Origin of the sequence: Synechococcus sp. CS-205 (genome assembly GCF_025128255.1) — a bacterium.
In the GTDB taxonomy this organism is placed as follows: domain Bacteria; phylum Cyanobacteriota; class Cyanobacteriia; order PCC-6307; family Cyanobiaceae; genus Regnicoccus_A.
Genome location: NZ_JAHLZB010000044.1, coordinates 1 through 53,220, shown reverse-complemented (window position 1 = coordinate 53,220; position 53,220 = coordinate 1). Strand labels below are relative to the sequence as shown.

General features: G+C 66.7%; 56 protein-coding genes, 1 tRNA gene and 1 pseudogene. 28 read left to right on the top strand and 30 right to left on the bottom strand.

What is annotated here, in order from left to right:
- Nucleotides 1-239 precede the first annotated feature (239 nt).
- The 3 genes from KQ297_RS11125 to KQ297_RS11115 are packed head-to-tail and all read right to left on the bottom strand — an operon-like array spanning nt 240 to nt 2,605.
- A complete protein-coding gene (locus KQ297_RS11125) occupies nt 240-1,574 on the bottom strand; it encodes a protein kinase domain-containing protein (protein ID WP_259739471.1) in 1,335 nt (444 codons plus the stop codon).
- 18 nt (nt 1,575-1,592) lie between these two features.
- Nucleotides 1,593-2,333 carry an FHA domain-containing protein gene (locus KQ297_RS11120; protein ID WP_259739470.1) on the bottom strand — a complete coding sequence of 247 codons (741 nt, stop codon included), beginning with the start codon at nt 2,331-2,333 and terminating at the stop codon, nt 1,593-1,595.
- A complete protein-coding gene (locus KQ297_RS11115; protein ID WP_185465067.1) occupies nt 2,330-2,605 on the bottom strand; it encodes a hypothetical protein in 276 nt (91 codons plus the stop codon). The genes KQ297_RS11120 and KQ297_RS11115 overlap by 4 nt, the downstream gene beginning before the upstream one ends.
- A gap of 58 nt (nt 2,606-2,663) precedes the next feature.
- On the opposite strand from KQ297_RS11115, the gene KQ297_RS11110 reads away from it, so the two are divergent.
- On the top strand, nt 2,664-4,964 hold the full coding sequence (locus KQ297_RS11110; protein WP_259739469.1) for a transglycosylase domain-containing protein: 2,301 nt from the start codon (nt 2,664-2,666) through the stop codon (nt 4,962-4,964).
- Between the two features lie 26 nt (nt 4,965-4,990).
- On the opposite strand, the gene KQ297_RS11105 is transcribed toward KQ297_RS11110, so the two are convergent.
- From KQ297_RS11105 to atpD, 4 genes are read right to left on the bottom strand one after another with little or no spacing between them, the layout of a single operon-like run.
- Nucleotides 4,991-6,121, bottom strand: coding sequence for a rhomboid family intramembrane serine protease (locus KQ297_RS11105; protein ID WP_259739468.1), 1,131 nt, complete (start codon nt 6,119-6,121; stop codon nt 4,991-4,993).
- 48 nt (nt 6,122-6,169) lie between these two features.
- Nucleotides 6,170-6,865, bottom strand: a complete 696-nt coding sequence (locus KQ297_RS11100) for a transaldolase family protein (protein ID WP_259739467.1) — start codon at nt 6,863-6,865, stop codon at nt 6,170-6,172.
- Nucleotides 6,866-6,881: 16 nt separating this feature from the next.
- On the bottom strand, nt 6,882-7,289 hold the full coding sequence (atpC, locus tag KQ297_RS11095; protein WP_185465064.1) for an ATP synthase F1 subunit epsilon: 408 nt from the start codon (nt 7,287-7,289) through the stop codon (nt 6,882-6,884).
- A gap of 38 nt (nt 7,290-7,327) precedes the next feature.
- Nucleotides 7,328-8,806, bottom strand: coding sequence for a F0F1 ATP synthase subunit beta (gene atpD, locus KQ297_RS11090; protein WP_259739466.1), 1,479 nt, complete (start codon nt 8,804-8,806; stop codon nt 7,328-7,330).
- 253 nt (nt 8,807-9,059) lie between these two features.
- On the opposite strand from atpD, the gene groES reads away from it, so the two are divergent.
- Both groES and groL read left to right on the top strand, forming a co-directional pair.
- Nucleotides 9,060-9,371 (top strand): co-chaperone GroES, encoded by a 312-nt coding sequence (gene groES / locus KQ297_RS11085; protein ID WP_185465164.1) that lies wholly within the window; start codon nt 9,060-9,062, stop codon nt 9,369-9,371.
- Nucleotides 9,372-9,469: 98 nt separating this feature from the next.
- On the top strand, nt 9,470-11,104 hold the full coding sequence (groL, locus tag KQ297_RS11080; protein ID WP_259739465.1) for a chaperonin GroEL: 1,635 nt from the start codon (nt 9,470-9,472) through the stop codon (nt 11,102-11,104).
- Here the strand turns inward: groL and KQ297_RS11075 are convergent.
- The 4 genes from KQ297_RS11075 to gpmI all read right to left on the bottom strand — a co-directional run bounded on the left by KQ297_RS11075 (nt 11,098) and on the right by gpmI (nt 15,011).
- Nucleotides 11,098-12,606: an MFS transporter gene (locus KQ297_RS11075; RefSeq protein ID WP_259739464.1), complete on the bottom strand. Its 1,509-nt coding sequence runs from the start codon at nt 12,604-12,606 to the stop codon at nt 11,098-11,100. The genes groL and KQ297_RS11075 overlap by 7 nt on opposite strands.
- A gap of 32 nt (nt 12,607-12,638) precedes the next feature.
- Nucleotides 12,639-13,082 carry a peptide-methionine (R)-S-oxide reductase MsrB gene (gene msrB / locus KQ297_RS11070; protein WP_259739475.1) on the bottom strand — a complete coding sequence of 148 codons (444 nt, stop codon included), beginning with the start codon at nt 13,080-13,082 and terminating at the stop codon, nt 12,639-12,641.
- Between the two features lie 102 nt (nt 13,083-13,184).
- A complete protein-coding gene (gene secG, locus KQ297_RS11065; RefSeq protein WP_185465060.1) occupies nt 13,185-13,415 on the bottom strand; it encodes a preprotein translocase subunit SecG in 231 nt (76 codons plus the stop codon).
- A 21-nt stretch (nt 13,416-13,436) separates the two neighbouring features.
- A complete protein-coding gene (gene gpmI, locus KQ297_RS11060) occupies nt 13,437-15,011 on the bottom strand; it encodes a 2,3-bisphosphoglycerate-independent phosphoglycerate mutase (RefSeq protein ID WP_259739463.1) in 1,575 nt (524 codons plus the stop codon).
- Between the two features lie 233 nt (nt 15,012-15,244).
- On the opposite strand from gpmI, the gene pyrR reads away from it, so the two are divergent.
- Nucleotides 15,245-15,808, top strand: coding sequence for a bifunctional pyr operon transcriptional regulator/uracil phosphoribosyltransferase PyrR (gene pyrR / locus KQ297_RS11055; RefSeq protein ID WP_259739462.1), 564 nt, complete (start codon nt 15,245-15,247; stop codon nt 15,806-15,808).
- A 39-nt stretch (nt 15,809-15,847) separates the two neighbouring features.
- On the opposite strand, the gene KQ297_RS11050 is transcribed toward pyrR, so the two are convergent.
- The 3 genes from KQ297_RS11050 to KQ297_RS11040 all read right to left on the bottom strand — a co-directional run bounded on the left by KQ297_RS11050 (nt 15,848) and on the right by KQ297_RS11040 (nt 18,680).
- The gene (locus KQ297_RS11050) at nt 15,848-16,069 is read right to left on the bottom strand and encodes a ferredoxin-thioredoxin reductase variable chain (RefSeq protein ID WP_185465057.1); all 222 of its coding nucleotides are present in this window, start codon (nt 16,067-16,069) and stop codon (nt 15,848-15,850) included.
- A 75-nt stretch (nt 16,070-16,144) separates the two neighbouring features.
- Nucleotides 16,145-16,975, bottom strand: coding sequence for a hypothetical protein (locus tag KQ297_RS11045; RefSeq protein ID WP_259739461.1), 831 nt, complete (start codon nt 16,973-16,975; stop codon nt 16,145-16,147).
- 121 nt (nt 16,976-17,096) lie between these two features.
- Nucleotides 17,097-18,680, bottom strand: a complete 1,584-nt coding sequence (locus tag KQ297_RS11040; RefSeq protein WP_259739460.1) for an Hsp70 family protein — start codon at nt 18,678-18,680, stop codon at nt 17,097-17,099.
- Between the two features lie 68 nt (nt 18,681-18,748).
- On the opposite strand from KQ297_RS11040, the gene KQ297_RS11035 reads away from it, so the two are divergent.
- The 3 genes from KQ297_RS11035 to KQ297_RS11025 all read left to right on the top strand — a co-directional run bounded on the left by KQ297_RS11035 (nt 18,749) and on the right by KQ297_RS11025 (nt 20,039).
- Nucleotides 18,749-18,979: a DNA-directed RNA polymerase subunit omega gene (locus tag KQ297_RS11035; protein ID WP_259739459.1), complete on the top strand. Its 231-nt coding sequence runs from the start codon at nt 18,749-18,751 to the stop codon at nt 18,977-18,979.
- 3 nt (nt 18,980-18,982) lie between these two features.
- Nucleotides 18,983-19,360 (top strand): DUF1818 family protein, encoded by a 378-nt coding sequence (locus KQ297_RS11030; protein WP_259739458.1) that lies wholly within the window; start codon nt 18,983-18,985, stop codon nt 19,358-19,360.
- A 364-nt stretch (nt 19,361-19,724) separates the two neighbouring features.
- Nucleotides 19,725-20,039 (top strand): DUF2811 domain-containing protein, encoded by a 315-nt coding sequence (locus tag KQ297_RS11025; protein ID WP_259739474.1) that lies wholly within the window; start codon nt 19,725-19,727, stop codon nt 20,037-20,039.
- On the opposite strand, the gene KQ297_RS11020 is transcribed toward KQ297_RS11025, so the two are convergent.
- A complete protein-coding gene (locus KQ297_RS11020) occupies nt 19,985-20,806 on the bottom strand; it encodes a hypothetical protein (protein WP_259739457.1) in 822 nt (273 codons plus the stop codon). The two genes, KQ297_RS11025 and KQ297_RS11020, sit on opposite strands and share 55 nt — an antisense overlap.
- Entirely contained in the window at nt 20,803-21,267 is a 465-nt protein-coding gene (locus tag KQ297_RS11015) for an EVE domain-containing protein (RefSeq protein WP_259739456.1), read from the bottom strand. Before KQ297_RS11015 ends, KQ297_RS11020 begins: the two co-directional genes overlap by 4 nt.
- A 138-nt stretch (nt 21,268-21,405) precedes the next feature.
- Between KQ297_RS11015 and KQ297_RS11010 the strand changes: the two genes are divergently transcribed.
- Nucleotides 21,406-22,128, top strand: coding sequence for a hypothetical protein (locus tag KQ297_RS11010; RefSeq protein WP_259739455.1), 723 nt, complete (start codon nt 21,406-21,408; stop codon nt 22,126-22,128).
- 25 nt (nt 22,129-22,153) lie between these two features.
- Here KQ297_RS11010 and murD read toward each other — a convergent pair whose 3' ends face one another.
- The 4 genes from murD to KQ297_RS10990 all read right to left on the bottom strand — a co-directional run bounded on the left by murD (nt 22,154) and on the right by KQ297_RS10990 (nt 25,041).
- Nucleotides 22,154-23,545 carry a UDP-N-acetylmuramoyl-L-alanine--D-glutamate ligase gene (gene murD, locus KQ297_RS11005; RefSeq protein ID WP_259739454.1) on the bottom strand — a complete coding sequence of 464 codons (1,392 nt, stop codon included), beginning with the start codon at nt 23,543-23,545 and terminating at the stop codon, nt 22,154-22,156.
- A 26-nt stretch (nt 23,546-23,571) separates the two neighbouring features.
- Nucleotides 23,572-23,643 (bottom strand) — tRNA-Val (locus tag KQ297_RS11000).
- 103 nt (nt 23,644-23,746) lie between these two features.
- Nucleotides 23,747-24,565 (bottom strand): photosystem II S4 domain protein, encoded by an 819-nt coding sequence (locus tag KQ297_RS10995; protein WP_259739453.1) that lies wholly within the window; start codon nt 24,563-24,565, stop codon nt 23,747-23,749.
- A complete protein-coding gene (locus KQ297_RS10990) occupies nt 24,562-25,041 on the bottom strand; it encodes a hypothetical protein (RefSeq protein ID WP_370593367.1) in 480 nt (159 codons plus the stop codon). Before KQ297_RS10990 ends, KQ297_RS10995 begins: the two co-directional genes overlap by 4 nt.
- Before the next feature lie 147 nt (nt 25,042-25,188).
- On the opposite strand from KQ297_RS10990, the gene serA reads away from it, so the two are divergent.
- The 4 genes from serA to KQ297_RS10970 all read left to right on the top strand — a co-directional run bounded on the left by serA (nt 25,189) and on the right by KQ297_RS10970 (nt 28,618).
- The gene (gene serA, locus KQ297_RS10985; protein ID WP_259739452.1) at nt 25,189-26,775 is read left to right on the top strand and encodes a phosphoglycerate dehydrogenase; all 1,587 of its coding nucleotides are present in this window, start codon (nt 25,189-25,191) and stop codon (nt 26,773-26,775) included.
- A gap of 11 nt (nt 26,776-26,786) precedes the next feature.
- Complete coding sequence (gene prmA / locus KQ297_RS10980) at nt 26,787-27,728, top strand: 50S ribosomal protein L11 methyltransferase (protein ID WP_259739451.1); 942 nt, start codon at nt 26,787-26,789, stop codon at nt 27,726-27,728.
- A 142-nt stretch (nt 27,729-27,870) separates the two neighbouring features.
- On the top strand, nt 27,871-28,170 hold the full coding sequence (locus tag KQ297_RS10975; RefSeq protein WP_185465045.1) for a ferredoxin: 300 nt from the start codon (nt 27,871-27,873) through the stop codon (nt 28,168-28,170).
- Between the two features lie 64 nt (nt 28,171-28,234).
- Nucleotides 28,235-28,618: a hypothetical protein gene (locus KQ297_RS10970; protein ID WP_185465044.1), complete on the top strand. Its 384-nt coding sequence runs from the start codon at nt 28,235-28,237 to the stop codon at nt 28,616-28,618.
- An 82-nt stretch (nt 28,619-28,700) separates the two neighbouring features.
- On the opposite strand, the gene psbV is transcribed toward KQ297_RS10970, so the two are convergent.
- Both psbV and rnz read right to left on the bottom strand, forming a co-directional pair.
- Nucleotides 28,701-29,222 carry a photosystem II cytochrome c-550 gene (psbV, locus tag KQ297_RS10965; protein WP_259739450.1) on the bottom strand — a complete coding sequence of 174 codons (522 nt, stop codon included), beginning with the start codon at nt 29,220-29,222 and terminating at the stop codon, nt 28,701-28,703.
- A gap of 117 nt (nt 29,223-29,339) precedes the next feature.
- On the bottom strand, nt 29,340-30,302 hold the full coding sequence (gene rnz / locus KQ297_RS10960; protein ID WP_259739449.1) for a ribonuclease Z: 963 nt from the start codon (nt 30,300-30,302) through the stop codon (nt 29,340-29,342).
- 113 nt (nt 30,303-30,415) lie between these two features.
- On the opposite strand from rnz, the gene KQ297_RS10955 reads away from it, so the two are divergent.
- Together KQ297_RS10955 and KQ297_RS10950 are read left to right on the top strand one after the other, a co-directional pair.
- Nucleotides 30,416-31,858: a SpoIID/LytB domain-containing protein gene (locus KQ297_RS10955; protein WP_259739448.1), complete on the top strand. Its 1,443-nt coding sequence runs from the start codon at nt 30,416-30,418 to the stop codon at nt 31,856-31,858.
- Between the two features lie 27 nt (nt 31,859-31,885).
- Nucleotides 31,886-32,686 (top strand): glucosamine-6-phosphate deaminase, encoded by an 801-nt coding sequence (locus KQ297_RS10950; RefSeq protein ID WP_259739447.1) that lies wholly within the window; start codon nt 31,886-31,888, stop codon nt 32,684-32,686.
- Nucleotides 32,687-32,693: 7 nt separating this feature from the next.
- Here the strand turns inward: KQ297_RS10950 and KQ297_RS10945 are convergent, their stop codons facing one another.
- Complete coding sequence (locus KQ297_RS10945) at nt 32,694-33,467, bottom strand: YebC/PmpR family DNA-binding transcriptional regulator (protein WP_259739446.1); 774 nt, start codon at nt 33,465-33,467, stop codon at nt 32,694-32,696.
- 66 nt (nt 33,468-33,533) lie between these two features.
- Nucleotides 33,534-34,454: a tRNA pseudouridine(55) synthase TruB gene (truB, locus tag KQ297_RS10940; RefSeq protein WP_259739445.1), complete on the bottom strand. Its 921-nt coding sequence runs from the start codon at nt 34,452-34,454 to the stop codon at nt 33,534-33,536.
- A gap of 68 nt (nt 34,455-34,522) precedes the next feature.
- Here truB and KQ297_RS10935 point away from each other — a divergent pair, with 68 nt between their 5' ends.
- Both KQ297_RS10935 and KQ297_RS10930 read left to right on the top strand, forming a co-directional pair.
- The gene (locus KQ297_RS10935; RefSeq protein ID WP_259739444.1) at nt 34,523-35,311 is read left to right on the top strand and encodes a queuosine precursor transporter; all 789 of its coding nucleotides are present in this window, start codon (nt 34,523-34,525) and stop codon (nt 35,309-35,311) included.
- A 62-nt stretch (nt 35,312-35,373) separates the two neighbouring features.
- Nucleotides 35,374-36,153 carry a class I SAM-dependent methyltransferase gene (locus KQ297_RS10930; RefSeq protein WP_259739443.1) on the top strand — a complete coding sequence of 260 codons (780 nt, stop codon included), beginning with the start codon at nt 35,374-35,376 and terminating at the stop codon, nt 36,151-36,153.
- 47 nt (nt 36,154-36,200) lie between these two features.
- Here KQ297_RS10930 and rpmA read toward each other — a convergent pair whose 3' ends face one another.
- Nucleotides 36,201-36,467, bottom strand: coding sequence for a 50S ribosomal protein L27 (rpmA, locus tag KQ297_RS10925; RefSeq protein ID WP_185465037.1), 267 nt, complete (start codon nt 36,465-36,467; stop codon nt 36,201-36,203).
- Nucleotides 36,468-36,517: 50 nt separating this feature from the next.
- Nucleotides 36,518-36,916 (bottom strand): 50S ribosomal protein L21, encoded by a 399-nt coding sequence (gene rplU, locus KQ297_RS10920; RefSeq protein WP_259739442.1) that lies wholly within the window; start codon nt 36,914-36,916, stop codon nt 36,518-36,520.
- Nucleotides 36,917-37,092: 176 nt separating this feature from the next.
- Here rplU and KQ297_RS10915 point away from each other — a divergent pair, with 176 nt between their 5' ends.
- The 3 genes from KQ297_RS10915 to kaiC all read left to right on the top strand — a co-directional run bounded on the left by KQ297_RS10915 (nt 37,093) and on the right by kaiC (nt 39,948).
- Entirely contained in the window at nt 37,093-37,992 is a 900-nt protein-coding gene (locus tag KQ297_RS10915) for a circadian clock protein KaiA (RefSeq protein ID WP_259739441.1), read from the top strand.
- Complete coding sequence (gene kaiB, locus KQ297_RS10910) at nt 37,989-38,327, top strand: circadian clock protein KaiB (RefSeq protein ID WP_185465034.1); 339 nt, start codon at nt 37,989-37,991, stop codon at nt 38,325-38,327. The genes KQ297_RS10915 and kaiB overlap by 4 nt, the downstream gene beginning before the upstream one ends.
- A 109-nt stretch (nt 38,328-38,436) precedes the next feature.
- Nucleotides 38,437-39,948: a circadian clock protein KaiC gene (kaiC, locus tag KQ297_RS10905; RefSeq protein ID WP_259739440.1), complete on the top strand. Its 1,512-nt coding sequence runs from the start codon at nt 38,437-38,439 to the stop codon at nt 39,946-39,948.
- A gap of 19 nt (nt 39,949-39,967) precedes the next feature.
- Here kaiC and KQ297_RS10900 read toward each other — a convergent pair whose 3' ends face one another.
- Both KQ297_RS10900 and purD read right to left on the bottom strand, forming a co-directional pair.
- Nucleotides 39,968-41,971: a cell wall metabolism sensor histidine kinase WalK gene (locus KQ297_RS10900; protein WP_259739473.1), complete on the bottom strand. Its 2,004-nt coding sequence runs from the start codon at nt 41,969-41,971 to the stop codon at nt 39,968-39,970.
- An 84-nt stretch (nt 41,972-42,055) separates the two neighbouring features.
- A complete protein-coding gene (purD, locus tag KQ297_RS10895) occupies nt 42,056-43,381 on the bottom strand; it encodes a phosphoribosylamine--glycine ligase (RefSeq protein ID WP_259739439.1) in 1,326 nt (441 codons plus the stop codon).
- Nucleotides 43,382-43,445: 64 nt separating this feature from the next.
- Between purD and KQ297_RS10890 the strand changes: the two genes are divergently transcribed.
- From KQ297_RS10890 to KQ297_RS10850, 9 genes are all read left to right on the top strand, one after another.
- Nucleotides 43,446-44,579, top strand: a complete 1,134-nt coding sequence (locus KQ297_RS10890; RefSeq protein WP_259739438.1) for a hypothetical protein — start codon at nt 43,446-43,448, stop codon at nt 44,577-44,579.
- On the top strand, nt 44,576-45,331 hold the full coding sequence (purC, locus tag KQ297_RS10885; protein ID WP_259739437.1) for a phosphoribosylaminoimidazolesuccinocarboxamide synthase: 756 nt from the start codon (nt 44,576-44,578) through the stop codon (nt 45,329-45,331). The genes KQ297_RS10890 and purC overlap by 4 nt, the downstream gene beginning before the upstream one ends.
- 43 nt (nt 45,332-45,374) lie before the next feature.
- Nucleotides 45,375-47,807 (top strand): BamA/TamA family outer membrane protein, encoded by a 2,433-nt coding sequence (locus KQ297_RS10880; protein ID WP_259739436.1) that lies wholly within the window; start codon nt 45,375-45,377, stop codon nt 47,805-47,807.
- Complete coding sequence (gene lpxC / locus KQ297_RS10875) at nt 47,807-48,658, top strand: UDP-3-O-acyl-N-acetylglucosamine deacetylase (protein ID WP_259739435.1); 852 nt, start codon at nt 47,807-47,809, stop codon at nt 48,656-48,658. Before KQ297_RS10880 ends, lpxC begins: the two co-directional genes overlap by 1 nt.
- Nucleotides 48,659-48,664: 6 nt before the next feature.
- Complete coding sequence (fabZ, locus tag KQ297_RS10870) at nt 48,665-49,120, top strand: 3-hydroxyacyl-ACP dehydratase FabZ (protein WP_255441338.1); 456 nt, start codon at nt 48,665-48,667, stop codon at nt 49,118-49,120.
- Nucleotides 49,121-49,124: 4 nt separating this feature from the next.
- Nucleotides 49,125-49,946, top strand: coding sequence for an acyl-ACP--UDP-N-acetylglucosamine O-acyltransferase (gene lpxA / locus KQ297_RS10865; protein WP_185465029.1), 822 nt, complete (start codon nt 49,125-49,127; stop codon nt 49,944-49,946).
- Nucleotides 49,946-51,133: a lipid-A-disaccharide synthase gene (gene lpxB, locus KQ297_RS10860; RefSeq protein ID WP_259739434.1), complete on the top strand. Its 1,188-nt coding sequence runs from the start codon at nt 49,946-49,948 to the stop codon at nt 51,131-51,133. The genes lpxA and lpxB overlap by 1 nt, the downstream gene beginning before the upstream one ends.
- An 86-nt stretch (nt 51,134-51,219) precedes the next feature.
- On the top strand, nt 51,220-51,849 hold the full coding sequence (msrA, locus tag KQ297_RS10855) for a peptide-methionine (S)-S-oxide reductase MsrA (RefSeq protein ID WP_259739433.1): 630 nt from the start codon (nt 51,220-51,222) through the stop codon (nt 51,847-51,849).
- A gap of 95 nt (nt 51,850-51,944) precedes the next feature.
- Nucleotides 51,945-52,169 carry a hypothetical protein gene (locus tag KQ297_RS10850; protein ID WP_259739432.1) on the top strand — a complete coding sequence of 75 codons (225 nt, stop codon included), beginning with the start codon at nt 51,945-51,947 and terminating at the stop codon, nt 52,167-52,169.
- Nucleotides 52,170-52,175: 6 nt separating this feature from the next.
- Here the strand turns inward: KQ297_RS10850 and KQ297_RS10845 are convergent, their stop codons facing one another.
- Both KQ297_RS10845 and KQ297_RS10840 read right to left on the bottom strand, forming a co-directional pair.
- Nucleotides 52,176-52,445 (bottom strand): hypothetical protein, encoded by a 270-nt coding sequence (locus KQ297_RS10845; protein ID WP_259739472.1) that lies wholly within the window; start codon nt 52,443-52,445, stop codon nt 52,176-52,178.
- 32 nt (nt 52,446-52,477) lie between these two features.
- Nucleotides 52,478-53,220: pseudogene (locus tag KQ297_RS10840) on the bottom strand (leucyl aminopeptidase); the annotation flags it as partial.

The window sequence follows — 53,220 nt, the reverse complement described above, 5'->3', positions numbered from 1 at the left end:
TGGTTCTCAAACCAGGGAAACGGGCCTGCCCACCCCTTGCAACGCCAGCCGCTGGGCCAGCCGCCTGAGGTGCGCGGCCCACCCCGGCTACGCCGGGGTGGGGGTGCCGGGGGAATTACACCACTGCCGGGGACGCCAGCCCATCGAGCCGGAGCAATCACAGATGTAGATGAAGTGCAGCGGCCTGTTGGTGAGCCTGACGTTCGGAAAGGGCATCGAATCTGGGCTCCGCGGGAGGCTCAGGACTGCAGCTCGACCGCCCCGGCCGGTGTGGTGAGCCGCACCAGTGGCGCGAGATTACAGGCTTGTCCCGGTTCCACCGCCATCCGGTTGCCATTGCTGAGCTCGGCCCGCCAGGTCTGGCCGCTCAGGTTGCGCAGTCCCAGCAGAGTGGCATGGATGGGATGGGCCTCCACCTGTGCCAGCGGTGCTTTCAGCTGCAGGGGAAGCAGCCGGTCGAAATGGTGGGCATACAGAGCGTTGCCGGCCGCCGCCGTCACCAGGCCATGGGGCAGTTTCAGCCTGGCCGGGTGCGGCAATGGGCAGCCGCAGCTCCAGCACAGGGGGCCAGGATCGCTGGGGGCAGGGAACGTCTCCTGACCGCAGTGGGCGCACAGCTGACGCTGGTCGAGGGCCACGGCCAGGGCCGTCATCCACTGGCCGGTCAGCGCCCGTTGCTGGGGAGCCTGCAGGCCGGCCCCGAAGGTCTGCTCGAACAACTGCTTGATCGGCTCGGGGTAGATCGGCCAGGTGATCAGGGCGGCGGCGTGCTCGATCGGATCGGGCCTGTTGCTCGGATCGACCGGGTCGAAGATGAACAGCGGGTCTTCTCCGTAGAGCCGGCGGCGGGCGGGCTCATCCAGGCAACGGATGGCCAGTTCCCTGCGACCCCGCAGCGGGTCGTGGCGTGTGAGCAGCCGGAAGATCAGCACGGCCAGGGAGAACAGATCACTGTTGGCCCCCGGTCGGGCCAGGCCCATCAGGATCTCCGGTGCCATGAACCCAGGGGTGCCCAGCACGGCGCCCAGATCCCGCCCATCAACATCCACGTTGTCGTTGTCGCAGATCAGGATGCGGCCGCTGGAGGGGTCCAGGAACAGGTTGCCCAGGGAGATGTCCTTGTAACAGAGGCCCTTGAGGTGCAGGGCGTGGAAGGCCTCGGCCAGGAAGAAGCTGGCCCGCAGCACCTGCAGCAGGCTGATGGCCAGATGCCCGCCGACGTGCTCATGGGCTCCCACGAAGCCCGGCGGGCGCAGCTCCATCAGGTAGCCGAAGCCGGGATCCCTGCTGCGAAGTAACGGCACCGTTCCGGGGGCGGGCTTCACCAGGGCCAGCGGCCAGAGGAAGGCGTCGCTGGGGGTAGTGGCACGGATGCTTTCGCCCAGGCGCCGCTCCAGATGGGGATCGCGGGCGATGCACGCCGGCAGGTACCACTTCAGGGCCAGACGCTCGCTGGCCACCTCCACCTCGAACACCTGGCCCTGGGTGCCGCCCCCCAGCCCGTGAAGCACATGCACCGGGCCGGGGATTCCCTCCAGATCGAGGCAGGCGCCTTCCGGCAGGATCCAGGTCACGGTGGGTTGTCTGGGGGTTCAGGCCTCCAGACTCTGGCCGATGGCTTTGCGGATCCCATTGCGGTGGGAGAGGGCCGTCAGTCGGTTGGCGAAGCTGCGGCGCTGGGCGCGGCCGTCGCGAAGCACCACCGTCAGGGTGTGGTCCTTGCGGGAGCCCAGCAGGATCCAGCCGACCAGGGCCGCCACCTCCAGGGGCCAGAACAGGAGCGGGAATGGCAACAGCAGCAGGCCCCCCAGGCAGATCAGCAGCCACCAGCTGAAGATGTGCGGATGGCGGGGCAGGCTCTGCACCGTGGCCGATCGGATCTGATCCAGGGCGATCTGCTGGCCGCCGATGTCGAGGCTCGTCACCACCGGAGCCGAAGCCCGTGCCGACTCCCTGCGGGGAGTGTGGGCTCGCTGAGCATTCCCCTCCGCCGCTGGCTCGCCGGCAGCTTCCGCAGGTGCAGCCAGCTCGAAGATCAGCGCCGGACCGTTGACTCCCAGCCGGATCTCGTCGCCATGGGTCAGGGGCCTGCACTGCTGGAGGCGTTCCCCCCTGAGAAAGGTGCCATCGGCGCTCTGCCAGTCGCACACCACCCAGCTGCGCTGGCTGCTGGAGTGGCGGACCACGGCGTGGTGGGGAGAGAGCCCGGGCTGATCGGGCATGCAGAGGCGGTTGTTGCCCTCGCGCCCGATGGTGAGAGGCCGGGACGGATCGAGCCGGGCCACCTTCCCGGGTTGATCCCGCAGCCGCAGCCGGGCCTGAGGCGGGGTCATGGCCCTCCACGGCGGCGGCGCCACCAGAGGTGCCAGTCGTCCTGGATGTCACTCCACCAGCCGCCATCGCCTGAGCGGAAGGGCGTAACCCGGCCAGGAAAGAGCAGGGCCTTGCTGGCCAGAAGCAGGGCCACCAGCACCATAACCAGGAGCACCCAGCCCGGGATCGCCCCCACCCAGGTGGCGGCGAAGCTGGCCCGCACGGCATAGAGCCCGATCGTGATGGCCAGCCAGAGCCGGAAGGGCTCCCAGGGATCGCGCTGGCGCAGCACGGGGAGAGGAGATCGATGCGTTTAGCGTATCCCCGGGCCACGCCTGTTCACCCCCCGCATGGTCAACCCGTTCGTTCCTGAGAGCGACGTTGCGCAGGGCTCGGACCGGATCTCCGAGGAGCCGCCGACCAATGGCCACCGCGCCGCCTGGCGCCGTTTCCTCGCTTCCTTGAGCCAGGGGCCGCTGGAAAGCCGTCCTGGCGCCGTCCGTTCGGCCTGGCGCCCGTTGCTGGTGCGCCAGGCCGTGGCCGAGCTGTGGCTGGGGGAGCGGCGGCTGAGTCGCACCGTGCTGGGGGAGGGCCGCTACCGCATCGGCCGCGATCCCGCCTGCGAACTGCCGCTGGAGGCGGAGAGCCTCAGCCGGGTGCACGCCATCCTGGAGAAGCCGCGCCCCGATGAGCGCGACTTTGCCCTTGAGGATTTCAACTCCGCCAACGGCCTTTTCCACCGCGACCGCCGCATCCGTGCCATCCGCCTGCGCCACGGCGACCAGGTGCAGCTCGGCTCTCCCCTCAAGGGCGCTGCCCCTCGCCTGCGCTACCTGCACCCCCGCAGTCCGCTGGAGCAGGCGGTTCACCTGCTCGGCCTGGCCAGCCTGCTGGGGTCGGGCCTGCTGGTGGGCGGTCTGCTGCTGGTCTCTTCGGTCGGTGGCGGCTCCCGCATTCGCCTGATCTCCGGTCCGGTCAAGATCGTCTCGGCCTCGGGCCAGCAGATCGACGCCAGGGAGGGCTCGGCCACGGCTCTGCCGTCCCTGCAGGCCTATCCGCTCCACCTGCGCCAGGCCCTGATGGCCTCGGAGGAGGCACGCTTCGGCTGGAACAGCGGGGTGGATCTGTTCGGCACCCTGCGCTCGGCCCTGCTGGGCAGCGGTGGCGGCAGTGGGCTCACCCAGCAGGTGGCCCGCATCTATTACCCGGAGGTGGGCATCGACTACAGCCTCAGCCGCAAGCTGCGGGAGCTGTGGGTGGCCCTGCAGCTGGAGGTGGGCTACAGCAAGAATCAGATTCTCAAGATGTATCTGGACCGGGCCCATCTCGGCCTCGGCACCGATGGCTTCGAGCAGGCCTCCCGTCTCTACTTCCGCACGTCGGCCAGTGATCTGGATGTGGGTCAGGCAGCTTTCCTGGTGGGGCTGCTGCCCAGCCCCAACGGTTACAGCCCCTGCAATGCCAAGGACCCCACCGCCGGGAGGGAGCGCCGCGATCTGGTGCTCAAGCTGATGCACGAACAGGGCTACCTGGGCGATCAGCCGCTGATCGACGCCCAGCGGCGGCCCCTGAACATCGATCCCTCGGCCTGCCGCGACTCCAGTTTCTCCAGCTATCCCTTCTTCAGCGACTACGTGCTCGGTGAACTGGAGGGCACCCGCTTTGCGCTCAACCTCTCGGAGAAGACTTCGGGCGGCAACTACCACGTGGTGAGCACGATCGATCCCAAGCTGCAGCAGCTGGCCCAGCAGCAGTTGCAGCGCTTCCTCGAGGGGCCGGCAGCCCGGGTCGGACTGACCCAGGGGGCTCTGATCTCCCTCAATTTCCGCAGCGGCGAGATCCTGGCCTATGTGGGTGGCGGTGACTATTCCCGTTCCAGCTTTGACCGGGTGCAGGCCATGCGCCAGCCCGGCTCCACCTTCAAGCTCTTCCCCTACCTGGCGGCGCTCGAGGCCGGCGCCAGCCCCGATCAACCCGTCTCGTGTGCTCCCCTGGCCTACGTGGCGGGCTGTCGCCAGGGCGGCGGCAGCATCACCATGGCCAGCGGCTTCGCCGATTCCGAGAACGTGGTGGCCCTGCGCCTGGCCGAGAAGGCCGGCCTGAAGGAGGTGGTGCGCAAGGCCCGTCAGCTGGGGATCAGCACCCCCCTCGACGCCGACTTCAACACCATGCTGGGCGGCCGTGAAACCCTCCTCTATGAGATGGCCCGGGCCTATGCCGTGGTGGCCAACGGCGGCCGCAGCGTGCCCATGCACGGCGTGACCCGCATCTACGACCTGGGCATCTGCCGCTCGATCTACAGCCTCCCCTCCTGCCCGGATCGCGGGGTGACCACCCCCATCGGTGAGCAGCCGCGTCAGCTGCTGCGCGGGGAGGACGCTGCGGTGATGGATGATCTGCTGGCACGGGTGGTGCGCAGTGGGACGGGGCAGGCGGCTGCCGTGGTGGCCGATGCCCGAGGAAAGACCGGCACCACCGACAGGGGCGTGGACGTGCTGTTCATCGGTTACTCCCCGACCCTGGAGATCCTCACTGCCATCTGGATGGGCAACGACGACAACCGACCGGCCGAAGCCGCCAGCGGTGCTCTGGCGGCCGAACTCTGGGGGCGCTACATGGCGGCGGTCGGAGCTGGCCTGGGCCGGAGCTGAGGCCTGCCCTGCTGGGTCCGCTCCACTCAGGCGCCGCTGTCCCTGGCGCGCAGAGCCAGCTGCAGCAGGGTTTCCAGCCGGCTGTACACCGCCCAGCCCACGCCCAGGACCAGGCCCCACCACCACTGGCTGCTGAGCAACCGATCGAGGGGCCTGCTCTCGTCGTGCTCGCTCTGGCGGGGCAGCTGCCAGCCCAGCTGCAGGGCGCCGTACACCAGCAGCAGCACCCAGGCAGGAATCTCGATCGGACCGAGGCTGAAGGCCAGGGAACGCCAGTGAACCAGGCTTGAGGCGGCCGCCAGGCCGATCAGGGCACTGACCGCCCCAGCGGCCCCATCCCAGCGGCGCTCAGAGGTGCGCCGCATCGCCACCAGCAGTGCCAGAGCCGTGGTGGCCAGGCTGGTGAGCATGTAGCGCAGCACCACATCGGGCAGCGGCAGTGGCGAAGGAGCCCGCAGGATCAGCAGCAGCAGCAGCACATTCACCACCGCTTCGCCATGGCTGTGGTGCATCCAGGGGGCGCTGATCCAGCGCCAGGCCTGGCGGGGTTCGGTGGCGTCGGCCTGCTCCAGGGGCCACTGGCGTCGCGCGCGCTTCAGGGGGCCAAGGCTGAGGGCCTGCAGCAGGGCCAGGGTCAGTGCCAGCACCAGCCAGCCCTGCCAGTCCCACGACTTGAACAGCCAGTGGTCGAGTTCGCCGCTGAGCCAGCGCAGCACCAGAGCAGCCCCGGCCGCCACGGCCAGGCCGGGACCCATGGCCTGCAGCGACTCCCGCAGGGCCAGGCCCCAGGGATCCTGCGCGACTCTGGGAGTTGAGAACGGTGCGTTGGCCTTGGGGTCCTGCGCCAGGGAGACCGCCACACCTGTGGCCGCTTCCAGCAGGTCGAGAAGCTCCACCAGGACCGCCGGGGCGTAGGTGCTTCCGAGCTGCTGGGCCAGCAGCCGCACGGAGGTTTCGCGGCCCGCCCCGCTGTCACTGAGTGCGCGCAGGAAAAGCGGCTGGCCAGCCAGATCGCGCACGGGGCCCTTGAGGCCCTCCTCGGCCCCGAGCAGGTCGACGAGCCGGTTGGCCATGACCTTTCCGTTGGTGAGCCCCGGTGTGTCGGCCTCATGCCAGGCCCGGAGCTGCAGTCCGAGTTCACGCCCTTGGCCCTTCACCGGCCCACCGGGAGTGCTGTGTTCAGTTCTGTACCCATGGGCGCGAATCTATCGATCCCTGGAGGCCAGGCCGCTGTCGACTGGCTTGTGGCTGGCTTCCGCTTCGAAGCGTGCCGCCGCCGCTTCGGTGGCCTGGCAGCTGAACAGCTCCTCAGCCAGCTTCGGCGAGATGGTGAAGGTGGTCAGGCCGGCCGCCACCAGGCGGCTGAGATCACCCGGTGACCGCAGGCTGGCCACCAACAGCTTCAGACTCGATCCAGTGCGATCGACGCATTTCTGCATCGTGATCAGTTCCTGGTGGCCATCCCGCCCCAGGTCATTGATCCGACCGAGGTAGGGGGCGATGTAGCGGGCACCGAGGGCTGCCGCCACCAGTACCTGGGGCGCCTCGTAGCAGGCGGTGAACGTGAGGGGAATGCCCTGGCCGATCAGGGTCACCGCCGCCCTGGCGCCGGCTCTGGTCACAGGAATCTTGACCGTGATCCGTCCAGGGTCGAGCTCCGCCAGGGCCTGTGCGCAATCGATCAGCGCGCTGGGCTCACGCCCCCAGGCCTGCAGATGCAGCTCCTGGCAGCCCAGATCAAGGGCACGCCGGCTGAGGGAAGCCAGGGCGTCGATCCTGCAGGGCTGCCCTGCCTGGCGGAGCAGGGTGGGATTGGTGGTGATCCCGTGGAACAGGCCGCAGGGCATCCAGGTGGCCCAGTCCTCGGGATCAGCCGAGTCGAGGAAGAAACGAAGGCTCATGCAGAGCCCACCGAACTCAACTGACGCGGGTGGCCTGCAGCCTGGCGCGGGAGCGTGCCAGGTCCTGCATGGCCTTCACCTTCTCGGTGCTGGGGGGTTGACCTTCGAATCCTGCCGCTTTCTGCTCGGCCTTCTCGACCTCCTGCTCGGCCTTGCCGGCATCAATGCCGGAGCCGAGTTCTGCGCCGTTCACCAGCACCGTGACTTCATTGGCCTCCACCTCGGCAAATCCACCCATCAGGGCGATGCTGGTCCAGTCCTTGCCGGCCCGCAGGCGCATCACACCCACATCCAAGGCCGTGAGCATGGACACGTGGCCGGTGAGGATACCCACCTGACCGGAGGTGCTGGGGAGGATCACCTCGTCGGCTGTCCCGTCAAAGACGCTCTGGTCGGGGGCCAGAACACGCAGGTTGAGAGTCATGGGGGCGTGTGCTCAGGAAGCGGATGGGGTGGTGGGACTCAGCCCTTCTTGGCTTCGGAGGCGATCTTCTCAGCCTTCGCCTTGACCTGGTCGATCGTGCCGACGAGATAGAAGGCCTGCTCGGGGAGATCGTCGAGCTCGCCGGCCAGGATCATGTTGAAACCCTTGATGGTTTCCTCCAGCTTCACGTATTCACCCGACTGGCCGGTGAAGATCTCGGCCACGAAGAAAGGCTGGGACAGGAACTTCTCGATTTTCCGTGCCCGGTCCACCGTGCGGCGGTCATCCTCGGAGAGCTCGTCGAGGCCGAGAATCGCGATGATGTCCTGCAGTTCCTTGTAGCGCTGAAGGGTGCTCTGCACGGCCCGGGCCGTGCGGTAGTGCTCGTCACCCACCACCGATGGCTGAAGCATGGTGCTGCTGGAATCCAGGGGATCCACGGCTGGGTAGATGCCCTTGGAGGCCAGGCCACGGCTCAGAACCGTGGTGGCATCGAGGTGGGCGAAGGTGGTGGCGGGAGCCGGGTCGGTGAGGTCGTCGGCGGGAACGTAGACGGCCTGGATCGAGGTGATCGAACCCTCAAGAGTGGAGGTGATGCGCTCCTGCAGCTCACCCACGTCGGTGCCGAGGGTGGGCTGGTAACCCACGGCGGAGGGCATCCGGCCCAGCAGGGCGGACACTTCGGAGCCGGCCTGCACGAAGCGGAAGATGTTGTCGATGAACAGAAGCACGTCCTGCTTGTTCACATCGCGGAAGTGCTCGGCCATCGTGAGCGCCGAGAGGCCGACGCGCATGCGGGCGCCCGGGGGCTCATTCATCTGGCCGTAGCAGAGCGCCACTTTCGACTTGCTGAGGTCCTCGGAGTTGATCACTCCGGATTCCTTGAATTCCTCGTAGAGATCGTTGCCTTCACGGGTGCGCTCACCCACGCCACCGAACACCGACACACCGCCGTGCTCCTTGGCGATGTTGTTGATCAGCTCCTGGATCAGCACCGTCTTGCCCACGCCGGCGCCACCGAAGAGGCCCACCTTTCCCCCCTGGCGGTAGGGCGCCAGCAGGTCGATCACCTTGATGCCCGTCTCGAAGACCCTGGGCTTGGTCTCCAGTTCGGTGAGCTTGGGAGCGTCGCGGTGGATCGGAGCGGTGAGGCTGGTGGAGACAGGACCCTGTTCATCGACGGGCTCCCCGAGCACATTGAAGATGCGCCCCAGGGTGGCTTCACCCACGGGAACGGAGATGGGGGAGCCGGTGTCGAGAGCCTCCATGCCGCGCACGAGGCCATCGGTGCTGCTCATCGAGACGGCGCGCACCCGGTGATCGCCGAGCAGCTGCTGCACTTCAGCGGTCAGGGCGACGTCCTGTCCGGCTGAGTTCTTGCCTTCGATGCGCAGGGCGTTGAAGATCTTCGGAAGCTTGCCTGCAGGAAATTCAACGTCCAGGACTGGACCGATCACCTGGCGAACAACGCCTTTGGTGCCGGTGGAAGCGCCGGAGGTTGCGGGTGCAGCAGCCATAGGTAGTGAAAAGGATCGCGCAGCGGGAACACCCGCCTTAAGCGGCGCAACCTTACCACTCCAGCCACCGCCAGTCCCCTCAGATCCCTGCGCCGCTCCGGCTGCCGACGCTGGCAGCGGTTCGGTGACCCGCACAGGATTCCGATGGCGGGTCGGCATCGCCGCCGCCTAGGTTGGCGCTCAACGGGCCCGAGTGCCAACTCCCCGTTGCCGTGGCGCCGAAGGCGTCACTTTGTCGCTTTTGCATGGATTCATGGCTGCTGTTTCTCTGAGTGTTTCCACGGTCAAACCGCTTGGAGACCGCGTGTTCATCAAGGTGTCCGATTCGGACGAAAAAACGGCTGGCGGCATCCTTCTGCCCGACACCGCCCAGGAAAAGCCCCAGGTGGGTGAGGTGGTTCAGGTCGGCCCCGGCAAGCGCAGTGATGACGGATCCCGTCAGGCTCCTGAAGTGAGCGTGGGCGACAAGGTCCTCTACAGCAAGTACGCCGGCACCGACATCAAGCTTGGTGGAAACGAGTTCGTGCTTCTCTCCGAGAAGGACATCCTCGCCATCGTCAACTGATTGCTCGTCGTGTTCAGGGAAGATCCCAGAACTGAAGGCTTCGGTTCAACTTCCCCAATCATTTGTTTTCACTCTCTTAGCAAGGACATCATCGTTCCATGGCCAAGCGCATCATCTACAACGAGAATGCCCGCAGGGCTCTCGAGAAAGGCATCGACATCCTGGCCGAAGCCGTTGCCGTGACCCTGGGCCCCAAGGGTCGCAATGTGGTTCTGGAGAAGAAATTCGGCGCTCCCCAGATCATCAACGACGGCGTGACGATCGCCAAGGAGATCGAACTCGAGGACCACATCGAGAACACCGGCGTGGCCCTGATCCGTCAGGCCGCCTCCAAGACCAACGACGCCGCCGGTGACGGCACCACCACCGCCACCGTCCTGGCCCACGCCATGGTCAAGGCGGGTCTGCGCAACGTGGCCGCCGGCGCCAACGCCATCACCCTGAAGAAGGGCATCGACAAGGCTTCCGACTACCTCGTCAAGAAGATCGAGGAGCACGCTAAGCCGATCTCCGACTCCAACGCCATCGCCCAGGTGGGCACCATCTCCGCCGGCAACGACGAAGAAGTCGGCCAGATGATCGCCGATGCCATGGACAAGGTGGGCAAGGAAGGCGTGATCTCCCTGGAAGAAGGGAAGTCGATGACCACCGAGCTGGAGGTCACCGAGGGCATGCGCTTCGACAAGGGCTACATCTCGCCCTACTTCGCCACCGACACCGAGCGGATGGAAGCGGTGCTCGAGGAGCCCTACATCCTGCTCACCGACAAGAAGATCGGTCTTGTGCAGGATCTGGTGCCCGTGCTGGAGCAGATCGCCCGCACCGGCAAGCCCCTGCTGATCATCGCCGAGGACATCGAGAAGGAAGCCCTCGCCACCCTGGTGGTCAACCGCCTGCGCGGCGTGCTCAACGTGGCCGCCGTCAAGGCTCCCGGCTTCGGTGACCGCCGTAAGGCCATGCTCGAGGACATCGCCGTTCTCACCAATGGTCAGCTGATCACCGAGGACGCCGGCCTCAAGCTGGAGAACACCAAGCTGGAGATGCTGGGCACCTCCCGCCGCATCACCATCAACAAGGACACCACCACCATCGTGGCCGAAGGCAACGAAGTGGCGGTGAAGGCCCGCTGCGAGCAGATCCGCAAGCAGATGGACGAAACTGACTCCTCCTACGACAAGGAGAAGCTGCAGGAGCGTCTGGCCAAGCTGAGCGGCGGTGTGGCCGTGGTCAAGGTGGGCGCTGCCACCGAGACCGAGATGAAGGACAAGAAGCTGCGCCTGGAAGACGCCATCAACGCCACCAAGGCGGCCGTTGAGGAAGGCATCGTCCCTGGCGGTGGCACCACCCTGGCCCACCTGGCTCCGGCCCTTGAAGAGTGGGCCGCGGCCAACCTCTCCGGCGAGGAGCTGATCGGCGCCACCATCGTGGCCTCCGCCCTCACCGCGCCCCTCAAGCGCATCGCCGAGAACGCCGGTGTCAATGGCGCCGTCGTGGCTGAGCATGTCAAAGGCATGCCCTTCAATGAGGGCTACAACGCTGCCACCGGCGACTACGTCGACATGCTGGCTGCAGGCATCGTGGACCCCGCCAAGGTGACCCGTTCGGGGCTGCAGAACGCCGCCTCGATCGCCGGCATGGTGCTCACCACCGAGTGCATCGTGGCTGACCTGCCCGAGAAGAAGGAAGCAGCTCCCGCCGGCGGCGGCGGCATGGGCGGCGACTTCGACTACTGATCCGTCGCTCCGCGGCCGATCACGACGTTCCCGTCATCTGAATCCTCTGGTTGGGAGGGGGGCTGTGCCCCCCTCCTTTTTTCGTGCCCGGCCCGACTGCATCCTGCTGGCCCATGGCCGGCCGTTTCGATCTGGAACAACCAGGTGATCAGAGCCCCCGCCAGGCAAGGGATGGTGAGCAGCATCAGCAGCTGCTCACTGCCCCAGCGGTTGAGCAGCAGTGGAAAGCCAAAAGCCGTGAGCACGGCCCCCACCTTGCCGGCGGCGGCGGCGAGCCCGGCACCCTGCCCCCGGATGGCGGTTGGAAAGACTTCACCAGCGAGGAGATAGGTCTGGGAATTGGGGCCAAGGTTGGTCATGAACTGGAACAGCGCCAGTCCGCCCACCATCAGCGACCAGTGACCCAGGGGTGATCCTGGGGTTGGATGGCTTCCGCTGGCTGCCAGCAGAAGGCTGCCGGCGCAGCCGAGGAAGCCGGCCATCTGCAGGCGGATGCGACCCAGGCGGTCGGTCAGCAGGATCGCAGCAGCGATACCCAGCAGGAACGCCCCATTCACCAGCACGGCCCCTCGGGCAGCGAACAGCCGGCTGCCCAGGTCGCTGGCAGGGGCCAGCAGCAGTGGCGTGAAGATCCCCACCCCGTAGGTGGTGATGTCCTGCAGGAACCAGGGGATGGCGCTGAGAATCAGGGCCCGTTGCTGCCCTGATCCGAGGGGCCTCCACCAGCGTCGGTCGTCCATCGGCCCGGAGCCGGGGCCGGAGATCCTCTCCCTTGGGGGTGAACGGTCAGTCGCCGGGATGGGCCTCAGGTCCAGGTCCTGGCGATTGAGCAGTCGGCGCAGCTGGAATTCCGCCTCCTGGTGGCGCCCCTGGCTGATCAGCCAGGGAGTGCTCTCAGGCAGCAGCAACCGGGCCAGGGCCAGCAGCAGCACCGCACCTGCCGGCATCAGGTAAAGCACCCGCCAGGTCTCAGCCGCCGGCCAGCGCTGCAGGGCGCTGGCCGCCACAGCTGTCCCCAGTAGGGCGCCCAGGGCCTGGAAGCTGAAGGCTGCCAGCACCAGCCGGCCCCGCAGGACCGACGGAAAGCTCTCCGAGAGCACCAGATGGGCCGTGGGGTAGTCGGCGCCGAGGGCCATACCAGCCAGCACCAGCCCCGCCAGCAGCCAGCCAGGGCCTGGGCTCAGCCCCACCAGGAGCAGGGCTGCGACCAGGACCAGCATCTCCCCCACGAACACCGATTTTCGGCCGAACCGATCGGCCAGGGCCCCCAGCAGCAGGGCTCCCAGCAGAATGCCCATCAGGGTGGCCGCGCTCACGAGTCCCTGCGCCCTGGTGCTGAGCGCGAAAGTTTCCGCTATCAGCGGAAGGGTGATGCCCCCGCTGAAGATAATCAGCCCTTCGAACAATTTGCCGGCACTGGCCAGGGACCAGAGCAGCCACTGCATCCTCGAAACCGGGCCCGCCTCGATGAGGGCTTCAAGGCTTTGGGACTTCGCTGCCATCGGCGCAACTGAGCCCTCTCGGGGTGAAGGCTTCAGCTGGCCTTGAATTCCAGCGCCACCCCGTTGTTGCAGTAGCGCTTGCCGGTGGGCCGGGGGCCGTCATTGAAGACGTGACCCTGGTGGCCGCCGCAGCGGCTGCAGTGGTACTCGGTGCGGGGGATCAGCAGTTTGAAGTCGCTTTTGGTGGCGATGGCCTGCGGCAGTGGCTGCCAGAAACTGGGCCAGCCGGTGCCGCTGTCGTACTTCGCCGAAGAGCTGAACAGGGGCAGACGGCAGCCCGCGCAGAGGAATGTTCCCTGACGTTTCTCGTTGTTGAGCGGACTGGTGAACGGGCGTTCGGTTCCCTCACGTCGAAGCACGTCGTAGGCGGCCGGGCTCAGGCGCTGGCGCCATTCACTGTCGCTCAGCCGCCAGCTGGGATCCGAAGCCTTCGAGGCAGCCTCGGCCTTGGCGCCACCCCAGAGAGCACTGAACATGACGGCAAAGGAGGCCAGCAGCCCACGGCGTTTGATCGGATCCACAGGACGGGTTGGTGGTGAAGGGACGCTGGCCTGAAGGGCTGGCCTGAGGGGGGAACCTCAGCGCAACCAGCCTGCGCTGAGCACGATCGCCAGGCCGAGAAACAGGCCCAGGAGGGTCCAGCTGATCCGGTTGAGGGTGGCTTCGGCGCTGCGGGCGCTGCTGAACATCGAGCCACCGCTGCTGGCCAGGCCTCCCATGCCATCTCCCTTGGGGCTGTGCAGCAACACGCTGCCGATCAGCAGGACGCCGACGGCGGACCAGATCCAGGTGAGAACGGTTGTGATCATGGTTTCAACCTAACCAACCGATCAGACCTGGACGGCCTCGGCCAAGGCGGTCGTGGGGCTGGCCAGGTTGACCGGTTGCACCAAGGAGGTGCCGGACATGCTCTCGGGCTGAGGCAGGCCCAGGATCTGCAGGAGGGTGGGGGCGACGTCGGCGAGGCCACCACCCTGTCGCAGGTGTGGTGCGGCCCCATGACCCACGAGCTTGCGCTTTTCCCCCTCCACCAGGATGACCGGAACCGGGTTGGTGGTGTGGGCGGTCCAGGGGCGGCCATCCTCCGTTTGCATCAGCTCGGCATTGCCGTGATCAGCGGTGATCAGCACGGTCCCGCCCAGGCGGTTGGCGGCTTCTACAAGCCGTCCGACGCATCGGTCCACCGTGATGATGGCCTGCTGGGTGGCGTCCATCCGGCCGGTGTGGCCCACCATGTCGGGATTGGCGTAGTTGATCACCACCAGGGAGTACACGCCCTTGTTCAGGGCAGCGATGCAGCTGTCGGTGAGTTGTTCGGCCGACATCGCCGGGGCCTGGTCGTAGGTGGCCACCCGCGGTGATGGAACCAGGTGGCGGTCTTCACCGGGAAACGGTTGCTCGATGCCTCCGTTGAGAAAGTAGGTGACATGGGGATACTTCTCGGTTTCCGCCGTGCGCAGCTGGCGCAGCCCATGCTCGGAAACCACCTGCCCCAGCAAGCCATCGAGAGACTCAGGGGGGAAAGCCACCGCAACCGGCAGCGAGAGCTCGTACTGGGTGAAGGTGACCACGTGCAGGGGGGTGATGCGCTCGCGCTCGAAGCCATCGAAGTCGTCGAGCACCAAGGCGCGGATCAGCTGGCGAACCCGGTCGGGCCGGAAGTTGAAGCAGATCAGCCCGTCGCCTGGATTCAGGGAGCCGCCAGCGAGGCGGAGGGGTTCGAGGAATTCATCGTTGATCCCCTCGGCATAGGCCGCCTCGATCGCGTCCTGGAATGAGAGCGGACTGATTTCTCCCTCCTCGCTCAGCAGGCGGTAGGCCTTCTCGGTGCGATCCCAGCGGTTGTCCCGGTCCATGGCCCAGTACCGGCCGCAGATGGTGCTGATCCGTCCGACTCCGGCCTGCGCCACCTGGTCTTCGATGCACTCCAGGTAGGTGATCGCGTTCTGTGGAGGTGTGTCGCGGCCGTCGGTGATGGCGTGGATGCAGACGTCACGCAGCCCGCGGCCGGCGGCCCAGCGCAGCAGGCCTCCGAGGTGGTCGATGTGGCTGTGCACCCCGCCATCGGAGCAGAGGCCCAGCAGATGGAGGGTGCCGCCATCACGCAGCAGCCGATCGGCCAGGGTGTTGAGGGCGGGGTTGGCGGCCAGGCTGCCGTCGCGCACGGCCTTGCTGATCCGCACCAGCTCCTGGCGGATGATCCTGCCGGAGCCGATCGTGAGATGCCCCACTTCGGAATTGCCCATCTGGCCGTCGGGAAGGCCCACATCCCCACCGCTGGCCTGGATCAGGGTGTGGGGATAGGCCTCCCAGAGGGCGTCCATCACCGGAGTGCTGGCATGGAGGATCGCGTTATGGCTTTCGTCGTCGCGGAAGCCCCAGCCATCAAGGATGGCCAGAACCACGGGAGCCACGCCTTGATCGTTGCCCGACCGTGAAACTGACTCCTTGCGGGAGGGAAGAATTGGAGATCCGAAAGTAGGAATTGCGCTCACCCCTGACTGCCCAAATGGTCGTACAAGCGTGCTCCTGCTTCAATTTACTCCCGAAGGGTGGTCAACCTTGCAGGCGCCGCAGGGCGTCAGCTTTTGGGGACATACGAACGTCCATACGATGGAGAGACCAGATTCGGTTCTCTGTGAACATTCCGACCGGGCCGTCGTCTGATCCGCGGCGGGTGGAGATCCTCTCCTCCGATGATCTCGCCCGCACGGTGCGACGGCTTGCCTCCCAGGTGCTCGAGGGTGCCATCGACAGCAGGCAGCTGCTGCTGCTCGGCATACCGACCCGTGGTGTTGCTCTCGCCCGGGTGCTGGCCCAGCAGCTGGAGGAGCTCTGCGGTCACTCGATCGACCACGGAAGTCTCGATCCCACCTTCCACCGTGATGATCTCGAGCGGGTCGGCACCCGCCTGGCGGAAGCCACCCAGCTGCCCTCCGAGATCGAGGGGCGCCACCTGGTGCTGGTGGATGACGTGATCTTCACCGGACGCACCGTGCGGGCGGCCCTGGAGGCTCTGCACACCTGGGGCCGCCCCGATCTGGTGCGGTTGCTGGTGATGGTCGATCGCGGTCACCGGGAGTTGCCGGTCCAACCCGATTTCTGTGGTCGCCTGGTGCCCACCAGCCGCCAGGAGTCGATCCAGCTCTGCCTGCGTCAGACCGATGGCGAAGACGGGGTGTTCCTGATCCGCTCCAGCTGAACCGGTCGGCTCCACGGCCGCCGGCACGGCTCCGGGCGTTCAGCCCACGGTTTCGAGTTCGTCGGCCCGGAAGTGGGCGCGGAACCGGCCGAAAACCACGATCACCGGCAGGGTGGGGCTGATCGGCTTGCCCTTCCAGTCGTCGAGCACCTGCAGCACTTCACCCTGCTGACCCAGAAGATCGAAGGCCTTGCCGCGGTGTTCCGGGTGGGTGTACACAACCACGCTCTGGCAGACCTTGACCTGTTCTCCGGGCTTCATGCGCTGTGACCCACTGGAAGGGACAATCCTGTCATGGGCGGGAGAGAGGTCGGTCGTTGCTCTTGATCGGTGGCTTCAGCGGCGGCAAGTGGTTTCCGGACCCGCTTCGACCACCCGTCCGCCCAGCTCGTCGCAGGCCTTGGTGAAGGCGGTCCACTCGTCGACACCCTCAGCCAGGTGGCGTTGGACGGCGGCATCGAGGCTGGCGATCGGCACACTGTCGATCAGCTGACCCCCGTGGCTGTGGTGCTCCTGTTCCTTGGTCTTGAGCCCGGCGATCGCCTCATCCACCTGCTGGCGCAGGGGGGCTGAGGCCGTTTTCCACCAGGGGTGGTCGATCCGGTTGAGGGCGTCGAGGGCCTCCCACCAGCGTTTCTCATCCACCAGCTTCACGGCACGCTTCTGCTGCAGTTGATTGCGGGCCCAGAACTCGCGCAGGTTGTCGCCGAGGGCGGATCCGTCAGGCCGGTGATGTTCTCCCATCGGCTTGAGCAGGGCGAGGGCGCCCTCGAGGTCGCCCTGCTCGAAAAGGGCCCGGGCCCGGTCTTTGAGCTCCTGCTGCCAGGCCCGCAGTTGCTGGCGGTCGGCCTCGGTGCCCGCCGCTGAATTGGCCAGCAACAGTTGAAGCTTCAGCGCCTCCTCGGGCTCCTGCTCCCCCCAGAGCTGCTCCGCCCTCTGCCGGCGGCAGCGTCCCTGTTCCGCCGGCGCCCGGCCGCTCATCCAGCGCAGGGACTCCAGCTGGTCGCTGTAGCGCAGGCAATCGTCGAAGCGGCCTTCGTTGGCGGCCCGCTCCAGGCGCCTTGGCAACTGGGATTCCCACCACCAGGCACCTCCCACTGCGGCGGCCACCAGGCCGAGGGTGAGAGCCAGCCAGAAGCGCGGAAGCCTGTGGCGGCGGATGGCCAAGAGGGAAGGTGTGTATGGATGTTCCAGTTCTATGGACATCAGGGACTGCGGAACACGGTCAGGGGGCAGCCGGCGTGTCGTCCACTGGCTCTCGCCGGCCAGGCGCGGCTGTCGTGGGACCTCAGCGCACAGGACCGAGCACCCGCGCTGCCGCCACGGTGCCACTCAGCAGATCCTCACTTTCGAGCAGCAACTGGCCCTGATCGTCAATGCTGAAGCTGAGCTTCAGCCGGTCGATTCCGCAGCGGCCCGGAGGCTCGAGGGCCAGGGGGGCAGGCTGGTGGCTCCAGGGCTCAGTGCGGGCTTCCCCGGCGGGCCGCCGTCGCACCTGGGGAAGCCCGTCGATGAACACCACCTCACTGCGTTCCTCCTCGATCGGCTCACCGAGCACCAGCTCCAGAGTGGTCTGACCATCGCGGCTGCAGCTCAGCACCAGCTCCAGGGGCTGGTCGGTGGGCCAGCTCTGGCCAGCGAGGAACAGCGGGTGCCAGCGGTGTTCTCCACCCCGTTGATCCCAGCAGCGCAGGGACACACCCCTGGCCAGCACGTCCTTGAGCCGAACACCGGGTGTGAGGGCGAGGGCCCCGAGGGCCACCGCCTCCACCGGCCGCTGGTCGCGCAGGGGAATGGCACCGCAGCGCTCCAGAAGCCAGTGGCGAATGCTGGGCAGACGACTGGTGCCTCCCACCGGGAGCACGGCATCGATCTGCTCGGGTTCGATTCCCTTCGCCCGCGCCGAGGCCAACACCCGCTCCAGCAGCTCGTCGAGCAGCTCCAGCAGCCCCCTCTCGCGCAGGAGCCGATCGAGCTGGGGGCGGTCCAGGCGCAGGGGCCGGCTGCCTGCCTCCGCTGAGCTCCAGACACCCGTCACCTCCTCGGCGTCGCTGAGGCTGCACTTGAGCCGCTCGCTGGCCTCCAGCAGCGAGGGATCTGCCCCCAGGTCGGGAGCGAGCATCGCGGCGATCCAGTGGTCGATGTCGCGTCCACCGATGGAGGCGCCGGCTTTTCCGATCACTTCGGCACAGCGCAGGGCCTGGCGCCCGCCGTCAAGATCCCGTCCGCCGAAACGCAGCAACTGGGCGATCGGCGCCGCACGGCCCTCCCCGCCCTGGAGGGCCACGAGCGAGAGGTCGATCGTTCCCCCGCCCAGGTCCACCACCAACACCCGGCTGCCCGCCGGCAATCCCGCCCCGATGGCGGCTGCAGTGGGTTCATCCACCAGGGCCACCTCCTCGACCGGGATCTGCCGGCTGAGTTGCTGCAGCCACTGGCGATAGCCCCGGTAGCCCTCGATCGGTGCGGTGAGCACCAGGCGGGTGGGCGCCACCGCAGGGGGCAGGGCCTGCCAGAGCCGGGTGATCAGCAGGCTCCCGGCCTGCTCGGGTGTGAGCGGTTCCCGTGAGGGGCTGGCGGTGGTCGCCGCCTCTGGGGACTCCGCCTGCAGGGCACCGATCCTGCGCTTGAAGTCGCGGCAGAGGCCTGTTTCATCGGACGCGCTCAGGCCGGCGTCCAGCACCTGACGGCCGATCAGGGGTTGGGTGCTCTGGGGGCTGGAGAGCCAGATCAGGCTGGGGACGACACAGGGGTCGTCGCTGCTGAAGGGTGGAAGGGCCAGCAGTTGTGGTGCCCCGCCGCTGCTGGGTTGAAAGGCCAGCACCGTGGTGCTGCTGCCCAGGTCGATCGCCAGCGTGCCGGTCACGGCCATGGATGGGGGGCTGCTCCTGAGGGCTTGATCGGAAGCTGAACTAGACTCCACAAAACGAGTCCATTTCGATGTACACCGGACCGACTGTTCATCTCAAGGAGTTGGCCCAGCGGGCTGAAAGTCTGATCGGTCAGTCGAGCAACCGTTACCTCACCACCGTCCGCATCGCTTTCCGCGCCAAGCAACGGCGCTTCGATGATTTCGATGGGCTGCTCGAAGACTCGATGGTCAAGCCCGTGCAGCGGGCGATCGTTGAGCTCAGCGACGAGCAGGACCAACCCGATCTGTTGCCCGGCTGATCCTTGACAGCTGGCGGTTACAGCGCCGAGGGAGACGGTTGGAGACTGGCCTGGGACCCGTCCAAGGCCGCGTTTCCGGTGCTCATCGGAGGTGTCGGGTGGGCTGTCGAACTCACCCAGCCTGAAGCCAGCGGCCTGCGCGATGGCCTCGGCAGCCTGCTGGAGCAGCTCGGCGCCATCGCTGATCAGCTGATGGCCGAGGAATTGATCAGCCTGGAGCTGGAACGCGGTGGATGGTGGCTTGGACTCGATGGGAATCCTGAGTTCTGGGAGTTGCGCTGCATCCTCGCTCCCGCCCCTGGCCTGAGGGGCCTGGAGGGCGGCTGGGCGCCGGGGGCTGGCTCTGAGCTTGCGAGGGCTCTGATCTGTCTGCCCCTGTGAGACGGACCATTGGATTGGGCGCCGATCAGCACTGCTGATCGGCGTGGTCCTCCCCAGCCCAGGCTCTGTTGGACCTGTCTTTTTCACAGGTTTTCCACAGGTTCAGGCCCCGCGACAGGGATGGCGGCTGGTCGCTGGGGAGAAATCCGGGGCGCAGGCGTCTCCCCTTGACAGACGCCCCGTGCAAGTTCAAGGGCGCCGTTCGCTGAAGCTTCAAGTGGGCCTCGACCCTGCGGGGCATGGAGTCTCAGGGTTGGAAGGGTGCTGACGCTCCGCCGGGGACCCGATTTGACGCGGCCCCGGCGCTGTGGAGAACTGGGTGAACACACCAGCAGATCCCCCGTCCATGGACATTGCCCCGGTCATGACCGCCTCCGCCGCTTCGGCCACCCAGGCTGTCGAAGGCGAGTCGGATGTCGGGGTGGTGAGTTTTCGGGCCATGGTCCCCGAGGCTCTGCTCACCTCGATGGCCCAGTTCATCGACGCCCACCCGAACTGGGACCAGTACCGCCTGTTCCAGGCCGCTCTGGCGGGCTTCCTGGTTCAGAACGGGGTTCAGAGCCGGGCCGTCACCCGGTGTTACGTGGCCAACATGTTCCAGAGGGGGGGAGAGGTGCTGCCGGCTCAGACAGCACCGGCCCGACCGGCCCGGTCCTCGGCTCCGAACAGTCCCCTGTAGCCGGCGGTCAGGGTGCAGAGGGCCAGGGGCCAGCTGGCGAGCAACCCCAGAGCCAGGGGCCAGGCGATCAGCAGGGCCAGCCCGAGGGGCAACAGCACGATCAGGGCCAGGCTGATGCTCAGGGCCAGCTGGTGCCAGCCATGGGAGGCCACCTGTGCCTGGCCGCGGCGGAAGGTCGCAACCGGAGGCAGCCCTCCCACCACCGCCAGGGGCAGGTGAAAGATCTGCGCCACCACCAGGGCCATCAGCAGGGCGGCGCCGGTCAGCAGCGGCACCAGGGCCAGCCAGGGATGGATCAGACTCAGCAGACCGGCCGCCAGCCCTGAGGTGGCCAGGATCAACAGGTTGAGCAGCAGCAGCAGCAGCGCCACGCCCAGCAGACGCCCCATGGCGGCCATCTGCCAGCTGGCCAGGTCGGCCAGCCGAGGCTGGCGGCCTTCCAGGGCGATCCAGGCGCCCCGCAGCAGCCCCACGTTCAGCCAGAGAAGGCTCACCACGCTGAGCATCAGCCCCACCAGCACCATCGTCATGGAGACCGCCACAGGGCCCTCGCCCAGGGCGAGGGCATCACTGGCCCGGTTCTGCAGCAGCTGGCCGATCAGTTGAGTGCTGCCGCCCAGCAGGGTGAACCCGCTGAACAGCCATGGGGCTCTCCGGTAGGCCGCCCTCCCCTGCTTCAGCCAGCCGCCGACCGCCGCGATGGCGGCCGCTCCCTCCCGGGCGCTTGCCGCCAGTCGGCCCCCGCGCCCCCGGGGCTCGGGGGTCATACGGCAGAAGGTTCCAGCCGCTCGAGCAGCCGCCGGGCCGTGGCCTCGGGCACCGGCAGGATGGAAAGGCGGTTTCCCCGGCGCACCACGGCCAGCTCCTGCTCATTGAAGCTGCTGCGCAGTTCCTCAAGGCTGAGCAGCCGTGGATAGGTGCGGCGGTGGGCCAGGCGGACGCAGTCCCAGCGGGGTGCCTGAGCTGTTGATGCTGGATCGAAGTACTTCGAGTCTGGATCGAACTGGGTCGGATCGATCAGCCCGGTTTCGATCACCTCCATCAGGCCGATGATGCCGGGGGGCTTGGCGTTGGAGTGGTAGAAAAAGGCCTGATCACCAACGGCCATCGAGCGCATGAAGTTGCGGGCCTGGTAATTGCGGATGCCGTCCCAGAGAGTGCTGCCCTCGCGCTCGAGGTGGCTGATGCCATACACATCCGGCTCACTTTTCATCAACCAGTAAGCCATCGCGCTTGGAGAGGCCCCGTGGGGCCCTCATGGGTCGGGGAGATCGGATTGTATCGAGCTGGATTGTGACGGTTGGGTTGGCTGCGGTGCCTTCCCTGACTTAGACAGCGCCAGCACGAAGCGCAGGAAATGATTGTGATGGGTTCGCCACCAGCCCCCAGGCCCACCCTCCAGTCGGCCTGGAATCTCTACGTGGCCCACTGGCGCACCTACCTGGCTCTGCAGCTCACGCTTCTGGCCCTGGCGCTGGTCTCGGTCCTGATCAGCCTGCTCATCACCTTCATCGCCGTGGCGGTGACCGCCGGTGTCTCAGCGGATCTCAGGGAAGGCGTGACCCAGCTGGTGTCGTCGGTGCTGAACCTGCCCTTCTCCCTCCTGTACCAGCTGCTGGCCGGCCTGGTGGGCGTGCTGATCTCCGCTTTGCCGGCGCTTTGGTTCGCCACGGGCCACCATCCGCTCTACCGGGAGGGTCTGGCCCTGCTTCGCTCCGATCCCCGCCGCTATCTCCTGGCCGGACTGCTGGCCTCCCTGGCGGGTGGCTTCGGCATCCTGCTCTGTCTGATTCCCGGCCTGATCGTGATGGCGCTCACCCCCATCTACGTGCGGCGGGTGTTCACCACCGACGAACCGATCTGGCCGGCCTTCCTGAACTGTTTCAGGGATCTTTTCTCCAGCCCTCACAGCTGGGGGCTGGTCGGCTATGAGCTGCTCTCGCTGCTGCTGATCGCCATCTCCGCCCTGTTCTGCCTGGTGCCCCTGCTGGTGACCGTGCCCCTGGCTGCGATCTTCATTCAGCAGTACCTGGCTGCCTGGCAGATCGGCGAGCCTCCGTCGGAAGAGGTTTCCGCCGCGCCGGTTTGACGGCTGCGGAAATCCTTACGGCTACTCAGAGGGCGGTCACCAGGGCGCGGAAATGTTCCCCTCGTGCTTCGAAATCCCTGTACTGATCGAAGCTGGCGCAGGCCGGCGAGAGCAGAACCGTGGGACAGCCCAGGCTCCGTGACAGCTGCCGGGCCAGGGGCACCGCCTCAGCCTGGCCCACCACCTGACGGACCGTACCGGCATAGCCGCTGCCCTCCAGCAGGTCTGCGAAGGCTTCCCGGGCGGCGCCGAACAGGATCACAGCGGCCGCCTGTCGCCCGAGGGCCTCGAGCCAGGCCCTGGGATCACCCTGTTTGATCTCACCCCCCGCCAGCACCACCATCGGCCCTTCCACGGCCGTGATCCCCACCTCGGCGGCGTCGTAGTTGGTGGCTTTGCTGTCGTTGAACCAGCGCACCCCATCCAGCATCCGGATCTGCTCCAGGCGATGGGGCACCCCGGGAAAACTGCGCAGGGCGGCTTCGATCGAGGCTGGCGCCAGCCCCAGTTTCAGAGCCGCGCCGGCAGCCAGCAGCATGTTCTGACGGTTGTGGGCTCCAGGCAGGGCGAGGGCGGTGACCGGAAAGAGCGGCCCCTCGGCCGCGATCACCATCCCCTGATCGATCCAGAGGCTGGGCTGCAGATCGGCATCCAGCTCCTGACGGGGGCCTGCAGTCACCCAGTCGGCCCGGTCCCAGCTGCTGGCATGGGCACGCAGATCGGCATCATCGGCGTTCAGCAGACGCTCGGTGGAGTTCTCCAGCAGGATGCGCTTGATCGCCCGGTACCGATCGAGGGTTCCGTGACGCTCGAGATGGTCAGGGGTGAGCGTGGTCCAGAGGCCGAGCTGGGGGGCCAGCTCCGGCGACGCTTCGATCTGGTAGCTGCTCAGCTCCACCACCAGCCAGTCGGGGCGGCTTGCCCCCGCACTGCGCCGCTCGAGCAGCAACTCGGTGGCCGAAAGCCCCACATTGCCCACCATCGGCGCATCCAGCCCAGCCTGGCTGAGGATGTGGCTGAGCAGATGGGTGACGGTGGTCTTGCCGTTGGTGCCGGTGATGCCGATCCAGGGGATGCCGTCACTGGCGTCCCACGCCACCGACATCTCGCCGCAGACCCGCACACCCCGCTCCCTGAGGGCGACCAGCACCGGATGATCCCAGCGGATGCCGGGGCTGACCACCACACGGTCGTCACCGGCTTCGAGCTGGGCGAAGTGCTCGGAGTCCAGGGGCTGACCCAGCACGACCTCCACTCCCTGAACCCGCAGGGCTTCGGCCTGCTGCTCAAGCTGGGGAGTGCGGCGGCTCTCCATCACCAGCACCCGCCGGCCGGAGTTTCGCAACAGCCGGGCGGCACCGGCGCCGGATCGTCCCAGGCCGATCACCACCGCCAGGGGGTGTGACGTGCTGGACATCCTGACTCCTGGTGCAGAGGATTCAGTGGGCGATACTGGAATCGAACCAGTGACTCCTACCGTGTCAAGGTAGTGCTCTACCTCTGAGCTAATCGCCCGGGTTCGGGAACTAAAGTCCCCGTCGGTACGACCCGGGATTCACGGCTCCTCAACGGCGCCACCGAGATCGAGCAGGAAACCTAGCAGTCGGCCTGCCGCATCTCAGCTGCGCTGAAGTTCGATGCGCCAGCGCTGCCGCTTGGTGGGCTGGATCGAGAGCACGGTCAGTTCTCCACGGTTCTCCAGCTGGATGCGGTCACCGGCTTTGAGACCGTGGCTGGGGCTGCCCGCAGGACGCCAGTTCACGCGGGTGGCGCCACGGCGCACCAGCTCGGCCATGCGACTGCGGGAGATCCCGAACCCCGCCGAGGCCACTGCATCGAGGCGCAGGGAGGCTTCCACGGTGGCCAGCTGGCGCGGGAGGGGCCTGGTGGGAGGCTGCAGCTGATCGACGGTTCGCGCCTCCAGCTCCACGTCAACGCTGCGCACCCTTGCCGTCGTGCCCTCCAGGCGCCCGGCCAGCTCGGGGCAGACGATGGCCTGGGCACCCCGGTCTCCCCGCATCCAGAGATCGCCCAGCTCGCTCTCGAGGGCGCCGGCCTGAAGCAGCGCGGCTCTGACATCGCCCGACACGGCTGGATCGAACAGGAAGTTGCCGCTGATCTCAAGACCGGCCAGGGGCGCCGGGGCCGGGCTCTCCCCAGCGGAGAGGTCACGGCGTTGGAGCAGCAGACGGCAGCGTTCGGCCTGCTGCCTGCCACCCTCGGCTCTGAGATGCAGTTCGCTGAGGCTGCCCAGTCGCTCCATCGCCTCCTCCCGGGCCGTGGCGGAGAGGAACCCCGACCAGAGCGGCTGCCAGTGGCCCAAGGCCTGCTCGGCCAGGGTGATCAGGGGCTCGAGTGCGGCCGGATCACGGCTGCCGAGCAGCAGGTCGGCCCTGGGCAGCCTCGGCAGCGCGGAGTTGGTGGGGATCAGGCTCATCCTTCCCCCAGACGCACCACCGCCTGGGGTCCGGCCTGCTGGATCAACAGCCAGGGAATGTCCTGCCCAGGGCTGCTCTCCACCACCAGCAGCCAGCTGCCTTCCTCGAGGCGGTTGCGCAGGCCGCGGATCCGGTCATCGGCCTCCGAGCGGACGCTGGCAGCGGCGGCGTAGCTGCCCATCCAGCCCGACCCCATGCCCAGGAGACCGCCGATCAGGGGTTCGCCGTAAGTGCCTGCAAAGGAAAAGGTGTGAAGGTCGGTGATGAAGGTGAACATCATGCCGGCGAAGAAGCCGAAGGGCATCAGCCAGCGCACCATGCTGCGCTGCCGCCGCTGCCGGGCCAGGGAGGGGTTGAGCAGCTCCACGCCATCGATGCTGGCTTCCCCTTCCCCCAGGGCCACCAGTTGCCGTGGAGCGGGCCGGAGTTCAGCGAGCTGATCGCGCAACCGGTGCAGCCTGCGCCGGTCCTTCATCACCACCACCACCGACAGTCCCAAGACCGTGCACCCAAAGGCCCGATTCTCGGCGTTGGCGAAGGGTGCCGTGGCCACCGCTCACTACACTTCACCCCCGGCAGTGTCTGGCGTTCTCCAGGCCCCCCTTGTTCTTCTCCCCTGGTCATGACAAAGGTTCTGGTTTCCGATCCCATCGACCAGACGGGGATCGACATCCTCTCCCAGGTGGCCCAGGTGGATGTTCGCACTGGCTTGCCACCGGAACAGTTGCAGCAGATCATCGGCGACTACGACGCCCTGATGATCCGCTCAGGCACCCAGGTGACAGCAGCCATCATCGAGGCCGCCGGTCGGCTGAAGATCATCGGGCGTGCCGGCGTCGGCGTCGACAATGTCGATGTGGAAGCCGCCACCCAGCGGGGGGTGCTGGTGGTGAACTCTCCGGAGGGCAACACGATCGCCGCCGCCGAGCATGCACTGGCGATGATGCTTTCTCTCTCCCGCCATGTGCCCCAGGCCCATGTCAGCACCATGGCCGGTGGCTGGGACCGCAAGAAATACGTCGGCAACGAGCTCTACAAGAAGAAGCTGGGGGTGGTCGGACTGGGCAAGATCGGCTCTCACGTGGCCCGCGTCGCCAAGGCCATGGGCATGGAGGTGCTGGCCTATGACCCCTACATCTCCGCCGAGCGCGCCCAGCTTCTTCAGGTGCGTCTGATGGCGATCGGTCCCCTCTTCGCCGAAGCTGACTTCGTCAGTCTGCACCTGCCTCGCACTCCCGACACCGAAAACCTGGTCAATGCGGAGTTGCTGGCCACGATGAAGCCCACGGCTCGTCTGGTGAACTGCGCCCGGGGCGGCATCGTCGATGAGAAGGCCCTGGCCGAGGCCGTGAGCTCAGGCACCATCGCCGGCGCTGCCCTCGACGTCTACGGCAACGAACCCCTTGAGGCCGACTCCCCACTGCGCCAGGTGGACGACCGGCTGATCCTCACGCCCCATCTCGGTGCCTCCACGGAGGAAGCCCAGGAGAACGTCTCGGTCGATGTGGCGGAGCAGATCCGCGACGTGCTGCTCGGGCTCCCCGCCCGCAGTGCCGTGAACATCCCCGGCCTGACCCCGGAGGTGATGGAGCGGCTCAAGCCCCACCTTCAGCTGGCGGAAACCCTCGGCCTGCTGCTCAGTCAGCTGGCCGGTGGTTCGATCCAGGATCTCGAGGTGAGGCTCCAGGGCGAATTCGCCAACCATCCCTCCCAGCCGCTGGTGGTGGCCGCCCTCAAGGGTCTGCTCTCCAGTGCTCTCGGTGATCGCATCAACTACGTGAACGCCGCCATCGAAGCCCGCAGCCGCGGCATCCACGTGCTGGAGGTCAAGGACGACGCCAGCCGCGACTTCGCGGGCGGCTCCCTCCAGCTCACTTGCCGCGGCGGCCAGGGCAGCCACAGCGTGACCGGGGCAGTCTTCGCCGATGGCGATCTGCGCATCACCACCATTGATGAGTTTCCCGTCAACGTGATGCCGACCCGGCACATGCTGATCACCCGCCACCGCGACATGCCCGGGATCATCGGCAACATCGGCTCGCTGCTGGGCGAGCACAACGTCAACATCGCTTCGATGCAGGTGGGGCGCCGCATTGTCCGTGGCGACGCGGTGATGGTGCTCAGCCTCGACGATCCGATCCCCCCCAGCCTGCTGGCCTCGATCCATGGGATCAACGGGATCCAGGAAGCTCATCCCGTCACGCTCTGAGTCCACTCGCCATGCCCACGACTCCCCGCTGGTGGCGTCTGGAGATGGAGGCGCCCCCAGAGCTGGAGGAATCCCTGCTCTGGAAGCTGCCATCCCTCGGCATCCGTCGGGTGGCCATCCAGTTCAGCCCCGACCAACCCAGTAACCACCAACTGGTGGCCTGGCTGCCGGAAGCCGACTGGCCGGAGCAGGAGCACCGCCGGCTGGCCCAGCAGCTCGAGCGCCTCGCCGAGCCATTCGGGCTGACACTTCCCCCCCTGGGCTGGCGGCTTCAGGACGAGGAGGACTGGAGCCTGAGCTGGAAGCGCCACTGGCAACCCGATCCGGTGGGCGAACGGCTGCTCATTCTTCCCGCCTGGCTGGAGCCGCCCCGGGAGCATGCCGGCCGGGCTGTGATCCGGATCGATCCGGGCAGCGCCTTCGGCACCGGCAGTCACCCCACCACCCGCCTCTGCCTGGAGGCGATCGAGCGGCTTGAGCCGATTGACCAGCGGGTGGCTGATCTGGGCTGCGGCAGCGGCATCCTTGGCCTCGGCGCCCTGAGGCTTGGAGCGCGCAGTGTGGCTGCGGCCGACACGGATCCTCTGGCCGTGCGCGCCACGGGCAGCAACGGAGCCCTCAACGGCTATCCAGTGGTTGCCGGGGGAGCGCTGCAGGTGGTCGAAGGATCGGTGCAGGAGCTGGCGGGCCTGTTGGGTGAGGGAGGTCAGGCCGATCTGTTGCTCTGCAACATCCTCGCGCCGGTGATCGCGGAGCTGGCAGGGCACTTCCACGCGCTGCTGGCCCCGGGCGGGCGCGGCCTGCTCAGCGGCCTGCTGGTGGATCAGGCCGAGGAGCTGCGCCGACTGCTCGCCCTCCATGGCTGGAGTGCCGATCTGGTGGCTTCCCAGGGGGGCTGGGGACTGCTGGAGATCCAGTGGTGCCGCGCTGTGATCCCCGCTGATGTCGCATAAATCACGCTTATGCGTGCCCACCCTTTGATTGGGCTTCCGGGGCTGCGCCGCCAGGAGCGCCGTCAATGCCCCGGTCCGATGTAGGACGGTGCGGTCCTACAGGCCCTGAACGCTCAGGAGTCTGTGAGCCCCAATCCTTTCCATGGCTTCCTACAAGGTCACCCTCATCAACGAGAGCGAGGGACTCAACAAGACCATCGAGGTTCCCGACGATCAGTACATCCTCGATGCGGCCGAGGAGCAGGGCATCGATCTGCCCTACTCCTGCCGTGCTGGCGCCTGCTCCACCTGCGCCGGCAAGCTCAGCACCGGCACAGTCGACCAGTCGGACCAGAGCTTCCTCGACGACGACCAGATCGAAGCCGGCTTCGTGCTGACCTGCGTGGCTTACCCCACCTCCGACTGCACCATCAAGACCCACGCCGAAGAAGAGCTCTACTGAGCTCCTGGCCTGGCTTGGCTTGAATCCAGACCCCTTCTCTGCCACCCTTCTGGGTGGCTTTTTCATGGCCGTGCAGGTGGACACCCTGATGGAGCCGGGCAGCGAGCACTGCAGCCCTGGTGGTCAGTACAGCTTCCGGGTGCTGGGCCCCTGCTGTCGTCTCTTCGACCGCGAAGAGCTGCCATGGCCCTGCTGCCGCCTGGCCTGGCGCAGCAAGGAACCCAGCTGGCGCCGCATCGGCCGGCGCTTCGTGGCCGATCTGGCCTCCAGGCGTTGCCCCTCCTACGCCGTGGAGCTGCTCCAGCCGGGCGCCAGGCCCACCTGCACCGTCCTCACCCTCTTTCCCCAGCGACTGGCCCCTGCCCTGCAGGAGTGGTGGTACAGCAAGCAGCCAGGGTCCATGGATGCCGCCAATGTGAGCCCACCCGATCTGGCCGAGGTGGCCTGAAGCACGACCTGGGAACGCGCCCGATGGCCCCATAAAAAAAACCGTGGCCCCGAGGACCACGGCGAAGCAGGGGAAGGCCGGCTCAGAAGTAAACCTTGCCGCCGCCCCACTGGGTTCCGCTCACCTTCGGGGCCACCAGGATGTAGCCGGCGATCACGCGCAGGTCGTCATCGTCGAGATCGCGCATCTTCACGAACACGTCGCTGCTGCGGAGGCTGGGGTGCACATCGGCGATGCTGTACTCCCCGTCATAGGACGTTGGGTCTTTGATGAAGTCGACCAGGGACTCAACCGAGTCGCGGGCGGGGGTGGCCAGGGAGAGGGTTTCGGGATCGAGCCCCACGTTGTAGTTGGTCTTGGTGACCCCGCCGGCATGGCAGGTGCCACAGCTGTCGTTGAACAGTTTGCGGCCGGTCTTGATCTCCGCTTCGCTGAAGGTGACCAGGTTGCCGTCCGGGTCACCCGGCACCGTCAGGGTGGCGGTGTCCCATTGGGCGGCCTGGGCAGCAGTCACGCACAAACCAAGACTGAGCAGAAGCGCCAGGGGCAGAACCAGCAGGGTCCGGGCAACCGCCCGAAGGGCAGTGGGAACAAAAGAGGCCATGAAGGGAGCCGGCGAAAAGGCGGTGGGCACCGCACCTGAGACCTTGTATCACGGGGGAAGGGCCCCCCGGCCTGGAATCAAGAACTGTTGCAGCGATCACCGTTGACCGAGGGCCTTTCAGAGGGCCTCAGCGTCGCCTGCGGGGTTCACGTCGAGGCGGAGGAAGTCCTTGGCCACAAGGGTGTTCGGGAAGATCGACCGGGCCTCGTTCACCAGGTCTTCGGGGGTGAAGGCGTTGCCGGCCACATAACGGGGACTGAGGTGGGTGAGCACCAGTTGCTTGACCCCCGCCAGCGCCGCTGTCTGGGCGGCCATGGTGCTGGTGGAGTGCTGGCGCTGGAAGGCCATTTCCGCCTCGCTGTGGGCGAAGGTGGATTCATGGATCAGCAGGTCCGCGCCCCGGGCCAGCTCCACGGCCGCTTCGCTGAACACCGTGTCGGTGCAATACACCACGCTCGAGCCCGGTCGGTCGGGTCCGCAGAGGGTCTCTCCCCGGATGACCCGCCCGTCATCCAGGCAGACCTCCCGCCCGGCCTTGAGCTCGGCATAGATCGGTCCAGGCGGAATCCCCAGCTCCCGGGCCTTCTGCACATCGAAGCGACCGGCGCGGGGTTTCTGCTCCACCCGGTAGGCGTAGGCGGGGACCCTGTGGGTGAGCGGGGCGCAGGTCACCACCAGGTCGTCGTCATCGAGCAGCACCGCTCCGGCGTGGGCGGCCCTGTGCACCCGGTGGGTGCGCAGGGGGTATCCGATCCGGGTCGAGGAGGTGCGCAGCACTCCCTCGAGGTAGTCGCGCAGGGGGTCAGGACCGTAGAGATCGACGCCGCTGCAGGCGCCCGCCAGTCCGAGGCTGGCCAGGAGCCCCGGCAGCCCGAACACATGGTCGCCGTGCATGTGGGTGATGAAGATGCGCCGCAGCTGCGACACCCTCAGCTCACTGCGCAGGAACTGATGCTGGGTTCCCTCGCCGCAGTCGAACAGCCAGAGCTCGGCCCGTTGCGGCAGGCGCAGGGCCACGGCCGAGACATTCCTGGAACGGGTGGGCACACCCGAACTGGTGCCCAGAAAGGTGACTTGCACTCAGGCTGACCCTTTGGCGCATGCTGCCACGTCACGCTCTGTCCGGGACGGCTCTGGCGTGACCGGCATGCGCTGGTCACAATGGCGCGCACGTTGCATGGCTGCCGGCATTGATGGCTGTTTCCAAGATCGGTCGGATCCATTGCCCCACCGGGCTTATCACCCGTGGTCCCAGGGCCGTTCGATCCCTGCTCCTGGCTGCGGCCCTGCTGCCGCAGGTGCTGCTGACGGGGCCGGAGGGGTTGGCCGGTGCTCCGGCCGGGGCGCAGAACGTGGCGGCCCTTGACGCCCTCGAACCCCTGATGGCCAGCCGGGCCACCAATCCCCAGCTGCGGGTGCTGCTGCTCGATCAGCCGGCGATCCGGGTGGCGGGCAACAGCGGTCTGCGCCTGCGCGATGCCAGGGGAAGGGAGCTGCTGCAGATGCCCGCCTGGGCCACCCTGACCCTCCGCCAGGTCGGGGGGCGGATCGAGGCCCGACCCTCGGCTGTGGCCAAGGGCCGCCCCGGCAGCCTCACCCTCAGCGAACTCTGGCTGGAGCCACTGCCTGGTTCAGTTGGCTCGGCCAGTCTTCAGATCGAGAAGCGTCGCTACAGGGGCCGGCTTCAGGTGAGAGCGAACGCCTCGAAGCTGCGGGCCATCAATGTCATCCCTCTCGAAACCTATCTGCCCAGTGTTGTGGGCAGTGAAATGCCAGCCAGCTGGCCCCTGGAGGCCCTGCGGGCCCAGGCGGTGGCGGCGCGCACCTACGCCCTGCGCCACCGCAAACCCTCGGCGCCGTTCGATCTTCACGCCACGGTCACGAGCCAGGCCTACAAGGGCCTTGAGGCAGAAACCACCTCCACCAGAGAGGCCGTGCGCAGCACGCAGGGTCTGGTGCTGATGCACGGCAACAGCCTGATCAACGCTGTTTTTCACAGCAGCAGCGGCGGCAGCACCGAGAACAGCGGTGATCTCTGGTCGCGCCAGTTGCCCTATCTGGTGAGCGTCCCCGACTACGACGACTCCAGCCCCGTGGCCCGCTGGGAGAAAACCCTCTCCCCACAGCAGCTGGCCCGGGCCTTTGCCGAGATCGGAGGCGCCCGCCGCATCGATGTCCTCTCCACCACTGGCAGCGGCCGGGTGCGTCAGGCCCGGGTGATCGGGCCCTCCGGAGCACTGGTGCTCAGCGGTGCCCAGTTGCGCAAACGGCTCGGGTTGCGCAGCACGCTGGTGCGCTTCAAGGCGGCCCCCTTCACCTTCTCCGGCCCGTCCCTGGCCGGCAGGAGCCAGCCCCGACCGATCGCACTGACAACCCAGTTGAATCCTGGCCTGGGCTCGCTGCCTGCTTCACCACCTCCCCGTCCCCTGGCACCGCCCTCGCCGGTGATCATCGCCGTGGGTCGGGGCTTCGGCCACGGAGTGGGCATGAGTCAGTGGGGGGCCTTTGCTCTGGCCCAGCAGGGCAAGAGGTTTGAGCAGATCCTGCAGCACTACTACCGCGGGGTGGAGGTGCAACCGTTGCGCGCTGGATCCGGACCCCTGGCCTCCGGCACGGCTGCTGGGCGAGGCTCTTAAGCTCGGTTCCTGCAGCCGCAGCAGTGGATGGGCTGCTCTCTCCGCCTCCCTCCGGTGCCATCGCTTGCCCCTCCCGCCTGGTTGGCCGATCGCTTTGAGGTCTTCGAGCGACCGTCCCGCCTGGCCGAGCGCGTCGCTGAGCTGCTGGAGCAGGAACTCAGCGCCGCCCCGGCGCGCCCCCTGGGTCTGGCCACGGGCCGCACCATGGAGCCCGTCTACGATGCCCTTGTGCAGCGGCTGCTGGCCCTGTCGCCGCAGCGGCTGAAGGCCCTTCAAGTGGGCTGGCGCAGTTTCAACCTGGATGAGTACATCGGGCTGGGGCCCACCGATTCAGGTTCCTTCGCCCTGGAGATGTCCCGCCAGCTGGTCCGTCCCCTCGGACTTGAGCCTGGCTGTGTCCGCTTGCCCGATGGTCTGGCCGAGGATCCGTCAGCTGAGGCCTCTCGCTACGCCGCAGCCGTCAGGGCGGCGGGGGGGATCGGGCTGCAGCTGCTGGGCCTGGGCAGCAATGGCCATGTGGGCTTCAACGAGCCCCCTTGTGGCCCGGAGGCGCCCTGCCGCAGCGTGGAGCTCAGCGCCGCCACCCGCAGCCACAACGCGGTGGCCTTCGCGGGTAACCCCTCCCGAGTGCCGGCTGGCGCGATCACCCTCGGCCTTGAGCAGATTCTTGGGGCCGAGCGCATCCTGCTGGTGGTGAGCGGTTCGGCCAAGGCGGGCATCCTGGCCAGGCTGCTGAGGGAGCCCCCGGGACCGTCGCTGCCGGCCAGCTGGCTGCAGGGGCATCCGGGCCTGCATCTGATCGTGGATCGGGCAGCCCTGGGGGGGTGAGCGGGGTTCAGCCCATCACAGCCTCCATCAGCTCCTCGTCCGCCTCCAGGTTGGAGGTGACGCTGCGCACGTCATCGAGCTCCTCAAGGGCATCGAGCATGCGCAGGCAGCGGCGCAGATGGTCGTCGCCTTCGAGTCGGCAGGGAGTGGCCGACACCCAGCGGGATTCCCAGTCACGCACGGGCCAGCCCAGCTGCCGCAGGCCGTGCTGAAGGGCCTCAAGGTCGGTGAAGGCGCAGAACACCTCCGCGCTCTCCCCCTCGAGGCTGTAGCCCAGCACCGGCGGCCCACCTTGATCCTCCAGGGTCAGCAGGCCCTCGAGCAGGTTGTCTTCAGCGGGCATCGGCGGCTCCAGCCTCACCACCCCCTGCTGCTCGAACAGGTACCCCACACAGCCGCTTTCCCCCAGGTTGCCCCCCTGTTTGCTGAAGGCCAGGCGCAGGTCGGCGGCGGTGCGGTTGCGGTTGTCGGTGAAGCACTCCACCAGCACGGCGACCCCACCGGGGCCGTAGCCCTCGTAGCGGATCGCTTCGAACTGGTCAGCTTCCCCGCCGCCCTGGCCTGAGCCCTTGGCGATGGCTCGCTCGATGTTGGAGCTGGGCATGCCGGCCGCCTTGGCCTTCTCGATGGCGGTGCGCAGCTGGAAGTTTCCGGCCGGGTCGGCCCCGTTCCGGGCCGCCACGGTGATCTCCCGCCCGAGGCGGGTGAAGACCACCCCGCGCCTGGCGTCGACCACGGCTTTCTGGCGTTTGATCTGGGCCCACTTGCTGTGGCCGGCCATGACGGATCGAAAACGTAGAGAAACGAAGGAGCCGTGGCTCCGGGCAACAGGGCAAGACCGCAGGTCTCAGCCCGTGGCCTCGAGCACCAGCCGGGGCTGGAGCCAGCCTTCAGCGACAGCCCTGGCCATCCCTGCCAGGTTGCCATCCGGCTTCAGCACCACCACCACCTGGCCCTCATGGAGGTCGGGGGGGCCTGCCAGGCGCCTGCCGCAGCGCCAGCCCACCAGATCGGCTGGCTCCAGCATGAGAGCTGGGTACTGCCCCAGGGCCCGGAGGGGGGCGAGCGGTGGTGGCGGCGGTTCCGCCTCGAGATCCTCGAGGCTCACGGCTGCGCTGAGATCAAAGCCCAGGGCCTCGGTGCGACGCAGCTTGGCCAGGGCCCCACCGCAGCCGAGGGCGTCACCGAGGTCCCTGGCCAGGGAGCGGATGTAGGTACCGGCGCCGCAGCGCACCTCCAGCTCCAGCAGCCCCTGGCCGGCGTCCCAGCTGAGCAGCTCCAGCCGCTCGATCGTGACCTCCCGCTCCTTCAGATCCGAGAGCTCTCCCCGGCGCGCTCTGGCGTAGGCCCGCTCCCCCTGCACGTGCACCGCCGACACCTGCGGTGGCCGTTGCAGGATCGGGCCGCGGAAGGCGTTCAGGGCCGTCTCCAGGGCATGCAGGCTCAGCGGTGGCAGGGACCGACGCTCCAGGACGCGGCCGCCCAGATCGTCGCTGTCGGTGCGCAGGCCGAGCTGGATCACCCCCCGGTACGCCTTCGCGCCGTTGAGATAGGGCAGCAGGCGGGTGGCGGATCCCAGCGCCAGGGGAAGAACCCCGGTCACGGCGGGATCGAGGGTGCCGCCATGGCCGACGCGCTTGAGGCGATAACGGCGGCGAATCCTCGCCACGCAGTCATGGGAGGTGAGGCCCGCCGGCTTGTCGAGAATGATGAACCCGCAGGGGCCTTGGGGCTGGGGGGCGCCTGGGGCACTGCCGGGTGAGGTCATGGCAGGCACTGTTGCATCCAGGCCCCTGGCCTGCAGGCTGGGGTGAACGCCCGTTCTCCCACCCGCCCGTGACCCTGCAGCAGCGCCGTGATCTGGCCTTCCTTGTGCTGGCCGGCCTGTTTCTGGGCACCATGGGCATGCTCAACATTCTTGGCCTCACTCGCTTTCTCACCCTGGGCTCGATTGCGGGCTGGCCGATCGTGGTGGCGGTGGGGGCCCTGCCCTACCCGGTCACGTTCCTCTGCACCGACCTGATCAGTGAGATCTGGGGGGAGCGTCAGGCCAGCCAGCTGGTGTGGGTGGGGCTGTTGCTCAACGGCTGGATCGTCCTGATTCTCTGGCTGGGGGGGATCCTGCCTGGTCTCGATGGCCATGGGGGCAGCGCCGGTCTGCCGCTTGCTGCGGCGGGGGAGCGACTGCCGCTGTTCTATGAGATGCGAACACTGGCCTTCGGGGCCGTGGGGGCCTCGATGGTGGCCTATCTGGCTGCCCAGTTCACCGATGTGCGGCTGTTCCATTTCTGGAAGCGCCTCACCGCTGGCAAGGCGCTCTGGTTGCGCAACAACGGGTCCACCCTGATCAGTCAGCTGGTGGACACCACGGCCGTGGTCCTGATCAGCCACTACGCGGCCCATGTGCTGCCGATCCGGGCCGAGGAGGCGGTGCTGCCCCAGCTGGGGCGTTTCATCGCCAGCGGCTACCTGTTCAAGCTTGTGGCGGCCCTGTTCGACACCCTGCCCTTCTACCTGCTTGTGGCCTGGCTGCGCCGCTGGCTGGAGGTTCCAGGCGCTGGCGCGGAGCTGGGGGATCTGGGTTGTGCCGTGGGCGATGAGCCGCTGGGGATGGGCGAGCCGTAGCGTGTCCACTGTTTCAGCAGCTCGCAGGTTTGGCTGAATCCGTGAGTCCTTTGCCTTGCTCCGTGGCCGCCCGGCTTGACGGCCCCGGGGTGAGTCAGGGGGGACTTGATCTTGAGCGCTTCCTGGCCGATGGCTTTGCCCTGCGCCGGCAGCTGGCCTCCTACCTGGGGCTCAGCATCGAGCAGCTCGATGAACGCCTGCCTCGCAGTCGCGAGGATCTGGCCTCACTCCATCCCGGTGCGGTGGGCTTCGATCCACAGCGGGTGGAAGCCTTCTATGAGCAGACGGTGGGGACCGGGCATCTGCTTGAGCTCGCGGCCTGGCACCTGGGAAGTGCCGACTACATCGCCGACACTCTGCGCCTGCAGGCCCGCTTCGCCCGCGGAACGGTGCTTGATTTCGGGGGTGGCATCGGCACCCATGCCCTGGCTGCAGCCTCGCTGCCGGGGGTGGAGCGGGTCTGGTTCGTGGATCTCAATCCCCACAACCGCGCTTTCGTGGCCGAGAGGGCCGCTGGATTCGGCCTCAGCGATCGCCTGAGCGTCTGCCGTGATCTGGAGGATCCAGGCCTTCCCCGCTGTTTCGACACGGTGGTCTGCCTGGATGTGTTGGAGCATCTCAGCGATCCCTCCGGCCAGCTGGAGCTCTTCGCCGCGAGGATGGACCATGAATCCACGGCCCTGCTGAACTGGTATTTCTTCCAGGGTTTCTCCGGGGAGTACCCCTTTCACTTCGATGATCCAGCCATGGTGGAGCGCTTCTTCCGCACCCTGCAGAGCAGATTCCTGGAGGCCTTCCACCCCTACCTGATCACCACCCGGGCCTATCGGCTGTTGGGTTGAGGTCGGCTGTTGGGTTGAGGAGGGGGAAAGGCCTTCGAGGCCGTCGTTCAGCCAGCTTCGGCAACGTGGATCCGCTTGCGGGCGCGCAGGCCACGTTTGATCGACTCGAAGCTCACTACCCCCGGCACGAGGGCGAAGAGGGTGTCGTCGGAGCCGCGACCGACGTTGACACCAGGCATCACGGAGGTGCCGCGCTGGCGCACCAGGATGGAGCCGGCTGTGACGGTTTCACCGCCGTAGCGCTTGACCCCGAGCCGCTTGGAATTGGAATCGCGACCGTTGCGTGTGGAGCCTGTGCCTTTCTTGTGGGCCATGGGGTGAAGACCTGGTGGGAGGAAACAGAGGAGGGTTGAAGCGCCGCCGCTCAGGCGATCGACTTGCCGTTGACGCTGATCGACTGGACCATCACCCGGGTGAGTTCCTGGCGGTGACCATTCTTGCGGCGGGTTTTCTTCTTCGGGCGCATCTTGTACACCAGAATCTTGGGTCCACGGCGATGGGCCAGCACCTTCAGCTCGATCGTGGCACCGCTCACGTAGGGATGACCCAGGCTGGTTCCCTGGCCGTCGCGCAACAGAAGAACGTTCTCCAGCGTCACGGTCTCATCCACCTCGGCGGGGAGGCGGTCAAGGTCGTAATAACGGTTGGGCTGGAACCAGAACTGCTGCCCAGAAGCCTCGGCGATCGCGTAGAGATCGGACGCCCCTGCCGTGGACGCTGAGGTCTCGGGTGCAGGTGCTGGAGTGACTGTGGCTTGGCTCATGGGCTCCGGGGGCGTGGACAGGCAAGCGGTGGTTGGTAACGGTCTTCACCGCCAGCAGCTCACCACTGTTCAGGCCTCTCGCACATCCAATGCGTGGACAAGCAAAGATCATCCCCTGTTGCCTGCCGGCTCGTCAACACTAAGGTTTGTCGACCGCCGATGCTGTCCCCTTGCCCATGACCCAGCCGGCGCTCACCGTGGCTTCGCTGATTCGCGATCAGCCGCTGCGCAAGGCCTGTGCCACCTGGTTGCCCGAGGGGCGTTATGAGGTGCTGGAGCTGGGGCTTCAGCAGGATCCTGCCGCCGAGCTGGAGCGATGCTGGGATCAGGTCGATGCAGTCCTGCTCGAGCCTGGGGTGCTCTCGAACGAGACCTTTCAGCGCCTGCGCGCCCAGGGCATGGTTCTGCCGGCTGTGGTGGTGGGTCAGATCAGTGGTCAGATGGAGTACTTCCAGGATGAAATCCGCCTGCCTCCTGACCAGATGGAGCAGCTCAGCTACAGCCTCGATGCCGCGATCTCCCGGTGCCTGCGCCGGAGAAGCTCTCGGCCCTCCAGCGATCATCTGGAGGGCGGCGACTCCCAGGAGGAGGTCGGTGAGCAACCAAACTGGCGGCTGCCCCATCGGCTCCAGGAGCGTCTGGGGTATCTGGGAGTATTCTACAAGCGCGATTCTTCACGCTTTCTGCGAAATCTGCCAGCGGCAGAGCGGAGTGTGTTGCTGCGTTCATTGCAGCGCACCTACAGAGATCTGTTGATCAGTTACTTCCGTGACCCGGCTGCCGCCAATCAGGCAATCGAAAGCTTTGTCAATACTGCTTTCTTCATTGACCTGCCAATCACAAAGACAGTTGAGATTCACGTGAATATGATCGACGACTTCTGGAAAAAACTGCAATTGGAGGGTCACAAGCAGGATTTTCTCAAGGACTATCGTCTGGCGTTGCTGGACGTCATGGCCCATCTCTGTGAAATGTATCGTCGCTCCCTTCCACCGGAGGTGCCTTCCATGACGGCTGGTGAGGGTGATGAATCGATGGCTCCCAAAGTGATCATGGCTTCGCAGGTGCAATCATGAACCCACAGAAAACCTACATCCTTAAGCTCTATGTTGCAGGCAACACCCCCAACTCGATGCGGGCTCTCAAGACATTGCGCCAGATCCTCGAGAAGGAGTTCAAGGGTGTGTATGCTCTTAAGGTGATCGATGTGCTCAAGAATCCCAGGCTCGCAGAAGAGGATAAGATTCTCGCTACCCCCACCCTGGCCAAGATTCTGCCGCCACCGGTTCGTCGCATCATCGGTGATCTCTCCGATCGCGAGCGGGTCTTGATCGGCCTCGACCTGCTCTATGACGAGCTCACCGATCTCCAGATTGCCGAGGAGATGATCGACGATACCGATGAGTCCTGAATTCTTTCGATGCCCCCTGCCTTTTCCCCTCCCCCCGATGGCCGGTCTTAGATTCTGTCCATAGGACCAAGGACCCATGCAGGATCACAATGCCGTTAGTCACCCCAGCATGAAGCTGCAGAAGCTGCCCACGGGAGTGGAAGGCCTTGATGACATTTGTCAGGGAGGTCTTCCGGTTGGGCGATCCACGCTGATCAGCGGAACCTCAGGGACCGGGAAGACAGTTTTTTCTCTTCATTTTCTCCATAACGGCATTCGTGATTTCGACGAGCCTGGAATCTTCGTGACCTTTGAGGAGTCTCCGCTCGACATCATCCGAAATGCTGCCAGTTTCGGCTGGAACCTTCAGGAGCTTGTTGCCCAGGACAAGCTTTTCATCCTCGATGCATCCCCCGACCCTGACGGCCAGGACGTGGCTGGCAACTTTGATCTCTCCGGGTTGATCGAGCGAATCAATTATGCCATTCGCAAGTACAAAGCAAAGCGCGTAGCCATTGATTCCATCACCGCTGTCTTTCAGCAGTACGACGCTGTGTCAGTGGTGCGGCGGGAGATCTTTCGCCTCATCGCCAGGCTCAAAGAAATTGGTGTCACCACCGTGATGACCACCGAAAGGATTGATGAATATGGCCCGATTGCTCGCTATGGCGTTGAAGAGTTTGTGTCAGATAATGTGATTATCCTCCGCAATGTGCTGGAAGGAGAGCGTCGTCGACGCACCGTGGAGATCCTGAAACTGCGGGGAACGACTCACATGAAGGGGGAATTCCCCTTCACCATGGGAGCCCACGGTGTGGCGATCTTCCCGCTCGGGGCGATGCGGCTCACTCAGCGGTCTTCAAATGTGCGCCTCAGCTCTGGCGTGCCCAGGCTGGATACGATGTGTGGTGGTGGTTTCTTCAAGGATTCCATCATCCTCGCCACCGGCGCCACCGGCACCGGTAAAACCCTGCTGGTAAGCAAATTCGTGGAAGATGCTTACAACAACAAGGAGCGTGCAATCCTCTTTGCCTATGAGGAGTCGCGCGCGCAGCTCCTGCGCAATGCCACCAGCTGGGGGATCGATTTCGAGAAAATGGAGCAGGACGGTCTGCTCAAGATCATCTGCGCCTACCCCGAATCAACCGGACTGGAAGATCATCTTCAGATCATCAAGACGGAGATTGCCAGGTTCAAGCCAGCACGGATGGCGATTGATTCGCTCTCGGCACTCTCGAGAGGTGTCAGTCACAATGCTTTCCGGCAATTCGTGATCGGGGTCACAGGCTATGCCAAGCAGGAAGAGATCGCCGGATTCTTCACAAATACATCAGAGGAGTTCATGGGGAGTCATTCCATCACCGACTCCCATATCTCCACGATCACAGATACCATCCTGCTGCTTCAGTACGTGGAAATCCGTGGTGAGATGGCCCGTGCTATCAATGTGTTCAAGATGCGTGGCTCCTGGCACGACAAAGGCATCCGCGAGTTCGTGATTACCGGTCAAGGGCCGGAAATCAAGGATTCTTTCTCTAATTTTGAGCGCATCATCAGTGGCGTTCCCCATCGCGTCACCACCGACGAACGGGTAGAGCTCTCCCGGATTGCCCGTGGCATCGATGGCGAGGAGCCCTTCTAGAGCTGGTCTGACAACATCGTCAGACCTCCGCCAGTTTCGGTTCCCCCAACCGGGCCTGATGGGAGCGCCTCTTCCCTTCCACCAGCAATTCATCGCTGTCCGCCTGCTCCAGGGGCAGATCGAACCAGAAGGTGGTGCCCACCCCTGGCTCACTGGCCATCTGAATTGCGGTGCCGTGCTTCTCAAGGATGCCCCGCACGATCGAGAGCCCCAGACCCGTGCCCACTTCGGTATGCACGGCGTTCTCCACCCGGTAGAAGCGCTCGAAAATCCGTTGTTGATCCTCCCTGGAGATGCCTGCGCCCGAATCGGCGATCTCCACCCGAAGCCTCGGCAGGGGTGAACTGAGCTCGCAGCTGGGGACCCCATGGGCCGGCAGATTGGCAGGATCGAGGTGACAGGAGTCGGGCCAGGGGTAGGCCCTCAGCATCAGCCGGCCACCGGCTGGGGTGAATTTGAGCCCATTGCCCACGAGGTTGTCGAGCACCTGCAGCAGCAGGTCCCAGTTGCCCCGCACCGAGGGCAGCTGAGCATCCATCTCCAGCACCAGCTGCACGCCTTTCTCCTCGGCATTGAGGCGGTAGTTGCGCAGGGTCTGCTCCATGGCCGGACGGATTTCCATCGGCTCGAGGGTCCAGGTGCGATCGGATTCGAGCCTCGAGAGATCGAGCACGTCGTTCACGAGCCGGGTGAGGCGGTCGGTCTCGGCGTTGGCGATCGCCAGGAATTCCTGGGTTTCTTCCTCGCTCAGCTGATCACGCAGATCATGGAGCGTTTCGACGTAGCTCTTGATGTTGAACAGGGGCGTGCGCAGTTCATGGGACACATTGCTGATGAAGCGGCTCTGGGCGGCATTGAGTTCCACTTCCCGGGTGAGGTCCTGAACGGTCATGGCGATGCCCTTCAGGCTTTCCCCCGAAGCATCCTTGACCGTCTGCAGCACGATGCGCAGGGTTCGTAGCGGCTCCCCGAAGCTGCTGCGCAGATCGGCACTGTCCCTCTCTCCGTTCACCAGGGCATCGAGAGGCCCCTGCAGCTCCATGGCCAGCACATCAGGCAGTTCACTGCCCAGGTCCTGGCCTTCGAGGTTGCGGCCCTCCCAGCGAAACAGGCGCCGTGCCGTGGGATTGACCAGCACGATCCGCCCCTCCCCATCGAGCAGGGCTGCGCCATCGGCCATCGTGGCGATCAGGCTCTGTTGTTTCACCTGGGCGGCCGTGAGCTCCTCGATGTTGGCGGCGTCGTAGACCTCCAGCTGGGAGGCCATGTCGTTGAAGCCATTCAGCAATTCACCCAGTTCCCCGCCCACGGGCAGGGCGATGCGGGCTTCGAAATCACCCCCGGCGATCGCCCGCACACCGCGCAGCAATTCCTTCACCGGGCGGGTGATCGTGAGGGCATTGAAGACCGCCCCGAGGATCACCAGCACCCAGATCGAGATGAACACCGCCACGGTCACCTCGCGGGTGAGGGCCGCGCTGGCGAGCACTGCTTCATTCGGGTTGATGCCGAGGGCCAGTACCCCGAGGTAGCGCCCCTCGCTCACCATCGGCACGAAGACATCCGTCACCTGGCCATCGGGACTGAGGTGCTGCCGGATCAGCGGGTTCTGGGGCCGGCGCTGGAGCTCCGCCGGCAGTTCCAGGCGGCGCCTGAGCAGCAGTTCGCTGCCGCCGTTGGTGGCGCTGATCGGAATCCCGAGGTAGATCACCCCTTCGGGATCGGCAAAGAAGATGTAGCGGAGGCTTCGGCTGGAACGCCAGAAGCGTTCGGCCACCGCCGCCAGCTCCCGGTCATTCCCCTCCGCCACCAGCGAGGTCACATTCGCTGAGAGCAACAGACCCAGATCCCGGGCGAAACGGGTGTCGCTCATGCGTGCATCCACCTGGATGCCATTGAGCGCAAAGAAGGTGATGCCGGTCATCATCAGGCTCACCACGAGGGTGGCCACAGCCAGCAGTTTGGTCTGGAGGCTGAATTCCGCCCACCAGAGGCTGAGTTGCTCCCACCAGCTCAGGGGCAACGGGGTGCCGCTCGCGCAGTCGGGGCTGGGGGTGGAGGAAGGCAAGGCGTCGCTCACGCCCGGGACCGGAGGTGTGCTGGCACCCTAGGTGCGCCGGACCTGGTGACCGATGTCGCGGCGGAAGATGATGCCTTCGTAACGCACCTCAGCAAGGCCGTCGTAGGCGCTGGCGAAGGCCGCATCGAAATTCCCGGCCTGGGCGACCACCGCCAGCACCCGGCCTCCGGCTGTCACGCAGGCACCGGACTCCTGCTGCCGGCTGCCGGCATGGAAGAGCTGCCGCCCGGGGATGGCCACCTGCCCGGTGTGGATCGCATCCCCCTGGCGCACTTCCCCGGGATAGCCCGCGGCCGCCGCCACCACACAGGCGCTGCAACCCGGCGCGATCGAGAGGGTCGGTGCTTCATCCAGCGCCCCGCGGGCGCAGGCCAGCAGCACCGCGGCCAGCTCTCCGCCCAGCAGAGGCATCAGGGTCTGGCATTCGGGATCGCCGAAGCGGCAGTTGAATTCGATCACCCGGATGCCGTCCTCACTGAGCATCAGCCCCGCGTAGATCACGCCCCGGTAGTCGATGCCCCGCCGGCGCAGGGCGTTGAGGGTGGGTTCGAGCACCTGCGCTCGAACCTGCTCGAGGGTCGCGGCATCGAGCAGGGGTGCCGGGGCGTAAGCCCCCATGCCGCCGGTGTTGGGGCCGGTGTCACCTTCTCCGATCCGTTTGTGATCCTGGGCCGGTGGCAGGAGCACCATCGTCCGGCCATCGCTGAGGGCGAACACCGACACCTCAGGGCCGCTCAGCCGCTCCTCGAGCACAAGGCTCTGGCCGGCCTCACCGAATCGTCCCGCGAAGATCTGCTCGATCGCGGCGCGGGTCTCCTCGACGCTCTCGGCCACAGTGACCCCCTTCCCTGCCGCCAGGCCATCGGCCTTGACCACCAGGGGCCTTCCCTCCCGCTCCAGCACCGCCAGGGCTTCCTCGCGGCTGGAGGCCGCCCAGTAGCCGGCGGTGGGTACACCCGCCTCCATCATCAGGGCCTTGGCCCACTGTTTGCTGGCCTCCAGCTGCGCCCCGTCGGCTCCTGGCCCGAACACGGCGATCCCACCCGCCCGCAGGGTGTCGGCCAGGCCGTCGGCGAGCGGCCCTTCCGGCCCGACCACCACCAGGGTCACCCCCAGATCGAGGGCCGCCTGGAGCAGGCCCTCCTGGTCGGCGTCGTGGATGGCCAGGGCCTCACAGCCCTCCAGCTGGGCGGTTCCGCCATTGCCTGGAGCCACCCAGACCCGCTCCACCCCCGGGCAACGGGCCAGGGCCCAGGCCAGGGCGTTCTCCCGGCCGCCGGAGCCCACCACCAGCAGTCGCTGCACGCCGGGCTCGTGGGTGGAAGGGGGACCGGACTGGACTGGAGCTGTCATGGGGCCGCAGCGGCGGAGGTGGCGGATCGGTTCCCTTAGGTTTACCCCCGGTGGACCGCCAGCCGTGTCGTTCCTTCTTTACATGCCTGAGGTTCCCGGTGCACCGCTCAATCGCCGTGTCCAGGCCATCCCGCGGGCACGGCTGGCGGGCCTGCTCACACTGCTCCTGCTCAGCTGCAGCTTCCCCGGCCGCAGCGTGGCCCAGCCCCTGCCGGATCCACTCCCGCTCCCCCAGAGCGGCCCCCCGGTTCCCCCAGTGCTGTCCTTGCCCATGGACGAGCAGGCCTTCCTCGCGGCCCTGGCCTCCGATCAGCTGCCGGTGCTGGAGGAGGCCTGTCAGGACTCCGCCCGCTTCGATCTGCCCGGGCGGCTCCGTCAACTCAAGGACCGGCTGGTCGCTCTGCGGCCTGCCCCCCAGCCCCTGCCCGTGGTCCTCTCCAATGCCAATGCCCTGATCAGTTGCCTGGCACCGGAGGCGGCCCTCTCTGTGCTCGACCGCTACGGGCCCGGCCCCGGGCTGGAGCGTCAGCAATGGCTGACCCTGCAGTGGCGGGCGGCCAATGCCGGCCTGAATCACCGCCGCGCCGCCGAGGCCCTGCGACGGCTCGCCCGCGGGGAGCGCAGCTCTCTGGAGGCCGTGGCCCTGCCGGTGCGGCTGCGTGACGACGGCAACCTGGACACCCGTTCGGCCCTTGACGTGCTCGCTTCCCATCTCGCGGCCATGGGCCGCCGGCGGGAAGCGGCGGACGTGTTGCTGGCCGGTCGCCTGCCTGGTCAGGTGGCGGCCGAGCGCCTCCAGCAGGCCGTGGCGCTGCTCAGCGACCTTCCCCTGGCCCAGCGCAATGCTCTCCTCGAGATGGCCCTGGATCAGGCCGCCGCGGGCGGGGCCTGGGGCCTGGCGGCCCAGTTGCTGGATGACCAGCAGGCCCTGCAGCGGCTCGAGGGTGGCGATCCGGATCCGGCCCGGCAACGCCGTCTGCGGCTCAGCCGCCGCATCGATGACGCTTACGCCGAGTGGCTGCTGCGGCGCGATGATCCCTCCCAGGCGGAGCGAAACCAGGTGCTGGAGCAGCGCCTGCGCTCCCCGCGCGAGCCGGGCGGCCATGCTGCCGGGGAGGGCCCCAGGCCGTTGCTTATGGAGCCTGCCGCACCCTCTCCCGCCGTCCCTGCAAACTCCTCCGAGCCCACCACCCCATGACGCCCTATCAGCTGGGTCCGCTCCTGTACGAAGGCAAGGCCAAGCGGATCTTCCAGACCGACCAGCCCGACCTGGTGGCGGTGGAGTTCAAGGACGACGCCACCGCCTTCAACGCCCTGAAGAAGGCCGAACTGAAGGGGAAGGGCATCCTCAATTGCAGCATCTCCGCCCTGCTGTTCGAGCATCTGCAGCGCGCGGGTGTGCCCACCCACTACCTGGGGGTGCAGGGCCACCACTGGATGCTGGTGCGCCCGGTGCGGGTGATCCCGATCGAGGTGGTGATCCGCAACGTGGCGGCGGGCTCGTTGTGCAAGCAGATGCCGATCGCCGCCGGCACCCCGCTCGATCCACCGCTCCTCGACCTCTATTACAAGGACGACGCCTATGGAGACCCCCTGCTGAGCGAGGCACGGCTGGAGCGGCTGTCCCTGGTGAACGGCGAACAGCGCCGGGAGCTGGAAGCGCTGGCCCGCCGGGTGAACGCGGTGCTGCTGGATTTGTTCAGCGGTCTCGGTCTGCAGTTGGTCGATTTCAAGCTTGAGCTGGGCTTCACGGCCGACGGGGCCCTGGTGGTGGCCGATGAAATCAGCCCCGACACCTGCCGTCTCTGGGACCTCGACGTGGTCGATGCCCAGGAGAGGATTCTCGACAAGGACCGATTCCGCCAGGATCTCGGCGGGGTGATCGAAGCCTATGGGGAGGTCCTCAAACGGGTCCAAGGGGTGATCCACGGCCCCAGCCTCTACGGGTAAGGTCACGGCAATTTGCGGCGCCGCCGCTTTGACTCGGAGAACCATGGGTGTCATCCCCAACGCCCGCGCCACTGCTGCCATCTCCGAAGCGATGCCGAGGCCTCTGTCGCTGGCCCTTGGCCTGCCTATGCTGGGTCTGCTGGCGCTGCTGACTCCCCAGGCCGCAGCCGCCCGGAGCGAACCAGCTGCCGAAGTGGCCCAGGCGGCCGAAACCGCTCCCTCCGCACCGGATCAGACCCCGACGGAGCCTGAACCTGCTGCGCCGGAGACAACTTCACCGGAAGCCGTCCCACCGGAGACCACAGCTCCAACCCCCGAGGAGGAGGAGGCCACTGAGGACCCTGCGACCTCTCAACCCGAGTCCCTGGAGTCTGACCAGGCCCCTGCCGAGGCGCCCGCCACCCCGCTCCCCAGCGGCCCACCAGGCTCGATCAGCCCTGGAAGCCTCGCTCCCGAGAAGCCCGACGAGCCGAGGGTCCTGGTCAGTGAGGTGGTGATTCAGGGACTGGAAGGGCACCCCGAGCGGGAGCGCCTGGAGCTCGCCGCCTATGACGCCATGGTGGTCAGGCCCGGCAGCCGGGTCACCCGCAGCGAGCTGCAGACCGACCTCTCCGCCATCTACGCCACCGGCTGGTTCTCGGATGTGCGCATCCAGCCGGTGGACGGCCCCCTTGGTGTGCAGGTGGTGGTGATCACCACCCCCAATCCTGTGCTGGAGAAGGTCGAGTTCGACGCCGAAGAGATCAAGCTGCCACCCACGGTGCTGGCGGACACCTTCGCCGCAGATTTCGGCAGGACCCTCAACCTCAACACCCTGCAGTCCCGGATGCAGGACCTGCAGAAGTGGTATGCCGATCAGGGCTACTCCCTGGCCCGGGTCACCGGTCCCAACCGGGTGAGTCCGGATGGCACGGTGCTGCTCACGGTGCGGGAAGGCACTGTCGAGGGGGTGGAGGTTCAGTTCCTCAACAAGGAAGGTTCGGCCACCAACGAGGAGGGGGAGCCGATCCGGGGCAAGACCAAGCCCTGGGTCGTCAGCCGTGAGATCTCGATCAAGCCCGGCGAGACCTTCAACCGCCGCAACCTCGAGGACGACATCAAGCGCCTCTACGCCACCGGCCTCTTCGGTGACATCAAGGTGACCCTGCGGCCCGTACCGGCCAAACCCGGCGAGGTGGTGATCGTGCTCGGCATCGTCGAGCAGTCGTCGGGCTCCCTCTCCGGCGGCCTCGGCTACAGCCAGAGCCAGGGTGTGTTCGGTCAGATCCAACTCCAGGACAGCAATCTGCTGGGCCGGGCCTGGGATCTCGGCCTCAACTTCACCTATGGCCAGTTCGGTGGCCTCGCCGACATCTCCTTCACCGATCCCTGGATCAAGGGCGATGCCTACCGCACCGCCTTCCGTGCCCGCCTGTTCCTGAGCCGCGAGGTTCCCCAGATCTTCCAGAGCCAGGACAACGGCAACATCAACACGGTGTCCGACTTCTACGAAGCCCCCGGCACCCCCGTGGCCTTCAACATCAACAACAGCAACAACCCCGAGAGCAAAACCTTCCGCTCGGTCTCAGAAGCCGAGTCTCAGTCTCCGAACAACAGCTGGTTTGATTACGAAGGCAACTCAGTCGCCATCCAGCGCGCTGGCGGCAACATCCAGTTCGTGCGGCCCCTCAACGGCGGCAATCCCTTCAAGCGCGCCCTCTGGACCGCGGTCCTCGGCGTCAGCGCCCAGGAGGTCACGCCGATGAACTTCGCCGGCTCCAGCCGCCCGTTCGGCGCCAGCACCAACGACTTCAATGGCGCAGAAGCACCGATCGACGATGTGATCTGCATCGCCTTCAACTGCGCCCGCACCAACCAGTTGCTTGCATTGCGGCTGGCGGCCACCCGCAACAGCCTCGACGATCCCCGCAACCCCACCTCCGGATCCTTCCTCAGCGTCGGCACTGAGCAGTACGTCTCCGTCGGCCCCGATTCCCCCACCTTCAACCGCCTGCGGGCCAGCTATAGCTATTTCATTCCCGTCAACTGGCTGAAGTTCTACAAGGGCTGCCGTCCCAAGCCCGGTGAGACCCCCGACTGCAAGCAGACCCTGGCCTTCCAGTTCTCGGCGGGCACCAACATCGGCGACCTGCCGCCTTACGAGGCCTTCTGTCTGGGGGGGTCCAACTCCGTGCGCGGCTACGCCGACTGCGACCTGGGGGTGGGACGCAGCTTCGGGGAAGCCACGATCGAATACCGCTTCCCGCTGTTCAGCATCGTCAGTGGTGAGCTGTTCGTCGATGGGGGCACGGCGTTCGGCACCCAGTCGGCAGTGCCCGGTAATCCGGGAACCCTGCTCGACAAGCCCGGCAGCGGCTTCTCCGTGGGAACCGGTCTGATCGTGACGACTCCGGTCGGCCCTCTGCGCCTTGAGGTCGCCAGCGAGGGTTTCACCGGTGACTGGCGCTTCAACCTCGGAGTGGGCTGGAAGTTCTAGTGACCCACTGGCCTGAGGATTACAGCCGGGCCTGGACCCTGGCAACGGCGGTGGAGCGCTCGGGCGTGGGTCTGCACAGCGGAAGCCCCTGCCGCGTGCGGCTGCAGCCTTCCGAGAGCCCCGGTTACCAGGTGGGCTGGCTCGATGCGCCTGAGCTGACGCCGGTGCTGCTCCACCCCTCCCAGGTGAGTGATACCCGGCTGTGCACGGCCCTGCGCCTCGACCAGCGCCGCCTTGCCACGGTGGAGCACCTGCTGGCGGCCCTGGTGGGAACGGGCCTCTCCCACCTGGAGCTGCTGGTGGAGGGGGAGGAAGTCCCTCTCCTGGACGGTTCCGCTCTGCCCTGGGTGGAGGCGATCGCTGAAGCCGGCCTGCAGTCCCTCGGCCAGCGGGAGTCTCTCCAGCCCCTGAACGCTCCGATCACCCTGCAGCAGGGCCAGAGCTTCGCCACCGCCCTGCCCAGCGAGAGGCCCAGGATCGGGGCCGCGATCGAGTTTCCCCAGGGTGCGATCGGCCGGCAGCTCTACTCACTGGAGCTCACTCCAGCAGCCTTCGTGGAGCAGATCGCACCGGCTCGCACCTTCGGCTTCCGCGAGCAGATCGAGCAGCTCCAGGCCGCCGGTCTGATTCGGGGTGGCGACCTTGAGAATGCCCTGGTCTGTGATGGGGATCACTGGCTGAATCCGCCCCTGCGTTTCCCCGAGGAACCGGTGCGCCATAAGCTCTTGGACCTGCTGGGGGATCTGGCGCTGGTGGGCTTGCCCCAGGCCCAGGTCTTCGCCTTCCGTGGATCCCACGGGCTGCACACTGCCCTGGCGGCGGCCCTGGCCGCTCCGTCCCGCTCGACCTGAAGCCCGTTGTCCGTTTCTCCCGCTGGCACCCCCCTGCTCACGTCCGAGCAGATCCTCAACCTGCTGCCCCATCGCTATCCCTTCGCCCTGGTCGACAGGGTGATCGAGTACGAGCAGGGAAAGCGGGCGGTCGCCCTCAAGAACGTCACGCTCAACGAGCCCCAGTTCCAGGGGCATTTCCCCGGACGTCCCCTGATGCCCGGTGTGCTGATCGTGGAGGCCATGGCCCAGGTGGGCGGTCTGATCGTCACCCAGATGCCTGAGCTGCCCAAGGGGCTGTTCGTGTTTGCCGGCATCGATGGGGTGCGCTTCCGCCGGCCGGTGGTCCCCGGTGATCAGTTGCTCATCAGCTGCGAATTGCTGAGTCTGAAACGCAAGCGTTTCGGCAAAGTGAGGGCTGAAGCCACCGTCGAGGGCGACCTGGTGTGTTCCGGGGAGCTGATGTTCTCCCTGGTTGACTGAGGCGATGACCAGCACAGCCGTGGAAACCACGATTCACCCCACCGCGGTGGTCGACAGCCGGGCCGAGCTGGCCCAGGGCGTCCAGATCGGCCCTTTCGCGGTGATCGGCCCCGACGTGCGGATCGGCCCCGGCTGCCAGATCGGTCCCCACGTGGTGATCGATGGCCGGGTGACGATGGGGTCCGGGAACCGGATCTTTCCAGGGGCCTGCATCGGCCTCGAACCCCAGGATCTCAAATACGGAGGCGCCCCCACCGAGGTGGTGCTGGGGGACGACAACACGATCCGCGAATGCGTCACCATCAACCGCGCCACCGCCGATGGCGAGCAGACCCGCCTGGGGAGCGGCAACCTGCTGATGGCTTACAGCCATGTGGGGCACAACTGCCACCTCAGCAACCGCATCGTGGTGGCCAACAGCGTGGCGATCGCCGGCCATGTGGTGATCGGCGACCGGGCCGTGATCGGCGGGGTGCTCGGCATCCACCAGTTCGTGCACATCGGACAGCTGGCGATGGTCGGCGGCATGAGCCGCATCGACCGCGACGTGCCCCCCTTCGCGATCGTGGAGGGCCATCCCGGTCGTCTGCGCGGTCTCAACCGGATCGGGCTCAAGCGCAACGGTCTGGCTGACCGCGAGGGCGGTGCCGAGATGAAGCAGCTCCTGGCGGTGTGGAATCGGCTCTATCGCAGCCAGGAAGTGCTGGCCGAGGCGCTGGCTCACATCCGCGCCGAAACACTCCTGCCTGCCTCCGAAGAACTCTGCAGCTTTCTCGAGGCCTCGATCGCCCCAGGGCGCCGGGGCCCGCTTCCCCACCAGCGCTGATGGTGCGTCTGCTGATCAGCACCGGTGAGGTGTCCGGCGATCTTCAGGGTGGCCTGCTGATCCAGGCCCTCCATGCGGAAGCCAGGCGGCGGGGCCTGCCTCTGCAGATCGACTGCCTCGGTGGAGAACGGATGCGGAGCGCCGGCTCCCATCTCCTGGCCAACACCGCCCCGATGGGTGCGGTCGGCCTGTGGGAAGCGCTGCCTCTGGTGCTGCCCACCCTGCGCCTGCAGCGGCGGGTGGGCACCTGGCTCTCCCGTTTCCCTCCTGACGGCGTGGTGCTGATCGACTACATGGGGGCGAACGTGAGCCTGGGCCGCCGCATTCGCCGCCGCTTCCCCGGGATCCCGATCACCTACTACATCGCTCCCCAGGAATGGGCCTTTCGGCTGGGGGAGGGTGGAACCACCCGCCTGATCGGCTTCACCGACCGCATTCTGGCCATCTTCCCGGAAGAAGCCAGGTTCTACGCCTCCCGCGGCGCCCGGGTCACCTGGGTCGGCCATCCCCTGATTGACACCCTCGGAACCCTGCCCTCACGGGAGCAGGCCCGCCGGGAGCTGGGACTGACCCCATCCCAGCAGTTGCTGTTGCTGCTGCCCGCCTCCCGCCCCCAGGAGATGCGCTACATGATGCCCACCCTGGTGGCGGCCGCGGCCAAGCTGCAGCGGCGCCGGCCGGGGCTGCGGGTGATGGTGCCGGCTGGTCTGGCCAGCTTCGAGGCCCCCCTGGCGGAGCAACTGGAGATGGCAGGTGTGGAGGCCACGGTGATCCCTGCGGATCGCTCCGATGCCATCAAGCCGGTCCTTTGCGCCGCCGCTGATCTGGCTCTGACCAAATCGGGAACAGCGAACCTGGAGCTGGCCCTCCGAGGGGTTCCCCAGGTGGTGGGATACCGCCTCAGCCGGGTCACCGCCTTCGTGGCCCAGCGACTGCTGGGCTTCAACGTGCCCCACATCTCTCCGGTGAACCTGGTGCTGGGTGAGCGGCTGGTGCCGGAGCTGCTCCAGGACGACCTGACTCCCGAGGGGATCGAAGCCATGGCGCTGCCCCTGCTGGAGCAGAGTCCTGAGCGCGACCGGATGCTGGCGGGCTACGCCAGGTTGCGCGGCCTGCTCGGTGAGCCTGGTGTGACCACCCGAGCCGCCTGTGAGATCCTCGATCAGATGGCGGGGGCGCAGGCGTGAATCAGGCTGATGGGCGCCAGGACGGTCTCAGGTCCCCGGACCGGCGATCCAGACCCAGGCGTGAGTCCCCCTTGCAGGGGTTGTCGATGGGGCTGCTGACCTCTCTGCTGCTGGCCCTGCTGCTGCTTCCTGCGGCACCGGCGCAGGCTGCCCTGGAGGAGGCCGTTCTCGCCGGTGGTTGCTTCTGGTGCCTCGAGCACGATCTGGAAACCCTGCCGGGGGTGGTGGAGGCGATCAGCGGCTTCAGCGGAGGCAGCGTCAGCAACCCCACCTACCGCCAGGTGACCGCCGGAGGAACCGGCCACATCGAGAGCGTGCGGGTTCGTTTCGACTCCGCTCGGATCAGCCTGTCCACACTCCTTCGCGCGTACTGGCGGAATGTGGACCCCCTCGATGGAGGTGGCCAGTTCTGCGATCGAGGTGGCTCGTACCGTCCCGTGATCTTCACCCGCGGGACGTCTCAGCGGGATCAGGCCAAGGCCAGTCTGAACTCGGCCGCCAGGGAGCTGGGGATCACTCCCCGGGCGATCAAGGTTGAACTACGGGATCTCAAGGCGTTCTGGCCCGCCGAGGCCTATCACCAGAACTATGCGGAGCGCAACAAGGTCCAGTACAACTACTACCGCTGGTCCTGTGGCCGCGACCGCAGGCTCGATCGGGTCTGGGGGGAGAGGGCCCGGAAATCACTGCCGTGGCTGAGCGGGCCGGCCAAGTGAGGACAGCCGCCCAGCAGAGGGGATCTCCGGCCCTTTCCAGATCCGCAAAATCCGCCTACTGTAAATCGATGCGGAGTCTCGGAAGTGTGGGTTGTATGTATCTGCTGACGATCCGGGATGGACTGGTCACACGTCACATCGGTCCCTATGCCAGTCCCAAGCAGGCCGTCGACGATCTTGACCGCCTGCTGGCCTCATTCGGTGAGCGGGCCCGCTGGCAGATCCACGAACTGGAGGAGCCCGCCAGGTTGCTGGAGAACCCAGGGCCGGCCAAAGATCGGGATGATCGCTCCTTGGCATCGAGCCCCGTCGCCGCCTGAGGCGGCTCAGCTGGGAGTGCCGGCCCCGGGGCGCCCACCTCGGGGATAGCCCCGAAGCAGGCCGCTTTCCACCATCAGTCCCACCCCGGCGGTCACGCAGATCAGCCCGAGAGTTCCATACCAGAACCAGGGTCCCGGCGCGGCCACCTGCTGGCTCAGCGCGGCCAGCTGAAGGGTGCGGCGGGTGATGGCCTCTCCCACCAGGCAGATGCCCAGCGGCAGGAGCAGGACCCCCAGCTGAGCGCGGATGTACCAGCGGATCTTCTGCGCAGCCATGGCGTCGGGGTCCGGCGTCAGCGGAGCCAACCCTAAGCCGCGCCCCCTCGGCTCACCCAGTCCACCAGGGTGCGCACGCCGAACCCGGTGGCGCCCGCTGGATCCAGGCCCCGCCCCTTGTCACTCCAGACCGTGCCAGCGATATCCAGGTGGGCCCAGGCCAGACCGGCCGGCATGAAGTCCTGCAGGAAAAGTGCGGCGGTGATGGCGCCGCCCGGACGGGGACCGGTGTTCTTCATGTCGGCCACCGGGCTCTTGAGTCCTTTCTTGTAGGAGGCCTGCAACGGCATGCGCCAGAAGGCCTCCCCACGGCTGCGGCCGGCCTCCAGCAACGCCTCCGCCAGTGTGTCGCTGGGGGACCACAATCCGGCGATCTCTTCGCCCAGGGCGATCACGCAGGCCCCGGTGAGGGTGGCCAGATCCACCACGGCATCGGGCTCGAGCCTGGCGGCATAGACGAGGGCGTCGGCCAGGGTGAGGCGGCCCTCGGCGTCGGTGTTGTTGACCTCGATCGTCTTGCCGTTGGAGGCGGTGAGGATGTCGCCTGGGTGAATCGCCTCTCCGCTGATCATGTTTTCGCAGGCGGCCACGATCACATGGACCTCCACGCCGGCCGGCCTCAGTTCAGCAATGGCCCTGGCGGCCCCCAGCACCGCTGCGCTGCCTCCCATGTCGTACTTCATCATCTCGATCTGCGAGCCGCCGGTCTTGAGGTTGTAGCCGCCGGAATCGAAGGTGAGTCCCTTGCCGATCAACACAAGCCGGCGGCTGGCGC

Coding starts and splice junctions, on each gene's coding strand:
- KQ297_RS11120 (WP_259739470.1), bottom strand. CDS start 2,333: ATGACCCCGCCTCAGGCCCGGCTGCGGCTGCGGGATCAACCCGGGAAG.
- KQ297_RS11110 (WP_259739469.1), top strand. CDS start 2,664: ATGGTCAACCCGTTCGTTCCTGAGAGCGACGTTGCGCAGGGCTCGGAC.
- KQ297_RS11100 (WP_259739467.1), bottom strand. CDS start 6,865: ATGAGCCTTCGTTTCTTCCTCGACTCGGCTGATCCCGAGGACTGGGCC.
- atpC (WP_185465064.1), bottom strand. CDS start 7,289: ATGACTCTCAACCTGCGTGTTCTGGCCCCCGACCAGAGCGTCTTTGAC.
- atpD (WP_259739466.1), bottom strand. CDS start 8,806: ATGGCTGCTGCACCCGCAACCTCCGGCGCTTCCACCGGCACCAAAGGC.
- groES (WP_185465164.1), top strand. CDS start 9,060: ATGGCTGCTGTTTCTCTGAGTGTTTCCACGGTCAAACCGCTTGGAGAC.
- groL (WP_259739465.1), top strand. CDS start 9,470: ATGGCCAAGCGCATCATCTACAACGAGAATGCCCGCAGGGCTCTCGAG.
- KQ297_RS11075 (WP_259739464.1), bottom strand. CDS start 12,606: ATGGCAGCGAAGTCCCAAAGCCTTGAAGCCCTCATCGAGGCGGGCCCG.
- msrB (WP_259739475.1), bottom strand. CDS start 13,082: ATGTTCAGTGCTCTCTGGGGTGGCGCCAAGGCCGAGGCTGCCTCGAAG.
- secG (WP_185465060.1), bottom strand. CDS start 13,415: ATGATCACAACCGTTCTCACCTGGATCTGGTCCGCCGTCGGCGTCCTG.
- KQ297_RS11050 (WP_185465057.1), bottom strand. CDS start 16,069: ATGAAGCCCGGAGAACAGGTCAAGGTCTGCCAGAGCGTGGTTGTGTAC.
- KQ297_RS11040 (WP_259739460.1), bottom strand. CDS start 18,680: ATGGCCGTGACCGGCACGCTGGCGATCGACCTGGGCAGCAGCACCACG.
- KQ297_RS11035 (WP_259739459.1), top strand. CDS start 18,749: ATGTACACCGGACCGACTGTTCATCTCAAGGAGTTGGCCCAGCGGGCT.
- KQ297_RS11025 (WP_259739474.1), top strand. CDS start 19,725: ATGACCGCCTCCGCCGCTTCGGCCACCCAGGCTGTCGAAGGCGAGTCG.
- KQ297_RS11020 (WP_259739457.1), bottom strand. CDS start 20,806: ATGACCCCCGAGCCCCGGGGGCGCGGGGGCCGACTGGCGGCAAGCGCC.
- KQ297_RS11015 (WP_259739456.1), bottom strand. CDS start 21,267: ATGGCTTACTGGTTGATGAAAAGTGAGCCGGATGTGTATGGCATCAGC.
- KQ297_RS11010 (WP_259739455.1), top strand. CDS start 21,406: ATGGGTTCGCCACCAGCCCCCAGGCCCACCCTCCAGTCGGCCTGGAAT.
- murD (WP_259739454.1), bottom strand. CDS start 23,545: ATGTCCAGCACGTCACACCCCCTGGCGGTGGTGATCGGCCTGGGACGA.
- KQ297_RS10995 (WP_259739453.1), bottom strand. CDS start 24,565: ATGAGCCTGATCCCCACCAACTCCGCGCTGCCGAGGCTGCCCAGGGCC.
- KQ297_RS10990 (WP_370593367.1), bottom strand. CDS start 25,041: ATGAAGGACCGGCGCAGGCTGCACCGGTTGCGCGATCAGCTCGCTGAA.
- serA (WP_259739452.1), top strand. CDS start 25,189: ATGACAAAGGTTCTGGTTTCCGATCCCATCGACCAGACGGGGATCGAC.
- prmA (WP_259739451.1), top strand. CDS start 26,787: ATGCCCACGACTCCCCGCTGGTGGCGTCTGGAGATGGAGGCGCCCCCA.
- KQ297_RS10975 (WP_185465045.1), top strand. CDS start 27,871: ATGGCTTCCTACAAGGTCACCCTCATCAACGAGAGCGAGGGACTCAAC.
- KQ297_RS10970 (WP_185465044.1), top strand. CDS start 28,235: ATGGCCGTGCAGGTGGACACCCTGATGGAGCCGGGCAGCGAGCACTGC.
- psbV (WP_259739450.1), bottom strand. CDS start 29,222: ATGGCCTCTTTTGTTCCCACTGCCCTTCGGGCGGTTGCCCGGACCCTG.
- KQ297_RS10955 (WP_259739448.1), top strand. CDS start 30,416: ATGGCTGTTTCCAAGATCGGTCGGATCCATTGCCCCACCGGGCTTATC.
- KQ297_RS10950 (WP_259739447.1), top strand. CDS start 31,886: ATGGGCTGCTCTCTCCGCCTCCCTCCGGTGCCATCGCTTGCCCCTCCC.
- KQ297_RS10945 (WP_259739446.1), bottom strand. CDS start 33,467: ATGGCCGGCCACAGCAAGTGGGCCCAGATCAAACGCCAGAAAGCCGTG.
- truB (WP_259739445.1), bottom strand. CDS start 34,454: ATGACCTCACCCGGCAGTGCCCCAGGCGCCCCCCAGCCCCAAGGCCCC.
- rpmA (WP_185465037.1), bottom strand. CDS start 36,467: ATGGCCCACAAGAAAGGCACAGGCTCCACACGCAACGGTCGCGATTCC.
- rplU (WP_259739442.1), bottom strand. CDS start 36,916: ATGAGCCAAGCCACAGTCACTCCAGCACCTGCACCCGAGACCTCAGCG.
- KQ297_RS10915 (WP_259739441.1), top strand. CDS start 37,093: ATGACCCAGCCGGCGCTCACCGTGGCTTCGCTGATTCGCGATCAGCCG.
- kaiB (WP_185465034.1), top strand. CDS start 37,989: ATGAACCCACAGAAAACCTACATCCTTAAGCTCTATGTTGCAGGCAAC.
- kaiC (WP_259739440.1), top strand. CDS start 38,437: ATGAAGCTGCAGAAGCTGCCCACGGGAGTGGAAGGCCTTGATGACATT.
- purD (WP_259739439.1), bottom strand. CDS start 43,381: ATGACAGCTCCAGTCCAGTCCGGTCCCCCTTCCACCCACGAGCCCGGC.
- purC (WP_259739437.1), top strand. CDS start 44,576: ATGACGCCCTATCAGCTGGGTCCGCTCCTGTACGAAGGCAAGGCCAAG.
- KQ297_RS10880 (WP_259739436.1), top strand. CDS start 45,375: ATGGGTGTCATCCCCAACGCCCGCGCCACTGCTGCCATCTCCGAAGCG.
- lpxA (WP_185465029.1), top strand. CDS start 49,125: ATGACCAGCACAGCCGTGGAAACCACGATTCACCCCACCGCGGTGGTC.
- lpxB (WP_259739434.1), top strand. CDS start 49,946: ATGGTGCGTCTGCTGATCAGCACCGGTGAGGTGTCCGGCGATCTTCAG.
- msrA (WP_259739433.1), top strand. CDS start 51,220: ATGGGGCTGCTGACCTCTCTGCTGCTGGCCCTGCTGCTGCTTCCTGCG.
- KQ297_RS10850 (WP_259739432.1), top strand. CDS start 51,945: ATGTATCTGCTGACGATCCGGGATGGACTGGTCACACGTCACATCGGT.
- KQ297_RS10845 (WP_259739472.1), bottom strand. CDS start 52,445: ATGGCTGCGCAGAAGATCCGCTGGTACATCCGCGCTCAGCTGGGGGTC.